49 protein-coding genes and 1 pseudogene (2 of these 50 only partly in view) are annotated in these 57671 nt (G+C 65.4%); 27 read left to right on the top strand and 23 right to left on the bottom strand.

Annotation, left to right across the window (positions count from 1 at the left end):
• Both I3J27_RS25330 and I3J27_RS25335 read right to left on the bottom strand, forming a co-directional pair.
• Window positions 1-444, bottom strand: the 5' end (the start) of a protein-coding gene (locus tag I3J27_RS25330; RefSeq protein WP_270161613.1) for an MFS transporter. 975 nt of this gene lie to the left of the window's left edge; only the first 444 of its 1419 coding nucleotides appear in the window; the start codon lies at window positions 442-444; its stop codon lies off the left edge, out of view.
• 128 nt (window positions 445-572) lie between these two features.
• Complete coding sequence (locus I3J27_RS25335) at window positions 573-1079, bottom strand: YciE/YciF ferroxidase family protein (RefSeq protein ID WP_270161615.1); 507 nt, start codon at window positions 1077-1079, stop codon at window positions 573-575.
• A 432-nt stretch (window positions 1080-1511) separates the two neighbouring features.
• On the opposite strand from I3J27_RS25335, the gene I3J27_RS25340 reads away from it, so the two are divergent.
• The 8 genes from I3J27_RS25340 (at window position 1512) to garD (ending at window position 12878) form a co-directional block, all read left to right on the top strand.
• Window positions 1512-2594, top strand: a complete 1083-nt coding sequence (locus I3J27_RS25340; RefSeq protein ID WP_270161617.1) for a lysylphosphatidylglycerol synthase transmembrane domain-containing protein — start codon at window positions 1512-1514, stop codon at window positions 2592-2594.
• A gap of 78 nt (window positions 2595-2672) precedes the next feature.
• On the top strand, window positions 2673-4628 hold the full coding sequence (locus tag I3J27_RS25345) for an SGNH/GDSL hydrolase family protein (RefSeq protein WP_270161619.1): 1956 nt from the start codon (window positions 2673-2675) through the stop codon (window positions 4626-4628).
• A gap of 295 nt (window positions 4629-4923) precedes the next feature.
• Window positions 4924-6276: an MFS transporter gene (locus tag I3J27_RS25350; RefSeq protein WP_270161620.1), complete on the top strand. Its 1353-nt coding sequence runs from the start codon at window positions 4924-4926 to the stop codon at window positions 6274-6276.
• A 125-nt stretch (window positions 6277-6401) separates the two neighbouring features.
• On the top strand, window positions 6402-7307 hold the full coding sequence (locus tag I3J27_RS25355; protein WP_270161621.1) for a LysR family transcriptional regulator: 906 nt from the start codon (window positions 6402-6404) through the stop codon (window positions 7305-7307).
• 130 nt (window positions 7308-7437) lie between these two features.
• Window positions 7438-8382: a 5-dehydro-4-deoxyglucarate dehydratase gene (gene kdgD, locus I3J27_RS25360; protein WP_270161622.1), complete on the top strand. Its 945-nt coding sequence runs from the start codon at window positions 7438-7440 to the stop codon at window positions 8380-8382.
• Window positions 8383-8406: 24 nt separating this feature from the next.
• Window positions 8407-9750 carry a glucarate dehydratase gene (gene gudD / locus I3J27_RS25365; RefSeq protein WP_270161623.1) on the top strand — a complete coding sequence of 448 codons (1344 nt, stop codon included), beginning with the start codon at window positions 8407-8409 and terminating at the stop codon, window positions 9748-9750.
• A gap of 17 nt (window positions 9751-9767) precedes the next feature.
• Window positions 9768-11216: an aldehyde dehydrogenase family protein gene (locus I3J27_RS25370; protein ID WP_270161624.1), complete on the top strand. Its 1449-nt coding sequence runs from the start codon at window positions 9768-9770 to the stop codon at window positions 11214-11216.
• Between the two features lie 120 nt (window positions 11217-11336).
• Complete coding sequence (gene garD / locus I3J27_RS25375) at window positions 11337-12878, top strand: galactarate dehydratase (protein WP_270161625.1); 1542 nt, start codon at window positions 11337-11339, stop codon at window positions 12876-12878.
• Window positions 12879-12895: 17 nt separating this feature from the next.
• Here the strand turns inward: garD and I3J27_RS25380 are convergent, their stop codons facing one another.
• Both I3J27_RS25380 and I3J27_RS25385 read right to left on the bottom strand, forming a co-directional pair.
• Window positions 12896-13636 (bottom strand): hypothetical protein, encoded by a 741-nt coding sequence (locus I3J27_RS25380; protein ID WP_270161626.1) that lies wholly within the window; start codon window positions 13634-13636, stop codon window positions 12896-12898.
• A 3-nt stretch (window positions 13637-13639) separates the two neighbouring features.
• Window positions 13640-14545, bottom strand: a complete 906-nt coding sequence (locus tag I3J27_RS25385) for a MipA/OmpV family protein (protein ID WP_270161627.1) — start codon at window positions 14543-14545, stop codon at window positions 13640-13642.
• Between the two features lie 340 nt (window positions 14546-14885).
• Between I3J27_RS25385 and I3J27_RS25390 the strand changes: the two genes are divergently transcribed.
• The 3 genes from I3J27_RS25390 to I3J27_RS25400 all read left to right on the top strand — a co-directional run bounded on the left by I3J27_RS25390 (window position 14886) and on the right by I3J27_RS25400 (window position 17388).
• The gene (locus I3J27_RS25390; protein WP_270161628.1) at window positions 14886-15566 is read left to right on the top strand and encodes a response regulator transcription factor; all 681 of its coding nucleotides are present in this window, start codon (window positions 14886-14888) and stop codon (window positions 15564-15566) included.
• Window positions 15567-15628: 62 nt separating this feature from the next.
• Window positions 15629-16927: a sensor histidine kinase gene (locus I3J27_RS25395; RefSeq protein WP_270161629.1), complete on the top strand. Its 1299-nt coding sequence runs from the start codon at window positions 15629-15631 to the stop codon at window positions 16925-16927.
• 191 nt (window positions 16928-17118) lie between these two features.
• Window positions 17119-17388 carry a hypothetical protein gene (locus I3J27_RS25400; protein ID WP_270161630.1) on the top strand — a complete coding sequence of 90 codons (270 nt, stop codon included), beginning with the start codon at window positions 17119-17121 and terminating at the stop codon, window positions 17386-17388.
• A gap of 168 nt (window positions 17389-17556) precedes the next feature.
• Here the strand turns inward: I3J27_RS25400 and I3J27_RS25405 are convergent, their stop codons facing one another.
• A complete protein-coding gene (locus I3J27_RS25405) occupies window positions 17557-17913 on the bottom strand; it encodes a hypothetical protein (protein ID WP_270161631.1) in 357 nt (118 codons plus the stop codon).
• A gap of 350 nt (window positions 17914-18263) precedes the next feature.
• Between I3J27_RS25405 and I3J27_RS25410 the strand changes: the two genes are divergently transcribed.
• The gene (locus I3J27_RS25410) at window positions 18264-19406 is read left to right on the top strand and encodes a hypothetical protein (protein ID WP_270161632.1); all 1143 of its coding nucleotides are present in this window, start codon (window positions 18264-18266) and stop codon (window positions 19404-19406) included.
• A gap of 209 nt (window positions 19407-19615) precedes the next feature.
• Here the strand turns inward: I3J27_RS25410 and I3J27_RS25415 are convergent, their stop codons facing one another.
• Complete coding sequence (locus tag I3J27_RS25415; protein ID WP_270161633.1) at window positions 19616-20221, bottom strand: DUF2147 domain-containing protein; 606 nt, start codon at window positions 20219-20221, stop codon at window positions 19616-19618.
• A gap of 108 nt (window positions 20222-20329) precedes the next feature.
• A complete protein-coding gene (locus I3J27_RS25420) occupies window positions 20330-21358 on the bottom strand; it encodes an NAD(P)/FAD-dependent oxidoreductase (protein ID WP_270161634.1) in 1029 nt (342 codons plus the stop codon).
• 182 nt (window positions 21359-21540) lie between these two features.
• On the opposite strand from I3J27_RS25420, the gene I3J27_RS25425 reads away from it, so the two are divergent.
• Complete coding sequence (locus I3J27_RS25425) at window positions 21541-22008, top strand: acyl-CoA thioesterase (RefSeq protein ID WP_270161635.1); 468 nt, start codon at window positions 21541-21543, stop codon at window positions 22006-22008.
• Window positions 22009-22021: 13 nt separating this feature from the next.
• Here I3J27_RS25425 and I3J27_RS25430 read toward each other — a convergent pair whose 3' ends face one another.
• Entirely contained in the window at window positions 22022-22342 is a 321-nt protein-coding gene (locus I3J27_RS25430; RefSeq protein ID WP_027560383.1) for a 2Fe-2S iron-sulfur cluster-binding protein, read from the bottom strand.
• A gap of 168 nt (window positions 22343-22510) precedes the next feature.
• Window positions 22511-22885, bottom strand: a complete 375-nt coding sequence (locus tag I3J27_RS25435) for an Hpt domain-containing protein (RefSeq protein WP_270161636.1) — start codon at window positions 22883-22885, stop codon at window positions 22511-22513.
• 397 nt (window positions 22886-23282) lie between these two features.
• Between I3J27_RS25435 and I3J27_RS25440 the strand changes: the two genes are divergently transcribed.
• Window positions 23283-29054, top strand: coding sequence for an apolipoprotein A-IV repeat region-like domain-containing protein (locus I3J27_RS25440; protein ID WP_270161637.1), 5772 nt, complete (start codon window positions 23283-23285; stop codon window positions 29052-29054).
• A 355-nt stretch (window positions 29055-29409) separates the two neighbouring features.
• On the top strand, window positions 29410-29718 hold the full coding sequence (locus I3J27_RS25445; protein WP_270161638.1) for a GIY-YIG nuclease family protein: 309 nt from the start codon (window positions 29410-29412) through the stop codon (window positions 29716-29718).
• 409 nt (window positions 29719-30127) lie between these two features.
• On the opposite strand, the gene I3J27_RS25450 is transcribed toward I3J27_RS25445, so the two are convergent.
• The 3 genes from I3J27_RS25450 to I3J27_RS25460 are packed head-to-tail and all read right to left on the bottom strand — an operon-like array spanning window position 30128 to window position 32935.
• Window positions 30128-31000: an MlaD family protein gene (locus tag I3J27_RS25450; protein WP_270161639.1), complete on the bottom strand. Its 873-nt coding sequence runs from the start codon at window positions 30998-31000 to the stop codon at window positions 30128-30130.
• A gap of 29 nt (window positions 31001-31029) precedes the next feature.
• Entirely contained in the window at window positions 31030-31800 is a 771-nt protein-coding gene (locus I3J27_RS25455; RefSeq protein ID WP_270161640.1) for an ABC transporter ATP-binding protein, read from the bottom strand.
• Window position 31801: 1 nt separating this feature from the next.
• Window positions 31802-32935, bottom strand: coding sequence for an MlaE family ABC transporter permease (locus I3J27_RS25460; protein ID WP_270161641.1), 1134 nt, complete (start codon window positions 32933-32935; stop codon window positions 31802-31804).
• Window positions 32936-33069: 134 nt separating this feature from the next.
• Between I3J27_RS25460 and dgcA the strand changes: the two genes are divergently transcribed.
• Window positions 33070-34065 (top strand): N-acetyl-D-Glu racemase DgcA, encoded by a 996-nt coding sequence (gene dgcA / locus I3J27_RS25465; RefSeq protein ID WP_270161642.1) that lies wholly within the window; start codon window positions 33070-33072, stop codon window positions 34063-34065.
• Here the strand turns inward: dgcA and I3J27_RS25470 are convergent.
• Window positions 34035-35231, bottom strand: a complete 1197-nt coding sequence (locus tag I3J27_RS25470; protein ID WP_270161643.1) for an MFS transporter — start codon at window positions 35229-35231, stop codon at window positions 34035-34037. The genes dgcA and I3J27_RS25470 overlap by 31 nt on opposite strands.
• A 75-nt stretch (window positions 35232-35306) precedes the next feature.
• On the opposite strand from I3J27_RS25470, the gene I3J27_RS25475 reads away from it, so the two are divergent.
• Window positions 35307-36695 carry a hypothetical protein gene (locus tag I3J27_RS25475; RefSeq protein ID WP_270161644.1) on the top strand — a complete coding sequence of 463 codons (1389 nt, stop codon included), beginning with the start codon at window positions 35307-35309 and terminating at the stop codon, window positions 36693-36695.
• 399 nt (window positions 36696-37094) lie between these two features.
• A complete protein-coding gene (locus I3J27_RS25480; protein ID WP_270172882.1) occupies window positions 37095-37448 on the top strand; it encodes an ADP-ribosylation/crystallin J1 in 354 nt (117 codons plus the stop codon).
• A 19-nt stretch (window positions 37449-37467) separates the two neighbouring features.
• On the opposite strand, the gene I3J27_RS25485 is transcribed toward I3J27_RS25480, so the two are convergent.
• A complete protein-coding gene (locus I3J27_RS25485; protein ID WP_270161645.1) occupies window positions 37468-37827 on the bottom strand; it encodes a hypothetical protein in 360 nt (119 codons plus the stop codon).
• A 233-nt stretch (window positions 37828-38060) separates the two neighbouring features.
• On the opposite strand from I3J27_RS25485, the gene I3J27_RS25490 reads away from it, so the two are divergent.
• Together I3J27_RS25490 and I3J27_RS25495 are read left to right on the top strand one after the other, a co-directional pair.
• A complete protein-coding gene (locus tag I3J27_RS25490) occupies window positions 38061-38378 on the top strand; it encodes an antibiotic biosynthesis monooxygenase family protein (protein WP_270161646.1) in 318 nt (105 codons plus the stop codon).
• A gap of 213 nt (window positions 38379-38591) precedes the next feature.
• Entirely contained in the window at window positions 38592-40370 is a 1779-nt protein-coding gene (locus tag I3J27_RS25495) for a caspase family protein (protein WP_270161647.1), read from the top strand.
• 245 nt (window positions 40371-40615) lie between these two features.
• Here I3J27_RS25495 and I3J27_RS25500 read toward each other — a convergent pair whose 3' ends face one another.
• The 4 genes and pseudogenes from I3J27_RS25500 to thiD form a co-directional block, all read right to left on the bottom strand.
• The gene (locus I3J27_RS25500; protein ID WP_270161648.1) at window positions 40616-41599 is read right to left on the bottom strand and encodes a threonine/serine dehydratase family protein; all 984 of its coding nucleotides are present in this window, start codon (window positions 41597-41599) and stop codon (window positions 40616-40618) included.
• Window positions 41600-41662: 63 nt separating this feature from the next.
• Window positions 41663-42706, bottom strand: a pseudogene (locus I3J27_RS25505) (glycosyltransferase family 4 protein).
• Window positions 42707-42719: 13 nt separating this feature from the next.
• Window positions 42720-43532 carry a UDP-2,3-diacylglucosamine diphosphatase gene (locus I3J27_RS25510; RefSeq protein ID WP_270161649.1) on the bottom strand — a complete coding sequence of 271 codons (813 nt, stop codon included), beginning with the start codon at window positions 43530-43532 and terminating at the stop codon, window positions 42720-42722.
• Between the two features lie 467 nt (window positions 43533-43999).
• Window positions 44000-44800, bottom strand: coding sequence for a bifunctional hydroxymethylpyrimidine kinase/phosphomethylpyrimidine kinase (gene thiD, locus I3J27_RS25515; protein WP_270161650.1), 801 nt, complete (start codon window positions 44798-44800; stop codon window positions 44000-44002).
• A gap of 317 nt (window positions 44801-45117) precedes the next feature.
• On the opposite strand from thiD, the gene I3J27_RS25520 reads away from it, so the two are divergent.
• From I3J27_RS25520 to I3J27_RS25540, 5 genes are all read left to right on the top strand, one after another.
• A complete protein-coding gene (locus I3J27_RS25520) occupies window positions 45118-47097 on the top strand; it encodes a PAS domain S-box protein (protein WP_270161651.1) in 1980 nt (659 codons plus the stop codon).
• Window positions 47098-47187: 90 nt separating this feature from the next.
• Entirely contained in the window at window positions 47188-47433 is a 246-nt protein-coding gene (locus I3J27_RS25525; RefSeq protein WP_014493934.1) for an Lrp/AsnC ligand binding domain-containing protein, read from the top strand.
• A 92-nt stretch (window positions 47434-47525) separates the two neighbouring features.
• Entirely contained in the window at window positions 47526-47960 is a 435-nt protein-coding gene (locus I3J27_RS25530) for a PqqD family protein (protein ID WP_270161652.1), read from the top strand.
• On the top strand, window positions 47950-48942 hold the full coding sequence (locus I3J27_RS25535) for a hypothetical protein (RefSeq protein ID WP_270161653.1): 993 nt from the start codon (window positions 47950-47952) through the stop codon (window positions 48940-48942). The genes I3J27_RS25530 and I3J27_RS25535 overlap by 11 nt, the downstream gene beginning before the upstream one ends.
• A 6-nt stretch (window positions 48943-48948) precedes the next feature.
• A complete protein-coding gene (locus tag I3J27_RS25540) occupies window positions 48949-49629 on the top strand; it encodes a glycosyltransferase family 2 protein (protein ID WP_270161654.1) in 681 nt (226 codons plus the stop codon).
• On the opposite strand, the gene I3J27_RS25545 is transcribed toward I3J27_RS25540, so the two are convergent.
• Window positions 49604-51193, bottom strand: a complete 1590-nt coding sequence (locus I3J27_RS25545; RefSeq protein ID WP_270161655.1) for a nucleotidyltransferase family protein — start codon at window positions 51191-51193, stop codon at window positions 49604-49606. The two genes, I3J27_RS25540 and I3J27_RS25545, sit on opposite strands and share 26 nt — an antisense overlap.
• A 178-nt stretch (window positions 51194-51371) precedes the next feature.
• Window positions 51372-52295 carry a c-type cytochrome gene (locus tag I3J27_RS25550; protein WP_270161656.1) on the bottom strand — a complete coding sequence of 308 codons (924 nt, stop codon included), beginning with the start codon at window positions 52293-52295 and terminating at the stop codon, window positions 51372-51374.
• A 152-nt stretch (window positions 52296-52447) separates the two neighbouring features.
• On the opposite strand from I3J27_RS25550, the gene I3J27_RS25555 reads away from it, so the two are divergent.
• Both I3J27_RS25555 and I3J27_RS25560 read left to right on the top strand, forming a co-directional pair.
• Window positions 52448-52864 (top strand): CHRD domain-containing protein, encoded by a 417-nt coding sequence (locus I3J27_RS25555; protein WP_270161657.1) that lies wholly within the window; start codon window positions 52448-52450, stop codon window positions 52862-52864.
• Window positions 52865-53015: 151 nt separating this feature from the next.
• Window positions 53016-53390 carry a VF_A0006 family four-cysteine protein gene (locus I3J27_RS25560; protein WP_270161658.1) on the top strand — a complete coding sequence of 125 codons (375 nt, stop codon included), beginning with the start codon at window positions 53016-53018 and terminating at the stop codon, window positions 53388-53390.
• Window positions 53391-53530: 140 nt separating this feature from the next.
• Here the strand turns inward: I3J27_RS25560 and I3J27_RS25565 are convergent, their stop codons facing one another.
• The 3 genes from I3J27_RS25565 to I3J27_RS25575 all read right to left on the bottom strand — a co-directional run.
• Entirely contained in the window at window positions 53531-54823 is a 1293-nt protein-coding gene (locus I3J27_RS25565; protein ID WP_270161659.1) for a cystathionine gamma-synthase family protein, read from the bottom strand.
• A 220-nt stretch (window positions 54824-55043) separates the two neighbouring features.
• Window positions 55044-55490, bottom strand: a complete 447-nt coding sequence (locus tag I3J27_RS25570) for a c-type cytochrome (RefSeq protein WP_270161660.1) — start codon at window positions 55488-55490, stop codon at window positions 55044-55046.
• 178 nt (window positions 55491-55668) lie between these two features.
• On the bottom strand, window positions 55669-57671 hold the 3' portion of the coding sequence (locus I3J27_RS25575; protein ID WP_270161661.1) for a xanthine dehydrogenase family protein molybdopterin-binding subunit. Its footprint extends 307 nt past the window's final position; only the last 2003 of its 2310 coding nucleotides appear in the window; its start codon lies beyond the right edge, outside the window; it ends in the stop codon at window positions 55669-55671.

The raw sequence follows: 57671 nt of genomic DNA on the forward strand, positions 1-57671 counted from the left end.
GTCGTCTGGATAGGCATGATTGAGCAGCGCCAGCGAGTTCGGCACCAGGATCGCCGCGGCGAGCCCCTGGACCAGCCGCGCTGCGATCAACACGATCGCGTTGGGAGACAGTGCACATGCCAGCGAGGCCGCGGTGAAGATGGCGAATCCCGCCATGAAGACGCGCTTGGCGCCGATGCGGTCGCCGAGCGCGCCGGCCGTCAGGATGAAGGCGGCAAAGGCGATGGTGTAGGCGCTGACGACCCATTGCAGCTCGGCGACGCCGCCGCCGAGCGTCTTGCCCATCGCATCGAGCGCGGTGTTGACGATGGTGACGTCGAGCTGCACCACGCCATAGCCGAGGCTCATCGCCGCCAGCGTCAGGGAGGTCGCAAGACGCGACGAACCGTGCGGTGTGGCGGCGCGGTCGTCGTAGGTTTCGTATTTGATGGTGCTCACTCGCATGCTGCCACCTCGGTTGCAGCCCCATGCGAAACATACGCCGTTGGCGCACTGTCATGATTCGATAATGACCGAATGATGAACGTGCGCCGCGCAGATGACCGCGCGGCGCCTTCCGTCGCTACACGTCCTTACCCCGCCGCGCGCAAATTCACCTTGCTCTCGGCGAGCGTCGTGAGCTTTTTGTCGGTCGCCTTCTCCTCATCCAGCGTCTTGGCGAGCACGGCGGCGCAGTCGTTGCGGCCGAGCTGCTTGGCCCAGGCGACCAGGCTGCCGTAGCGGACGATCTCGTAATGCTCCGCGGCCTGCGCCGCGTTGATCAGGGCAGCGTCCAGCACCGCCTTGTCGGCGACTTCGCCGGCGGTCTCGTCGGCTTCCTCGATAATGCCGTCGATCGCCGGACAATCGACCGCCTTCACCTGCGCGCCGTGCATCTTGAAGACTTCCTCGAGCCGCTTGACGTGCTGCTTGGTTTCCTCGAGGTGCGTCAAAAAGCCCTGCTTCAGCTGCGGATCGGTCGCCTTATCTGCCATTTTCGGCAGCGCCTTTGTGAGCTGCTGCTCGGCGTAATAGATGTCCTGAAGCTGATGCACGAACAGGTCGTTCATGGTCTTGATGTCTTTTGTGAACAGTCCCATCGCTCCGATCCTCTCAAAGGTTTCGGGAACACGGAGGCGTCGGCTTGCACGAAAAGCCGCTTATTCCCCATGTTCGATTGCTGATGAGGCGCTAACCGGCGCACGGCAGCGACGTTCCAAAAAAGCCGGCATCGCCTTGCGCTGGAACAACGCCGGCGACGTCAGAATTCGACATCATGTCAACATACGGGCGGGCGTCCCCGGGGGCGACATCCCGACTCATATGCTTAACGCGCGGTCCGATGTGAACCACATATGACAAAAGCGGCCGGTCCAACGCAGAACCTATCGTTGTCAAGGGCTGCACAAGTCGCTGTTTTTGCCTTAAATGAGCTACATCATGCCTAGCGGTCGAAGCCCATTTCGGGCAGTGATCGCACCCGACCGGCCAATGTCTGGCCCGGTCGGTCTTGCCCCCCGCCGGGAGGATGAATGCACGGACTGCTGCCCGCGCTGAAACGCGGCTTCAAGAGATGGATCGGCTGGCGACGGCTCGGCGTTGCCGCGAGCGTCTTCATCATCGCCTTCGCGATCACGACGCTCGTGCGCACGCTCAAGCACATCGATACCGGCGTCATCCTGACCGCGTTAACCGAGATTCCCCGCGCCAATATCGGGCTGGCGGCGATCTGCGTCGTCTTCGCGTTCTGTACACTGACTTTCTACGACTTTTTTGCACTGCGAACGATCGGCAAGAAGCATGTGCCCTATCGCATCGCGGCACTCTCCAGCTTCACTTCCTATTCGATCGGCCACAACATCGGCGCCACCGTCTTTACCGGCGGTGCGATCCGTTTCCGGATCTATTCGGACTACGGGCTGAACGCGATCGACGTCGCAAAAATCTGCTTCCTGTCGGGCCTGACCTTCTGGCTCGGTAACATCTTCGTGCTCTCGATCGGCATGGTCATCCATCCGGATGCCGCCTCGTCGATGGATCAGCTGCCGTCGTCGATCAACCGGCTGATCGGGCTCGGCGGCCTCGCCTCGATTGGCGCCTATCTGGTCTGGCTGTGCTTGGGCGAGAAGCGCCGCGAGCTCGGCCAGAAGGGCTGGAAGGTGGCGCTGCCCTCGGCGCCGCTGACGCTGGTGCAGATCCTGATCGGCGTGGTCGACCTCGGCTTCTGCGCCACGGCGATGTACCTGCTGATGCCGGCCAATCCGCCGATCGACTTCATATCGCTGGCGGTGGTGTTCATCCTGGCGACGCTGATCGGCTTCGCCAGCCACGCGCCCGGCTCGATCGGCGTGTTCGATGTCGCCATGCTGGTCGCATTGCCCGAATTCGGCCGCGAGCAGCTTCTGGCGACCCTGCTGGTGTTCCGCATCCTCTATTTCGTCATCCCGTTCGGCCTCGCCATCTCCATCATGGGCGCGCGCGAGCTCTGGATGAACGTGGTCGAGCCCTGGCAGGAGCGGCGACGGCTGGCCGAGGCCTGCGCCCAGGCCAACCTGCCCAAGCAGGTGGCAGCGATGGAGCGCGAACGGTCGCTACGACAGGCCAGCAAGCGGTAAACGGTCAGACAAAGGTTGCGGGCGGGGCAGCAATGCTCTCTTATTTCCGCCTCAACTTTGCCGTTGAACACGCGGGCCATGATCCGATCATCTCTTCGCACCTTCTCCGCAGGCGCCCTGCTGCTTGCCGGAATTCTGACGTCTTGGCCGCTCCAGCGCGCCGCCGCGCAGGACGCCGGCGCGATGCAAATCTCCTGGGAGGTCCGCAACCGCTTCCGCCTGTTCCGCGAGGAGCGCGACTTCCTACTCCATGTCGAGAACGCGCGTAACCGCAGCGTCCTCGCCGCCGAGCAGTCGCTGGAGCTCCAGAGCGAGGGCCGAGGCTGGGCCCGCAACATGGTCAACCGGCTCTGCATCGACCTCCAGGGCCGGGTCAACCAGCCCTGCAACCGCGACAATGTCAAAGAGAACTACCTCACCCCGACCGACCATCCGGTAACGGTGCGCCTGACCGGCGCGGTGCCGGTCGGCGCGACCTGCGCCTGGTCGTTCGACGACGGCGACGGCCCGCAGACCTCGACCTTCGACTGCGCCGAGCCGATCAATTTGCGCGTCCGCTACGGCAAGCCGACGGTGGCGAGCGTCGACGTCTCCTCCGGCTCCGACCCGACCCAGCGGGTCCAGACCGAGATCCAGGTCCGCGACATCTTCGTGGCCGGCCTCGGGGACAGCATCGCGTCCGGCGAAGGCAATCCGGACCGGCCGCTGCCGCTGTCGGACGAAGGCTTCTGCTTCCGCTCCTATCTCGGCACCGCCGGCGGAGGCCAATATTACCGGCCGAGCCGGGCCGGATATAAGGGCGGCCGCGCCTGCGAGGCGCCGGATACGCTCGCCAACTGGCAGCACTACAGTGCGCTCTGGTTTAATTCGCCCTGCCATCGCTCGCTCTACAGCTACCAGGCCCGCACGGCTCTCGCGCTCGCGGTGCGCTACACCCACGTCGCCGTGACCTTCCTGCCGCTCGCCTGCACCGGCGCCAGCATCGGCGACGGGCTGCTGGGCTCACAGCGCGCCCGCGAATGCCCGCCCGGCAAGACCGGCGTCTGCAACACCAGCGTGAACGCGCAGGTCGCCGAGATGCGCGAGGCGCTTACCGCCGCCAAACAGCGCCAGCCGGATCGCACCCTCGACCTCGTGCTGCTCTCGATCGGCGCCAACGACATCTACTTCTCCGGCCTCGTCGCCGACGTCATCGTCGACACCGCGACCGAGCGCGCGCTGTTCCGCCGCTCCGGCGTGATGGCGAGCGTCGACGATTCCCGCGATGCGCTGGCGCGGGAGCTGCCGCGGAATTTCGTCAAGTTGCGCGAGGCGCTGAAGCCGCTGGTCGGCGGCGATCTCTCGCACGTGGTCTACGTCTCCTACGCCAATCCCGCGCTCGCGGACGGCGGCGTGCCCTGCCGCGGCGGCCGCGCCGGCTTCGACATCCATCCGTCCTTCAACGCCGACCCGCAGCGCCTCGCCCGCGTCTCGACCTTCGTCGACACCGAATTCCTGCCGCAGCTGAAAGGTCTCGCCACCTGCACACGAGGTGCGCTATGCCGCGATCCCGAAGCCGACCGCATGACCTTCGTGGATTCGCATCAGGCCGCGTTCGCCGATCACGGCTTCTGCGCCCATTCGGGCAACGATCCCGAATTCGACCGCGCGTGTTTCGCCGAGAACGGCCAGAGCTTCAATCCAGACATCGTGAGCGCGGCGAGCCAGCCGATGCTGTGCGGCCGCGGCGCCTCGGAGTACCGCGCCTACCTGCCGCGCGCGCGCTGGATCCGCGACGCCAATGACAGCTATTTTGCCGCGATGACCTATCCACAAGGCTTGCCCGCGGCGAGCCAGCCGACCGATATCCACGACGCGACCTGGGGTGTGCTCTCGGCGGTGTACGGCGGCGCCGTGCATCCAAGCGCGGAAGGCCACGCCGCGATGGCAGACGCGGCGCTGCCGGCTGCGAGCAGCGTGCTCGGGCTGGACGCGGCGCCGCCCGGCGTGACGCGCGGCCTTCTCGCGCCACTGCTGCCGCGCGCACAGCAGTAGGCCACGCTGCCTCCACACGAACGCTGTCATCGCCCGACTCGATCGGGCAATCCAGTACTCCGTGACAGCAGTGATTGAATCGAGACGCCGCGGCGTACTGGATTCCCCGCCTTCGCGGGGAATGACAGCGGCGCGTGACGCGCGCATTCGCCATCTCCACGTAACGTTCCCCCCACCTGCCGTTCCATCAATCCAAAAACGGCATCGATCGATACTGCCTTGAACTTGGACACTCTGCCGCACGCGCCTCTAGGACTCGCCTTGAGGAAATGTTCAAGTTCTAAGGAGGCGCGTGATGAGCGCAGTGGTGTCCGCAGCGGACGTGAGGAGGTCTCGCGTCAGGCTGTTCATCGTGACCATGTTGTTCCTGGTCACCACCGTGAACTATGCCGACCGCGCCACGCTGTCGATCGCAGGCCCCGCGCTTTCCAAGGAGCTGCATCTCGATCCCGTCGCCATGGGCTGGATCTTCTCGGCGTTCGGCTGGTCCTATGTCGTAGCGCAGGTGCCGGGCGGCTGGCTGCTCGACCGCTACGGCTCGCGCCTCGTCTACGCTTTCAGCATCATCGTCTGGTCGATCTTCACGATGATGCAGGGCTGGGTCGGCTTCCTCAGCGCGGGCGCCGCCATCACCGTGCTGTTCGCGCTTCGCCTCCTGGTCGGCGTCGCGGAGGCGCCCTCGTTCCCCGCCAATGCCCGCATCGTCGCGGCCTGGTTTCCCGGCAATGAGCGCGGCACCGCCTCGGCCTTCTTCAACTCGGGGCAGTATTTCGCGACCGTGATCTTCGCGCCGCTGATGGGCTGGATTGCGCACGCCTACGGCTGGCGCTTCGTGTTCTTCGTGATGGGTGCGCTCGGCGTGATCATGGGTCTCGTCTGGATCAAGACCATCTACGGTCCGAAGGAGCATCCCGGCATCAACGAGGCCGAGTTCGACTACATCAAGGAAGGCGGCGCGCTGGTCGACCTCGACGCGCCCAAAGATGATCTGAAGCCGGCGCGCGCGCCCGAGTCCGGCTCCGGATGGGATCATATCCGTCAGTTGCTCTCCAACCGTATGATGCTCGGCGTCTATCTCGGCCAGTACTGCATCAACACGCTGACCTATTTCTTCCTGACCTGGTTCCCGGTCTATCTCGTCAAGGAGCGCGGCCTGTCGATCCTGCAAGCCGGCTTCGTCGCAACGCTGCCGGCGCTGTGCGGGTTCATCGGCGGCGTGCTCGGCGGCATCATCTCCGATGCGATCCTGCGCAGGACCGGCTCGCTGACCCTGGCGCGCAAGATCCCGATCGTCGGCGGCATGCTGCTGTCGATGTCGATCATCGCCTGCAACTATGTCGACGGACAGGCGCTGGTGGTCGGCTTCATGGCGCTCGCCTTCTTCGGCAAGGGCATCGGCGCGCTCGGCTGGGCGGTCGTCTCCGACACCTCGCCGCAGGAAGCCGGCGGCGTCTCGGGCGGCCTGTTCAACACTTTCGGCAACCTCTCCTCGATCACCACCCCGATCGTGATCGGCTACATCCTGGCCGCGACCGGCTCGTTCAACGGCGCGCTGGTGTTCGTCGGCGCCAATGCGCTGGTCGCCGCGTTCGCCTATCTCGTGATCGTCGGCAAGATCGAGCGGGTGGTGCTCAAACGTTCCTCCTGAGAACTCCGGGTGACCGGAGCGGACCAGGCAACTCAACGGCGGCTTAACAGCCGCCGTCTTTGTTTTGGGAGTGATCGATGCTAGAAGTGCCGGGGAAACGCCTTATTCATCTAAGGCATGTATCGATGTTCGACCTCAACCAGCTCCGCTGTTTCGTCACGGTGGCGGAGGAACTGCATTTCGGCCGCGCCGCCGCGCGGCTGAACATGACCCAGCCGCCGCTGTCCCGGCAGATCCAGGTGCTCGAGCACATCATCGACGCGCCCTTGCTGGAGCGCACCAGCCGCTCGGTGCGCCTGACGCCCGCGGGGCGCAGCTTCCTGCCGGAGGCGCGGCGCATCCTCAAGCTTGCGGAAAGCGCTTCGCAGGTCGCCCGCCGCATCGCGCTCGGCAAGACCGGCTCGCTCAAGATCGGCTTCACCGCAGCCGCCGCCTACGGCTTCCTGCCCGAGCTCGTCGCCGCCTGCCGCGCCAAGCTGCCCGAGGTGGATTTTTCGCTGAAGGAGATGGTGTCGGGCGACCAGTTCGAGGCATTGACCTCGGGCCAGATCGATGCCGGCCTGCTCAGGCCGCCGATCGCGCGCCCCGAGCTCACCAGCCGCCGCGTCGTCGCCGAACCCCTGCTCGCCGCGATCCCGAAGAAGCATCCGCTGGCGAACGCCGACAGCATCACCATCAAGGACTTCGACGACCAGCCCTTCGTGATGTATTCGCCCTATGAGAGCCGTTACTTCCACGATCTGCTGGTGGCGCTGTTCACCCGCGCCGACATCCTTCCCCGCTATGTCCAGCATCTGAGCCAGATCCACTCGATCCTCGCCATGGTCCGCGCCGGCCTCGGCCTTGCCATCGTGCCGGCGGCGGCGGCGAGCCTGAAGATCGCGGACGTCCGCCTGCGGCCGCTCAAGCTGCGCACGCGCTTACCCGCCGAGCTGTTCATGGTCTGGCGGCGCGACAACGAGGATCCACTGCTCGCGGCGCTGGTGAAAATCGCCGGTGAATTGTCCTCGGCGGAGGTGATGGAAGATTGATGCTCAATCCGCATCGGTCGATATAGGCTTTGGCTTGGACGCGCATCGAACGGTTGCCTAAACAACGGCGCATGGACGCGCAGGCTTTCGGCCCGCGTCCTCCACAACACGCAATCAGGGAGCAGCGCCCATGAGCAAGATGACCCCGCAGGAAATGGCCCAGAAGATCGGATCCGGCCTCCTGTCCTTCCCCGTCACACCCTTCAAGGCCGACTACTCCTTCGACGAGGCGACCTACCGCGCCAACATGGACTGGCTGTGCGGCTATGACGTTGCCGGCCTGTTCGCCGCCGGCGGCACCGGCGAGTTCTTCTCGCTGACGCCGAGCGAGGTTCCGCAAGTGGTCAAGATCGCCGTCGACGAGACCAAGGGCCGCGTGCCCGTGCTGGCCGGCACCGGCTATGGCACCGCCACCGCGCGCGAGATCGCGATCGGCGCCGAGAAGGCCGGCGCCGACGGCCTGTTGCTGCTGCCGCCCTATCTCACCCATGCCGAGCAGGACGGCCTTGCCGCCCATGTCGAGGCGGTCTGCGCCGCCGTGAAGATCGGCGTGATCGTCTACAACCGCGACAACGCCATCCTCCAGCCAGATACGCTCGCCCGCCTCGCCGAACGCTGCCCGAACCTCGTCGGCTACAAGGACGGCATCGGCGACATCGAGCTGATGACCCGCGTCTACACCAAGCTCGGCGATCGCCTGACCTATGTCGGCGGCCTGCCGACCGCGGAAACCTTCGCACTGCCCTATCTCGACATGGGCGTGACGACCTATTCCTCGGCCGTGTTCAACTTCGTGCCGGAATTCGCCACCAAATTCTACGCCGCGGTGCGCAAGCGCGACCACGAGACGATCAATGCCGGCCTGAAGAACTTCATCCTGCCGCTGATCGCGATCCGCAACCGCAAGAAGGGTTACGCGGTCTCGATCATCAAGGCCGGCATGAAGGTGATCGGCCGCGATTCCGGCCCGGTCCGGCCGCCGCTGACCGATTTGACCGAGCAGGAGATTGCGGAACTGACCGCGCTGGTGAAGAATCTGCCTGCCATCCGATCGTCACAACAGGCTGCAGAATAGCAAGACAACAGGGAGGAGCGTGCGATGGCCCAGACCGAGGTTTCTGGCGCACCGATCGTCACGGCGATGCAGGTGATCCCGGTCGCGGGCCGCGACAGCATGCTCCTCAATTTGAGCGGCGCGCACGCGCCGTTCTTCACCCGCAACATCGTCATCCTCACCGACAATTCCGGCCACACCGGCGTCGGCGAGGTGCCGGGCGGACAGAAGATCTGGCAGACGCTCCAGGACGCCCGCGATCTCGTGATCGGCAAGACCGTCGGCGCGATGAACAACATCCTCGCCGACGTCCGCACGGCCTTCGCCGATCGCGATGCCGGCGGCCGCGGCAAGCAGACGTTTGATCTCCGCGTGATGATCCATGCGGTCACCGCGATCGAGTCCGCGCTGCTCGATTTGCTCGGCCAGCATCTCAACCTGCCCGTCGCCGCGCTGCTCGGCGAGGGCCAGCAGCGCAACAGCGTCGAAACGCTCGGCTATCTCTTCTTCGTCGGTGACCGGCGTAAATCCAAGCTCAGCTACGTGCAAGGCGAGACCGGCAAACCGGAATGGTTCAACCTCCGTCATCAGGAGGCGTTGACGCCGGACACCGTGGTGCGGCTCGCCGAAGCCACTCACGACCATTACGGCTTTGCCGATTTCAAGCTCAAGGGCGGCGTGCTGCGCGGCGAGCACGAGATCGAGGCCGTCACCGCGATCGCAAAACGCTTCCCCGACGCGCGCGTCACGCTCGATCCCAATGGCGCCTGGTCGCTCGACGAGGCGATCGGCCTCTGCAAGGACATGCATGGCATCCTCGCCTATGCCGAGGATCCCTGCGGCGCGGAAGGCGGCTTCTCCGGCCGCGAGATCATGGCCGAGTTCTGCCGCGCCACCGGCTTGCCGACCGCGACCAACATGATCGCCACCGACTGGCGGCAGCTCTCCCATGCGCTGCGCCTGGGCGCGGTGGACATTCCGCTGGCCGATCCCCATTTCTGGACCATGCAAGGCTCCGTGCGCGTGGCCCAGACCTGCCGCGACAACGGCCTGACCTGGGGCTCGCACTCCAACAACCACTTTGACATCTCGCTCGCGATGTTCACCCATGTCGGCGCCGCCGCCCCCGGCAAGGTCACCGCGATCGACACCCACTGGATCTGGCAGGACGGCCAGGCGCTCACCAGGGAGCCGCTCCAGATCAAGGGCGGCAAGATCGCCGTCCCCGACAGGCCAGGCCTCGGCGTCGAAATCGACCGCGCCGCCATCGAGGCGGCGCATGAGCTCTACAAGCAGCATGGACTTGGCGCCCGCGATGACGCTATGGCCATGCAGGACCTGATCCCCGGCTGGACCTTCGACGACAAGCGTCCCTGCCTGGTTCGTTAAAAACTCTGGAGGAAGCTATGACTGCGATCCTGAAGAACTTCATCGGCGGCGAATGGGTCGACGGCTCCGGCGTCACCAAGAACATCAACCCCTCCAACACCAACGACCTCGTCGGTGAATACGCCAAGGCCGACAAGGCGCAGACCGAGAAGGCGATCGCCGCCGCCAAGGCCGCCTTCCCCGCCTGGGCGCAATCGACGCCGCAGGTGCGCTATGACGCGCTGAACAAGATTTCGCTCGAAATCCTCGCCCGCAAGGAAGAGCTCGGCCGCCTGCTCGCCCGCGAGGAAGGCAAGACCCTGCCCGAGGGCATCGGCGAGGTTGCGCGTGCCGGCCAGATCTTTGCGTTCTTCGCCGGCGAAGCGCTGCGCCTGATCGGCGAGAAGGGTGCGTCCGTCCGCCCGGGCCTCGACGTCGAGCTCACCCGCGAGCCGGTCGGCGTCATCGGCATGATCACGCCCTGGAATTTCCCGATCGCGATCCCGGCCTGGAAGATCGCACCGGCGCTCTGCTACGGCAACACGGTGGTGTTCAAGCCGGCCGAGCTGGTGCCGGGCTCGGGGCACGCGCTGTCCGAGATCATCACCCGCTCCGGCATTCCCACCGGCGTGTTCAACCTCGTGGTCGGCTCCGGCTCGGTGGTTGGCCAGACCCTGCTCGAGCATCCGGACGTCGCGGCGATCTCCTTCACCGGCTCGGTGCAGACCGGCCGCAAGATCGCGCAGGCCTGCGTGCTGTCGAACCCGATGAAGAAATTCCAGCTCGAGATGGGTGGCAAGAATCCGCTGGTCGTGCTCGACGACGCCGACCTGAAGACCGCCGTCGAAGTCGCCGTCAACGGCGCCTATTTCTCCACCGGCCAGCGCTGCACCGCCTCCTCGCGCCTGATCGTCACCGAAGGCATCCACGACCGCTTCGTCGCGGCGATGGCCGAGCGCCTGAACGGCCTCACGGTCGACGACGCGCTCAAGGCTGGCGTGCATATCGGCCCGGTGGTCGACCAGAGCCAGCTCGACCAGGACCTGCGCTACATCAAGATCGGCCAGGACGAGGGCGCCAAGCTCGCCTTCGGCGGCGAGCTGCTCAAGCGCGAGACGCCCGGCCATTATCTCCAGCCGGCGCTGTTCACCGAAGCCAACAACAACATGCGCATCGCGCGTGAGGAAATCTTCGGACCGGTCGCCGCCGTCATCCGCGCCAAGAACTACGAGGAGGCGCTGGCGATCTCCAACGACACCGAGTTCGGTCTCGCCTCCGGCATCTGCACCACCAGCCTGAAATACGCCTCGCACTACAAGCGCAACAGCGAGTCCGGCATGGTGATGGTCAACCTGCCGACCGCCGGCGTCGACTATCACGTGCCGTTCGGCGGCCGGAAGGGCTCGAGCTACGGCGCCCGCGAGCAGGGCTCCTATGCGCGCGAATTCTACACCACGGTGAAGACGGCCTATACTTTTCCGGGCTGAGACATCGTAGGGTGGGCAAAGCGAAGCGTGCCCACCGCCTACGTTTGACGTGAAGCATGGTGGGCACGGCGCGTTGCGCCTTTGCCCACCCTATGACTTCAAGTTCTAAGGCAAGAGCAGATGGACCAGGACGTCGCAGCGAAAGAGCAGCCCCGCTACATCAAGCTCAACGAGCGCGACAATGTCGCGATCGTGGTCAACGATTTCGGGCTTCCCACCGGCTCCCGCTTCGCCAGCGGACTGACGCTGCGCGCCTTCGTGCCGCAGGGGCACAAGACCGCACTGGTCGACATCGCGCAGGACGCGCCGATCGTCCGCTATGGCGAGGTGATCGGCCACGCGCTCTCGCCGATCCTGGCCGGCGAATGGGTGGACGAAGCGCGCATCCGCATGCCGGAGGCCCCTGCCCTCGACAAGCTGGAGATCTCCACGGCTGTCCCCGCGCCGCTGCCGCCGCTCGAAGGTTTTACTTTCGAAGGCTTTCGCAACACCGACGGCTCGGTCGGCACCAAGAACATCCTCGGCATCTCCTCCTCCGTGCAATGCGTCAAGGGCACGATGGAATATGCGGTGAAACGCATCCGCGCCGAGCTGCTGCCGAAATACCCGAATGTCGACGATGTCGTGCCGCTGACGCATGCCTATGGCTGCGGCGTCGCCATCAACGCGCCCGATGCCGTGGTGCCGATCCGCACGCTGCAGAACATCGCGCAGAACCCGAATTTCGGCGGCGAGATCCTCGTCATCAGCCTCGGCTGCGAGAAGCTCGCGCCGGAGCGGCTGGTGCCGGAAGGCGTCAGCGACGCCATCGTGCGGATGCAGGACGAGGCGTTTGACGGCTTTGGCGCGATCGTCGATGCGATCATGACCCAGGCCGAAGCCCGCCTGAAGATCCTCAACACCCGCACCCGCGAGACCTGCCCGGCCTCCGACCTCGTCATCGGCCTGCAATGCGGCGGCAGCGATGCCTTCTCCGGCGTCACGGCCAATCCCGCCGTCGGCTTCGCCGCGGACCTCCTGGTGCGCGCCGGCGCCACCGTGATGTTCTCGGAAGTGACCGAAGTGCGCGACGCCATTCAGCTGCTCACCCGACGCGCGATCAACGAGGACGTCGGCCGCGCGCTGGTGCGCGAGATGGCCTGGTACGATTCTTATCTGGCCCGCGGCGGCGCCGACCGCAGCGCCAACACCACGCCCGGCAACAAGAAGGGCGGCCTCGCCAACATCGTCGAGAAGTCATTGGGCTCGATCGTCAAGTCCGGGTCGTCAGCCATCACCGGCGTGCTCTCGCCCGGCGAGAAGGCGACGCAGAAGGGCATGGTGTTCGCGGCAACGCCCGCGTCCGACTTCATCTGCGGCACGCTCCAGCTCGCTTCCGGCATGACGCTGCAAGTGTTCACCACCGGCCGCGGCACGCCTTACGGCCTTGCGGCTGCGCCCGTGATCAAGGTCGCGACCCGCACCGAGCTGGCCCGCCGCTGGAAGGATTTGATCGACTTCGACGCCGGCGGCATCGCCACCGGCGAGAAGACCATCGAGGAAACCGGCTGGGATCTGTTCCGCCTGATCCTCGACGTCGCCAGCGGCCGCACCAAGCCGTGGTCGGATCGCTGGGGCATCCACAACGATCTCACGCTGTTCAATCCGGCGCCGGTGACCTGAACGCCGGCCAGCCGGCTTCACTGACTGTCGATCAGGTGCATGTCGCCCAGCGTGACCGGCAGGCTGCGCGTGATGAGATCGGCAATTGCCGCGCGCAGCCGTTCACTCGAAGCCGGCCCTTCAAACGTCTCGTCGACCGGCCCGCTGGGACCTGCAAGCCGCATGGTCCCCGTGTTGTCGAGCGGCGCGGCCGCCCGCTTCTCGATCACGTCGAACGACTTGCCCTCGATCACGCGGACTTCGTAGAGCGCGTGGATCAGGCCGTAGTCCGCCAGCAGCGTGCGATATTGGGCGAGCCCGACGCCCTCGACCATGCGGCCGTTGCCCAGCTTCGACTTCGCGCGGGTAATGACGATGTACGCATCCAGCCCCTGCGGAGCCACATCGCTGCGGACCAGCTCCTTGAAGGGATCGCTGCGCAGGAGATTGACGGGCGCAACCGCTGAATCCCTGATCGCGGCGAACGCGGCGCGCCTGTAGCTGACCGGTTGCACGCGGAAGCGTCCGCTCAGCAGTCTGGTCGCCTGCTGGACGATCAGCTCGTCCAGGCTCCATGCGCTGATCGAGACGCTTTGCCCGCTATTGCCCAGGCCGATCAGGCCGGCTTGCGTCAGGCTCATCTCCTCGCCGATGGCCGAGACGATGCCGACGGTCTTGATCGCCTGGAGTCGCGTCGCACGCGTCTCGAACGCCGCGGCGGCGCCGAGGGCAACGCAAGCGATTGCGCAGGCGAGACCTAGGATGACTCTGCGACGCATGTCCTATCGGATCCTGAAGTCGAACGAATAGGACGCGCCTATCCCAACGGTGGTCTGGTTCGACGAGCCCCGAAGCTTCACGAGCGGACTATCGGCCGCGTCGCCCAGCAGCTTCTCGTACTCGACATAGGCATGGACCTCCCACTGCGGATTGATGCGGTAGGAGATCTGGCTGCCGAAGCCGACCGAATGCGCGCCGCCCCTGGCGTCGTACATCGACAATCCCGACGCCGCTGCCTGCGCGGCATCGACGCCGAAATACGGCGCGGTCGCCTTGGTGCTCTTCCAGGTGAAGCGCGGGCCGGCCGAGATCGTGAGCCGCTGGATCAGCGGCAGGACGACGTCGGCGGAGACATCGGCCACCGTGCCGGTATGACCGCCGATGCCCTGGCGCAATTCGCTGCGCAGGCGCAGCCAGTCGACCGGATAATACTCGACGAAACCGCCGAGCTCGTAGGCGGCCTTGACGTCGCCAAGGCCGGTCAGCTCGGCATATTTGTCGCTCTTGCGCGAGGCGACGTATTTGAACGCAGGCCCGGCGCGAAAATTGCCGACGTCGAGCAGCGCGATGCTGGCGCTGTCGCGAGGCCCGCGAAACTGATCGATCGACCCCGCACGTCGGATTGTGAAGATCGGGATCGGAACGAATTTGTCGTTCTTCGCACCGACGAAATCCGGCCTGTACTCCCCGCCGATGCCGACCATGACAGTCCAGTTGCCGGAGGGCGACGGCAGCATCGGCACGTCGAACGGCGGGGCCGGCAACGTGAATGCGGTCTGCGCCGATGCCGACTGAGGGATGGCCAAAGGGATCGCCATGACCGCGCCGAGTGCGGCAAGGAAAGCGGTCAGCATGGTCTGCTGCGCGCTCGCCGCAGGATCGAGAGCGGGTTCGTCAAAATGCTTCATTACAGGGCCCCGGACCGGCCTTGCTGGCCTGGTCGACTCGTGTTGGTTAGGAGCCCAGCATGTGGCCCGGTAAAATTGCCCCAAGATTGCAGGGCGAAAACCGTCGCCCACACCGTTCCTGGCTCGCGGCGCCGGATCAACATTGCCCGAACATTGCCGCGCCGCGCTCACGCTCCCAAACTTTGGCCGCCAGGGCCGCTGAGCGCTCTCGTTACTGCCTTTTATTCGCCAAGCTCGCTGCCTTAATGGGAACCCTGCGCACGAGCCGAAACACCAGACTTCGGCCAGGGAGCATCACGCTCAGGGTCTTGTTGCCCCAGCAGAGTCAAGGACGACCCGCGTGCGTTCCCTCGTGATCGAAGACGAACCGCAGATCGGCACCTATATCAGCCGGCTGCTCGGGCAATTACACGGCATCGTCGACCTCGTCGGCTCGATTGCCGATGCCCGTCAGGCGCTGGACAATTTCAAATATGATCTCGCGATCGTCGACCGGATGCTGCCCGACGGCGATGCGCTCCAGGTGGTTACGGCGCTGGGCCAGTCGCAGGAGCGCCCCGCGATCATCATGCTGACGTCCAAGGACGCCAAGGAAGACGTTATCGATGGCCTCAACGCCGGCGCCGACGACTATCTCGGCAAGCCGTTCGAGCCGCAGGAATTGATCGCACGGGTGCGCGCGGTGTTGCGCCGGCCCCGGCTGCTCGCGCCCTCGGTGCTGTCGCTCGGCAATGTCGAGCTGCACCTCGGCAGCAACGAGGCGGTGGTCGCCGACACGAAAATCCTGCTGCGGCGGCGCGAGGCGTTGATCCTCGCGGCGCTGTTGATGCGGCGAGACCGCGTCATCACCCGCGCCGCCCTGATCGAGGAGATCTACGGCTTCGACGACGAGATCGAGTCCAACACGCTGGAAGCACAGGTCTCGCGCCTGCGCAAGAAGCTGGCCGAGCTCGGCGGCGACGTCGAGATCCGCAGCATGCGCGGCATCGGCTACATCCTGCGGCTGGCTACTCCTCAATGAGATCGATCGCCCGGACGTTTGCGCTGTCGCTCGGCATCGCCGCCACGACGATCTTCCTGATCATGGTCGGTATCTTCATCTGGCGATACCCGTTGGAAGAGCGCGAGTTCAGGGCCTGTCGGGCCGTGGCGGCCGTTCTCGATCGTGCCACCGTGATCGATGGACAAAACCTGACGGTACGTCCCACTCCCGCCCTCGAGGAGCTGAAGGCGGACAGCCCAAACCTCTGGTACGTCGTGTCCGCGGGCGATCTGATCAGCGAGTATGGTAGCGAACTCCGGCCCGCCCTCCCGTTCGCCTTTCCCTATCGCGGACCCGTCGGCCTGTCCGTTTTCAGCACCGCCGACCAGAGCAGCACGTTCTGTCTCGCCGTTGCGCAACGGGGCTCTTTGCGGCTCACGACGATGGTCGGCGAGCCTCAGGTCCGCTTTGGCCGGATTGCGAGGAGTTTCCTCGTCCGCAGCAGTTTTTCGATCTTCTTGGTGGCGCTGGCCTTTGCCGCGACCGTCGCGATCGGTTCGGCGCTTGCTGCACGTTTCGTCTCACGCGGCATCGAACGGGTGGCGCGTCGGGCGCTCGCGATCAACCCGGCGGCCCCGCAAGGCCTGATATCCCTGTCCGAGGTGCCCTCCGAGCTGAGGCCTCTGGTCGAGGCGCTGAACCGCGCCTTCGGCGAGATCGACGCCTACATCAGGAGGCAACGCCGCTTTCTCGGCAATGCTGCACACCAGCTTCGCACGCCATTGACGCTTCTGCGCGCAAAGATCGAGGACGTGCCCGAACCGGCCCTGAGGGCCGAATTGGTGCGCGACGTCCGCCGGTTGACGTCGCTGGTCTCCGCCATGCTCGACCTGGCGCGACTGCAAAACCACACGATCGAGAAACGGCCGATCGATCTTGCCCAGATCACGCTGGACGTGCTGGCCGATTTCAGCCCCTCGGCGCTGGACGCCGGTATTGAGCTCGCGCTGGAGCGCGCCGAAGACGGTCCGCTTCTGGTGCAGGGCGTGGACGCCGCGGTTCGCAGCGCGCTCGCCAATCTGGTCGGTAATGCGCTGATCCACGCCCATGGCGCCCGACGCATCGTCGCCACGCTCGGCCGCGGCAACGTCTCGATCGACGATGACGGCGCCGGCCTGCCCGATGACGCGGAGCACAGGCTGCTCGAGCCGTTCCAGACCGGCAACGGCGCGGGCGACGGCGCCGGCCTTGGCCTGTCGATCGTGCGCGAGATCATGGCCGCTCACGGCGGCGAGCTCGTCATCTCCTCCGTGCCCGGCCGGGGCACGACGATGAGCCTGCGCTTTCCCGAGGCGAGCGCGACGACGAGATCGCCGCAGCTCGACCTGCAAGCACACTAGCGGGCTATCTACGTCCCCTCGCGAAACCGTCCGGAAACATTTGCGCGAAAAACGTCTTCTGCGTTTCATCCTTTCGCGTCAAGCAACCAAATATGTTCGCTGGCGGCGATCGAATGTTCGCACACGAGCGAACCTGTTCCTGCATCGCGGCGACCAAACCTCCGATTGATACCTTCAACGGAGATTTTCCAATGCGCGTTCTTTCAATGATTGCCGTTGCCGGCGCCATGATTGCGGCCTCGGCCGGTGCGTTTGCCGACGAGCTTCCCTCTTACGAAGTGCAGTCGTTTCCGATCTCGGCAACGCAAGTTCAGGTGCTCGGCGGTGCCGGCGTCGAGGAGCAGTCGACCGCGCCCGCGATGATCGTCGCCGGCATGCCCGCCTCGCCTGCGCAAGTTTCGGTGCTGTCGCCGCGCGTCAAGCGGCTTGCGAGCGCGACGACGGAGCGCGAGGCGCGCTGATCGGCTCCTCCCTTGCGACGATCGCATCCGATACGCGCTGAGCTTTCCACAAACGTCATGCCCGGGCCTGTCCCGGGCATCCGCGTTCTTCGTACCCTCACCCAAGGCGTGGATGGCCAAGGCAAGCCCGGCCATGACGATCTCTTCCGACTTCGACGCTCGCGCGCCTCACGTCATGCTGCCCGGCATGAAGCAGCGCACGCGCGGATGGCCGTCGATATAGTGCTTCCACACCATGGTGCGGCCGATCTTGTTCGGCTCGGTGATCACGGCGCCGTCGGGCACCACGACCCACTCGTTGTCGATATGCACGCGGAACCGGCCCTTGTCGGACTCCCAGTCGACATCGGCGACCACGTAGCCGTCGGCGTCCGAGCAGCATTGCCCGTACGCGCTGTGCAGACTCTCGAACCAGGGTTTCAGCGGCGAATTGGCGTAGCGCCCGTCGTCGCGGGCCAGCGCCGATGTCGCCAGCAGCGCCGCCAGCCCGAGCAGCGCTGCCGCAGATAATCCTGCAAGTCTCATGTCGCGTTCCCACGGAGTCATCGCCGCAGGGGACGAACAACGTCGCCTTCTCGGCCGCGCAATGAGACAGCGCAGCGGCGGCGACTCGTTCCCCCAGCTTCCTTGCGACACCTATGCAAATCCGGCGCCAGCGCGCATTCCGGAGAACTACTGCCGCGCGTGGCGCTCTCGACCGGCGCGCCGGTCCCGCATGTGTGACGCACCGGCGATTTGCCGCGGCTCTTTTGGAGGCTTTCCTTGTCGCGCAAGGGCGTGTACGAACTTGCCGCAGAGACGACCGCATCGCTTAATCAACTGTTTCAATTGGAGAAATCGGGTGTTGGCGTGACTGGCATTGGACCGTCAGTGCTATGAGTTCGAAAGACCTGCTTCCCAGCCAGCAGGACCCGACCGACTTGCCCGCAAACCAGGTGCAGTTTGCGCTCGTGATTTCGCGCATGCTCGATACGGTGAGGGACGACCCGGAGGCCAGGCGGCAGATGGTCTACGATCTCGCCCGCTACAAGCTCCAGGAGCAGTTCACCCACGCCGACGCCAGGAACATCGATCAGATCAAGCAGGCGCTCGAGGTCGCAATCGAGGAGGTCGAAAAATTCTCGCGTGACGAGGCGCCGCTGGAGCGTTTGCCGTCACAACAACTCACGTCAGCCAGGGCAAGTGAGGCAGGCGGTGTTCTGGTGTCAGGCGACGCCACCGTCCTGCGATCAGGGATCGGGATGTCCCGCAGCAAGCTGCCCACGATCTCGAGCCCGCTTCTACCGGTGATCAAGCGCACGGCGGCCATCCTGCTTGCCGTCGGCGCCGTCGTCCTGATCGTTTCGCAGCGAGACAACATCGCCGCGCTGCGCCGGCTGATTTCGTCTCAGCCCCCGGAGATCGCGCAGGTCGCGCCCAAGCCGGAGACGACGATCACGGTCACCAAGCCGGAAATGGTCACCGCCGCGCCCGCCCCAACGCGCGTGCTTCCGACCGATTACGGCATCTACGCCCTGATCGACGACAAGTCGCTGACGGAGTTGAATGCGACGGGCGTGATGGCGCCGGACATGCGGATTGCGATTTCTGCAGCTTTCAAAAAGCCGGATCGGCCTCGTTTGTCCAACGGCCGCGTCAAGTTCATCGTGTTTCGCCGCGATGTCGCAAAGGCAATTCCCGAACGCGTCGAGGTTCGCGTCGTGGCGAAAGTCGCCAGGGAGTATTCGACCGATGCCGCAGGAAAGACACCGAATGGCGGAGACGATTTCGGAGTTGTCCGCAACATCGCCTACCCGTTCCGAGCGTCCCCGATTCCAGGGACGCCCGAAATGTACGAGCTTCATGCCGGCGATTCAGAGCTCAACCTTCCGCCAGGCTATTACATCCTGAGTCTGGGAACGCAGGCCTACTATTTCCAGGTCGAGGGCGAGATCACCGATCCCCGGCATTGCCTCGAGCGCGTCGTTACCGGCAACGGCACGTTCTACGCGCCCTGCAAGAAGGCGCGGACCTATTGACGATTCTGTAGCCCGCGAAATCGAGGCACGCACAAGCCACATACTTAGCCGTCATCGCCCGCCTCGTGCGCATTTGCGCACTGGAGCGGACGATCAAGTATTCCAGAGACAGTGCGAGGATACGGAGAAGCCGCGGCGTCCTGGATTCCCCGCCTTCGCGGGGAATGACAGGGAGTATGAGGCGAGCGCCGTACGAACGCGAAAGCAGCCTACTGCTTCGGCGCCGGCGCCATCATCGCGCCGCCCTTCTTCGCAGGCGCGGGCGCGGGCTTCGTCGCGGCGGTCGCCTGCGCGGGCAGATACTTCGCGACGATCGCGGGATCGACCTGGGCGAGGTTGGCGTCGGGCAGGCGCGTCCAGGTCTCGTCCTTGCCGAACAGGGAAATGCCGAGGAAGCCGCGCATGGTCAGGGTCTGGCCATCCGGGCTGACCGTCATCTTGGCCTTCCAGATGTTGCCGTCGCGCGGATTGACCACGTTGCCGCCGTCATACTTCAAGCCGTCGCGCTTCATGTCGCGGATGAAGGAGAGCCCGAGCACCGGTGCATTCTTGCGATCGTCGGTGCACTTCGTGCAAGCCTCGTTCGGATCGTCGCCGGGACGCGGAAAGGTCTTTGCGATCACGCCTTCGAAGATGCCGTTGTGGTCGATGAAGAGAAACCATCCCACCGTCTTGCCGTCTTCGACCTTCTGCCAGAGACCCGCAGCAGTCGGCTGCTGCGCCTGCGCGCCAGCCGGCCTCACTGCACCACACGTCAGCACGAGACCGAGCGCGAGGAGCGAGAGCAGCCGAAAGCTGGAAAAGAGATTCCGCATTATGATCACCTTGCTAAGCCGCCACTGCAATGGCCGCAGACTACGGCGATTTCGCGAACGGTTCCAGCACCAGAAACATGGGGCATCGCCTGCCCGCTCCCGGCGCCGTCAGTTGACACCGAGCTTCTTTTGCAGGCTGGAGGACGAGGTCGTGTACTGGAACACGAGCCGCTTATCCGGATAGACGTAACGATGGGCTTTTTGCGACATCAGCGCGCCCTCGTGGAAGCCGCACAGGATCAGCTTGATCTTGCCGGGATAGGTGTTGATGTCGCCGATCGCGAAGATGCCCGGCACGTTGGTCTCGAACGCGCTCGTCTCGACCGGCACCAGATTGTTCTCCAGCGCAATGCCCCAGTTCGCGACCGGACCGAGCTTCATGGTCAGGCCGAAGAACGGCAGCATGGTGTCGCAGGAAATTTCGCTGACGCTGTTGTCGTTGCCCTTGACGGTCGCACCGGAGAGCTTGCCATCGGCGCCCGAGAGCGCGGTGACCTGGCCGAGCCGCAGATCCATCTTGCCGCCGGCGACCAGCGCGCGCATCTGCTCGACACTGTGGGGGGCGGCGCGAAAATCGTCGCGACGGTGCAAGAGCGTGATGCGCTTCGCAATCGGATGCAGATTGAGCGTCCAGTCGAGCGCGGAATCGCCGCCGCCGACGATCAGCACGTTCTTGTCGCGGAACGTCTCCATCTTGCGCACGGAGTAGTGCACCGAGCTGCCTTCATAGGCTTCGATGCCCGGCACCGGCGGACGCTTGGGCTGGAACGAGCCGCCGCCGGCCGCGATCACCACCACCTTGCATTCGAACACCTTGCCGGCGTCGGTGGTGCAGCGAAACAGAGGATCGCCGATCTTCTCGACTGTCTCGATCATCTCGCCGAGATGGAAGGTCGGATGGAACGGCTTGATCTGCTCCATCAGCGCCTCGGTGAGGCCCTGCCCCGAAACCTGCGGAATGCCGGGAATGTCGTAGATCGGCTTTTCCGGATAGAGCTCGGCACACTGGCCGCCGACCTTGTCGAGGATGTCGACGAAGTGCGCCTTCATGTCGAGAAGGCCGAGCTCGAAGGCGGCGAACAGGCCACAGGGGCCGGCGCCAATAATCAGCACATCGGTTTTGATCACGTCGCTCATGTCGTCTCTTTATCGATCGTTATCGGTTGGACGGCGCCCTTTGGGCCGAGGTGACCCTGCCTGTCTAGCCAACGGGAATGGATCAGGGAAGGCATAAAAGCGGGAGCGCCCCGCAAGCACGCCCACTTGCCGGGTCAGGATAACTGGGCTGTAACGGGATGCGATATGACGGAGATCAATCGGTGAACGCACCAAGCCGCCTCGATACGACGCCGCGCCCGGAGGACTATCCCTATCGCCTCGGCGACAATGTCCGCTTCGGCGATCTGGATCCGAACCAGCACGTCAACAACGCGGTCTACGCCACCTATTTCGAGACCGGCCGTGTCACGCTGATGAAGAGCCCGGAATACGGCCTGACGCCGCCGGGCCTCGCCTGGATCATGGTGCGGCTCGACATCCATTTCCGCGCCGAGCTGCATTGGCCGAACACGATCGAACTCGGCCTTGGCGTCGTGAAACTGGGGCGGACGTCGGTGACCTTCGAGCAGGCCGTGTTCTCGGAAGGAAAGTGCATCGCCTCGGCGATTTCGGTCGGCGTCATGATCGACGAGGCGACGCGGCGACCGGCGCCGCTGACCGCAGAGGTGATCGAGAAGCTCAGACCTTGGCACAAGCGCGGCATCGAAGTCGCGCCGCCGAGCGCATGATATGTGAGGCTGATTAAGCCTGGCGTTCCGGTGTCGCCACGACCAGCCCGTCGAGCTCGTCGGACACCTTGATCTGGCAGGACAGGCGCGAGTTCGGGCGCACGTCGAAACCGAAGTCGAGCATGTCCTCTTCCATCGGCGTCGGGCTGCCGACCTTCTCGCGCCAGGCTTCGTCGACATAGACATGGCAGGTTGCGCAGGCACAGGCGCCGCCGCATTCGGCCTCGATGCCGGGAATGCTGTTGCGGATGGCGGCTTCCATCACGGTCGCGCCGTTCTCGACTTCCACCGTACGGGTTTCGCCCTTGTGGTCGACAAAGTGAATCTTGGCCATGTGTGCTCGTGCTGCCGCGATGTTGGGAATGAAGGAGGGTCCGGGCTGTCCTATAACGGGTCGGTCAGCCCGGCGCCATAGCGTTTTCGCGCGAAATGGCCCCCGGTTCGCGCGAAGAAATCGCGTCAAAACAAACGACTAGACCCTGATTTTGAGCGAGTCAAAACCCTAGTGCTTCAGGATCGCCTCGATGGCGGCGCGGGCCTCGGTCACCGCCTCTTTCAGCGCGGCGAAGGCGTGGGGCCGGCCATGACCGGTCTGGATCGCGGTCTCCAGGCTGGCTGCGGCGTCCGCCACCGCAAAGGCGCCGATGCCGCGCGCCGAGCCCTTGAGCTTGTGGGCAAGTGGACCGGCCTCCGCCGGCAGCGCCGCCATGGCCGCGACCAGACGGACTGCCTGCTCGGCGAACATCGCCAGCACTTCCTGTTCCAGCTCGGCATCGCCAAGCGTCATCCGCGACAGATGATCGAGGTCGAGCGGGCTGTCGATGGGTGCAAGCGGGGGCGAAGGCATCCAGTCCATCCGTTGCAGTTCAGGCGTCATGGCGCAGGCCCCGGCATCGCACGATGGGCCGCCGGTCCGGCGGTCAGGTTCCCTTCACCCAAGCATGGAAATGGTTAACGAATTGTTCGGGCTATTTTACCCAATTCCGCCCGTTTATTGACGAAAAGTTGCCGCAATCCGGCGAGTCCGGTGGAGAATTCCATTTATTGCTAAGGCGTTACGGCGCGATCCTGTTAACGATGATTAAGATTGTCTTAATCGCAGCCATTTCATTCGCGACGCTCTGCCAATAGGATGTTGCAGAAATTGGCGGACAAGCCGTCCGGGTGGGGACGGCTCGGAAATCCGCGCAAGCGGCATGATCCGGTCTGTGGGCTTGCGTAGCGCGCAGGGCTCGCGGGGGGACGCGTACTAGTAACGAGGGCTCGGACTGAACATGGCGAACACTCCGAAAAAGGTCAAAGACCCCACAGAAGTTGCGCTTTCTGCGATCCAGGAAGCCCTGAACATCAGCGACACGGCCGCGGACACCAGCCGCAACGCCTCGATGCGCAACGAAACCTCGCCTCCGGTGCCACCGCCGGCGCCCTCGATCTTCGACGAGCCGAGCTTCGAGCCGCGTCCTGCCGCCAACGAACGGGCGGTGTTCGACCCGATCGAGGAGCCGCGCTCGCGCCGCGCCGCCAATGACGACCGCGAGACCATCGGCCAGCTGCTCCAGGCGCTTCAGAAGGGCCGCCCTGCCCGCAACGTCTATACCTTCGCCACCATCTTCGCCGGCGTCTGGCTCGCCGCCTGCGCCGCGCTGACCTTCGGCTTCCTGCCTTCGATCCAGGCGGCCATGGGCCAGAGCGGCGGCGTGCTCGTGATTGCCGGCCTGGTCGCGATGTTCTTCGCGCCGATCATGCTGTTCTACTTCCTCGCGAGCCTCGTCTGGCGCGGCCAGGAAATGCGCATGATCGCGCAGGCGATGGCGCAGGTCGCGATCCGCTTCTCCGAGCCCGAAGGCTCGGCCTCCGATTCCATGGTCACCGTCGGCCAGGCCATCCGCCGCGAGGTCGCGGCGATGGGCGACGGCATCGAGCGGGCGATCGCACGCGCTGGCGAGCTCGAGACGCTGGTCGCCAACGAGGTCGCCGCGCTCGAACGCGCCTATTCCGACAACGAAGTGCGTATCCGCGCCCTGCTGCAGGACATCGCGCATCAACGCGACAATCTGGTCGGCCAGGCCGAGCAGGTCCGCAGCGCCATCTCCGGCGTGCAGATCGATCTACGCCACGACATCGCGCTGATCTCGGACGCGATCGCCTCGCGCGTCGACGAGGTCGCCAAGTCCATCACCGGCGCGCTGGAAGAGCGCGGCGCCCACATCACCGGCGCGCTGAGCCATGCCGGCGACAACATGATCCTCGCGCTCGGCGAGCGCGGCGGCGACCTGCTCGACCGCCTCGAGGAAGCCAGCAACGAGACCACGCGCGCCGTGCTCGACGCCAGCGAGCGGCTGACCACCAGCCTCAATTTCAAGACCGGCCACGTCCACGACGAGTTCGTCGACCTCGCCGACCGCGTCCACGAGATGCTGAACGAGCGTATCGACCGCATCACCGGCGAGTTCGAGCAGCGCTCCGCCGCGATCGTCGACGGCATCTCCGAGCGCACCGAGCAGGTGCACGATAGCTTGAAGAATTCGTCGGACTCGCTGCTGCTCGAGCTCGAGCTGCGTTCCAACGACCTCTCCGCCAAGATCGACGACGCCGGCAACCGCCTCGCCGGCCAGATCATGACCTCCGGCGACAAGGCGAGCGAGGCGCTCGACGCCACCGTCAACACCCTCGTCGCCAAGGTGGTCAGCCAGACCGAGACCGCGCACGATTCTCTCTCCTTGCAGATGAGCGCGTTCGACGAGCTGGTGAAGAACCAGGGCACCGAGCTGGTCGAGAAGTTCGCCCGCGACTCCGGCACGCTGGGCGCACTGATCACCCGCCACATCTCCGAGTTCGACCGTACCGTGAAGACGTTCGGCGGCGAGATCGTCGATCGCATGGGCCAGCGCACCCAGGACATCCATGAGTCGCTGAAGACCTATGTCGACAATTTCGACACCCGCTTCACCTCCAATGGCGGCGCAATCACCGCTGTGCTCGACCAGCGCCTGCTGCAGTTCGAGACCACAGTCGGCGAACGCGTCAGCAATCTCGACGCTTCGCTGAACGGCAAGATCGCCAGCCTGGATGGCACGATCGAAGGCCACATCAAGACCTTCGACGAGCAACTGGTCGGGCGCGTCGCCGCGCTCGAACAGTCGTTCGACACCCGCGCGAAGTCGGTAACCGAAACCATCGACGGACGCCTGAATGCGCTGTCGACGACGCTGACCGATGGTGCCGCCCAGGCGATCCAGTCAGTGGATACGCGGCTGACGCACCTCACGACCACGCTCACGGGCGGCGCGTCGCAGGCTCTGGAGTCCATCGACTCCCGCCTCACCAACCTTACGACGACCCTCACCGGGGGCGCCTCGGAGGCGCTCGAGTCCATCGACTCCCGTCTCACCAGCCTTACCACGACGCTCACCGATGGCGCCTCGCAGACGATCCAGGCGATCGATACCCGTCTGACCCATCTGACGACGACGCTGAACGGCGGCGCGACGCAGGCGCTCGAGTCGATCGATACCCGCCTCACCTACCTGACGACCGCGGTGACGAACGGCGCCTCGCAAGCCGTGCAGTCGATCGACACCCGCCTCACGCTGCTGACCTCGACGCTGACCGACGGCACCGCGCAGGCGATCGAGGCGGTCGACCGCCGCATCACCGGCGTCGCCGAGATCATCGACGGCCGCAGCACGCATCTGACCGACACGGTCACGGCGCGCTTCCAGGACATCCAGCAGGCCATCGAGACCAAGGTCGGCGCGGTCGCCAGCGACATCGACGTGCGCGTGGCACAGTTCGAGGACCTGCTCGGCTCGCGTGTCGAGGCGGTCGCCGGCCGCATCGAGAGCAGCGGCCGCCAGGCCAGCGAGGACATGATGTCCCGCGCCGAGATGATCTCGACCGCGATCCGCTCGCATGTCGAGGACGCCGAGCGCTCGCTCACCAACCTCGTGGTCAACACCAGCGAGACGATCCAGACCGGTGCGCGCACGGCACAGCAGTCGCTGATGACAGTCTCCTCCGACGTCAACGCCCAGCTCAAGATGACCTCGTCCGAGGTCGAACGCGCACTGACCGCGGTCGGCACCGGCGCTGCGAACTCGATCCTGACCAGCGCCCGCGAGGCGCAGTCGTCCCTGGTCGCAGCCTCCGGCGATGCCTCCAACCAGATCAAGGGGCTCGCGGCCGACGTCGAGCGTACGCTCTCGGCGGCCGGCTCTGCGACCGCCGCCTCGATCCTGGCCGGCGCCCGCGAGGTGCAGACCACGCTCGTCACGGCGTCTTCGGACGCGGCCAACCACGTCAAGACGCTCACCGCCGACGTGCAGCGTTCGCTGTCGATGGCCGGCTCCACCACGGCGGAATCGATCACCGCCGGCGCCCGCGATGCGCAGAGCACGCTGATCGCGGCCTCGACCGAGACCGCCAACCAGATCAAGGCGCTGTCCTCGGACGTGCAGCGCTCGCTCTCGATGGCCGGCACCTCGACGGCCGAGACCATCATGACCGGCGCTCGCGAAGCCCAGAGCACGCTCGTCAACGCGTCCTCGGATGCGGCGAGCCAGGTCAAGTCGCTCGCGGCGGAAGTGCATCGGTCGCTCTCGCAGGTCGGCCAGTCGACCGCCGAGACGATCACCACCAGCGCCCGCGACGCCCAGAGCACCCTGCTCACCGTCTCCGCCGAGCAGACCAGCCAGGTCCGTTCGCTCGCGGCCGAGATGCAGCGCGCGCTGGCGACCGCCGGCGGCGCCACCATCGAGGCGCTCACCAGCGGCGTCCGCGAGGCCCAGGGCACGCTGATCTCCGCCTCGACGGACGCGGCGAGCCAGATCAAGTCGCTGACCACGGACATCGAGCGCACGCTGACCTCGGTCGGCGCCGACACCGCCTCGACCATCCTCAACAGCGCGCGTGAGGCGCAGACCTCGCTGACCTCGACCTCGGCGGATGCCGCAAGCCAGATCCGCACGATCTCGACCGAGATCGAGCGCGCGCTGAGCACGGCCACGACCAATGCGACCAACGACATCCAGACCAGCGCGCTCAACGCCCAGAATGCGCTGATCAACGCCTCCAACGAGGCAAGCTCGCGCGTCAAGTCGAGCTCTGCCGATGTCGAGCGCTCGGTGCTCGCGGCCAGCAGCAGCTTCGGCCAGGCCATGACCGGCAAGACCGACGAGATCGTCACCTATGTGCAGCAGCAGGCCGACCGCCTGTCGAACATGATCGACGCCAAGCGCGGCGCCCTCGTCGACGCGATCGGCTCGAAGACCAGCCAGCTCACGCTCGACATCGACCGCGTCACCTCCGACGCGCTGAAGTCGATCGAGACGCGCGGCCACGCGTTCTCGCAGACCATGATGGGCAACGGCTCGGAAGTCGCCCGCACCATCAACGCGGCGAGCGAGATCGCCACCAGCGCGGTCGGCAAGTCGCTCAAGGACCTCGAGCAGGCCTCGCGCTCGGCGATCGACCAGTCGCGCCAGGTCTCGATCGCGGCCGTCACCGAGATGCAGGAGACCAGCAAGATCCTGCGCACCGACACGGTCGCCCTGTTCGAGCGTCTGCGCGAAGGCAACATCCTGCTCCAGGAGGTGCTGACCGGTGCGCACGACAACCTCAACTCGCTCGAGCGGGCGCTGGTGACGCGTGTCGCCGACTTCGTCTCGGCGATGAACGACGTCACCTCGCGCAACGGCGCTGCGACGCAGAACCTGGAAGACCAGCTCAACGTGTTCAACAGCAAGACCACGCGGGCGCTCCAGGATCTCGGCGAGCTGTCGACGCAGTTCGACGCCCACGGCAAGGCCCTGGTCGAGGCCGCGCAGGTCGTCGAGCAGAGCAACAAGAACACCACCGCCTCGCTCGCCGAGCGCAAGCAGGCGCTGGAATCGCTCGTCACCACGATCGACCTGCGTACGGCCGATCTCGACCAGCGCCTGTCGCGCTTCACCGGCCTGCTCGATGAATCGCTGGCCGCTGCCGAAGAGCGCGCCCGCGACATCGCCCGCGTCGTCGCGGAAACCGCCGGCGCAGGTTCGGCCGCGATCACTCGCCAGTTCGAGGCGGTGCGCGCGGCGTCCGAAGAGGAGCACCGCCAGACCATCGAGGCCATGCACGACATCTACCGCCAGACCACGGACGAGGCGGACACGATGTTCAAGCAGTCGACCGAACGGTTCACCAACCTCGTCTCCAGCATGAAGCAGATGGCGTTCGAGATGCACAACGAGCTCGAAGCCACCCGCAACGAGCTGCGCCGCGGCGTGCTCGAGATGCCGCAGGAGGCCGCCGAGAGCACTGCGCAGATGCGCAAGGTGATCGTCGACCAGATCGAGGCTCTGGCCGAGCTCAACCGCATCGTGGCCCAGCACGGCCGTGGTCTCGACGTCTCCACCGCGGGCCGCGCTTCCGTCGCCGTCCAGCGTCAAGAAGAGCCGATGATGGCGACTGCGGGCGGTCGTGGCACCGAGACCCGCATGCGCGACACCGGCAGCGCCTCGACGCTGCCGCCGCCGGACCTCGGCATGCCGGCGCCCTCGCGCCGCACCGAAGCGCCGCCGGTCGCGCCCTCCAGCAACGACCAGGGCCGTGACGGCTGGCTGTCGGACCTCCTGAACCGCACCGACGCCAACCAGGGCGCTCCGACCGGTCAGGCTCCCCGTGGCCGCGCCGCCCCCGCGCCGCAGCCGCAGGCCCCGCAGGCCAGCAGCAATCCGCTGGAGTCGCTGTCGCTCGACATCGGCCGGCTGATGGACCGCAACCTCGCGGCCGAGATGTGGGACCGCTACCAGCGCGGCGAGAACAAGGCCTTCACCAAGCGCCTCTACACGCCGGCCGGCCAGAAGGCCTTCGACGAGGTCGCCCGCAAGTACCGCGCCGACCGCAACTTCAAGGGCACGGTCGACCGCTACGTCGCCGAGTTCGAGCGCCTGCTCGACGAAGTCGCCCGCGACGGCCGCGGCCCGCAGGAGCTGCGCAACCACCTGACCTCGGAGACGGGCCTCGTGTACACGCTGCTCGCGCATGCGGCGGGCCGGTTGGGGTAAGCGGCGGCGACAACGAATAGAGAATGAAAACGGAGGCCTCACGGCCTCCGTTTTTGTTTGAGCCCACCGTTGCAATAACGAGCAGGAACGTGCGCAGACCCATCCATCCCGTCACCCTGAGGCGCCGGAGCGAAGCGGAGGCCTCGAAGGGCGACAGCCCGGCTGCATCTCGGCCGCCATCCTTCGAGGCTCTCAGGATGACGGAGTAAGAGCGAGCCTCGCGTCGGAATCAAAAGAAAATTTGAACGACCTTTAGTTGCAAAATTGACATTGACACTGCAAAAGCCGGCATCATCCTGAGGTACGAGCCATGCGGTGCGCGGCATCGCACGGCGAGCCTCTGAGGATAATTTGTGTGGGCATCTATATTTACATGCTGAGATGCGCGGACGGCTCCTTCTACATCGGGAGCGCCACCGGTGAGGACACGTCGAAACGTGTCGACGAGCACAACGCCGGGGCTCATCCGGGATATACGTACTCGCGACGGCCGGTCGTGCTCGTGTGGTCCGAATATTTCGATCGGATCACCGATGGGATTGCTGCCGAGCGACAGCTCAAAGGCTGGAGCCGCGCCAAGAAAGAGGCGCTTATCCGTTCGGATTGGAAAGCGGTAAGCCAGCTTGCGCGACGGCGCGCTGGAGCGACGAAGTCCGTAACATAGGCTCCGCGGCGGCAGACGGGCCGTACGTCCTTCGAGGCTTGGCCCGCGCTGCTGCGCATCGCCGGCCGCGCACCTCAGGATGACGGGAGCAGTAGCGAAATCGACGGATCAACCGTTAATGCGAGGAGCGCTTGCGACGAAGCAAACCAGACGGCCCCTCAGAGACAGTCTGGATTGCTTCGCCAAGCTCGCAATGATGATGGTGGAAAGAAACCTCGTCCGAATTTATCCCCGTCACCCTGAGGTGCTCGCCTCTTCGGCGAGCCTCGAAGGGCGACGGCCCGGCTGCATCTCGGCCGTCTATCCTTCGAGGCTCCCGGCGCGATGCTGCGCGCATCGCGCCACTCGCACCTCAGGATGACGGGACCAACAGCAACGATGAGGAGAGGTCCGTAGTTTCGGCCGCTTACTACCGCCTGCGCTCACTCGCCGCGGGCTTCGGCGGCTCGGCCGGCGGAGCGGCTGCCGGGGCGCTGTTGCTGGCGCCGAACAGCACGCGGGTCGGGTTGCGGTCGAAATTGTTCACGGCGCGGCTGATGTCGCCGAGCGTGCGGCGGCCGTCGGACATCAGCGCGCCGGAGCGCTTGTCGAAATCGTCGGCGAGCTCGCGGATCGACTTCACCGCCTGGAACAGCTCGCCGCCGTCCTTGCCGCCGGCGAGCGTGTTGAGGCCGAGCATGAGGCTGTCGGCCTTGAGCATCACGCCGTCGACCTTGGCTATCACGCCGTCGATCTTCTCGGAATTGCGGGCGAGCGAGTTGGTGAAGGTCTCGAGATTCTTCAGCGAGTTCTTCACCGATTCCTGATTGTCGGCGACGATCTTGTTGATGTTCTGGAGCGTGCCGCGGATCGCCTCGGTGACGTCCTGGAGCTTGTTCGGATCGGCCGTCAGCGTCGGGATGCCGTCCTGGTCGAGCGGCGGCGCAGCCGCGGCCTCGTCGCCACCCTTGAGCGAGATCGCGGCAACGCCGGTGAGGCCCTGGAATTCGAGGCCGACCAGGGTGTCCTTGCGGATCGGGGCGTTGTTCTCGATCATGGCGAGTGCGACAACCCGCCGCGGGTTGTCGAGCTTCACCGAGACCACCTCGCCCACCCGGATACCGTTGAAATTGACGCTGCCGCCATTGCGCAGGCCTGCCGCGGGGCCCTCGAACACGACGCGCAGGGGACTGCGCTGCTTGGTGGTGTGCAGCGACTGAAACCACAGCACGAAGCCGATCGCAGCGGCGATCACCGCCAGCGTGAACGATCCGATCAGCACGTAATTCGCCCGCGTTTCCATCGATTACTCCGGCACCCCAGCCCAGCTGCTCAACCCATGACCGCGCGGGCGCGCTTGCCATGGAAATACTGCCTCAGCCACGGATGCTGCGAGGCCTGCATGTCGGCGATCGACCCTGCCGCAATGATCTTACCGTTCCCTAAAACGGCGATGCGGTCACATGCTGTGTAAAGGCTGTCGAGATCGTGGGTTACCATGAAAACGGTCAGCCCCAAAGTGCGCTGAAGCGTCCGGACCAGCTCGTCGAAATCGCCGGCGCCGATCGGATCGAGGCCGGAGGTCGGCTCGTCAAGGAATACCAGGTCGGGATCGAGCGACAGCGCGCGCGCCAGCGCCACGCGCTTGATCATGCCCCCCGACAGTTCGGACGGGAAGCGATCCGCAACCTCCGGCTTGAGGCCGACCATCGTCAGCTTGGCCATGGTGATCTCGTCCATCAGCCGCTGCGAGACCCGCAGATATTCGCGCATCGGAAACTGGATGTTCTGCCGCACGGTCAGCGAGGAGAACAGCGCGCCCTGCTGAAACAGCACGCCCCAGCGGCGCTCGACATTGCGGCGCTGCGATGTGCTGGAGGAATCCAGGTCGACGCCGAACACCTCGATGGAGCCTGCGACCTTCGGCACGAGTCCGATGATGGTGCGCGTCAATACGGACTTGCCCGCACCCGACGGGCCGACAAATCCCAAAATCTCGCCGCGCTTGACGTCGAGGTCGAGGCCGTCGAGCACACGCGTTGTGCCGAACTGCACCGTGATGTCGCGGACGCGGATGATCGGATTTTGAATCTCGCCAGCCATCTCACATCCCGATCGAGGCGAAGAAGATGGCGAACACGCCGTCCATGACGATGACGAAGAAGATGCCCTTTACCACGGATGCCGTGGTGTGCTGGCCCAGCGATTCCGCGCTGCCCTGCACGGCGAGCCCCTCGACGCAGGCGACGATGCCGATCACCGCGGCCATCACCGGGGCCTTGACGATGCCGACGATGAAATGGTCGATCGAGATGGCGTCGCGCAGGCGCAACAGGAAGGCTTCGGGCTCGACGCCGCCATAGAGCCAGGCGACGAGGCCGCCGCCATAGAGCGCGGCCATGGCGCCGAGGAAAGCCAGGATCGGCAGTGCCAGCACCAGCGCCAGCATGCGCGGCAGCACCAGCACCTCGATCGGATCGAAACCCATGGTGCGGAGCGCGTCGATTTCCTCGCGCATCTTCATCGAGCCGAGCTCGGCGGTGTAGGCGCTGCCCGACCGGCCCGCGACCATGATCGCGACCAGGAGGACGCCGATCTCGCGCAGCACCAGGACGCCGAGCATGTCGACGACGAAGATGTCGGCGCCGAACCTGCGGAAATGGAAGATGCCCTGCTGGGCGATGATGCAGCCGATCAGGAACGTGATCAGCACGATGATCGGCACCGCGCGCCAGCACACCTGCTCCATGTGGTGCACGGTCGAGGTCAGGCGGAGCGAGCGCGGGTGGATCAGAACGCGAAAGCCTGCTGCAAGCACCGCACCGAGCATGTCGACGAGGCCCGCCACCGTGCCGGCGATCCCGGCGACGGTGCGGCCGATCTGCTCCAGCATGCCGGTGATCGTGATCGTGCCGCCGTCGACCACGGGGGTCGCCCTGACCCGCCGCACCTCGTCGACGAGGCTGGAATAATTGGCGGACAGCCCCGCAATCTGCGCCTCGACCGCCCCCTGCGTCAGGCTGCGGCGCAGCCGCTCGATCAGCCAGGCACCGAAAGTGTCGAGCTTGGCGACCTCGGAGACGTCGATGAAGATGCTTTGCGAGCCACCGGCGAGCTTCTCGGCGTCAGCCACCATCCGCTCCAGCACCGGCGCGAAGCTCGCGGTCCAGGTTCCGGTGGCGCAGAGTGCCAGCGCGTTGCCCTTGGCAATCCGCTCCAGCTTAGGATCGCCGTTCAAGATGTCCGCTCCCGTGCCGGGGCGGAGAAAATCAGATGGTTGCGCACACGCCCTTACCCAGAGAAGGTATCCCCAACTGGTTAATGTTAGTTGCTAGAGGTAACTAGCAGGTTCAGATTTCGCCAGAGTTCAAAATGACTTCCACGAAACTTGTCTCCCTGGCGGCCCGAATCGAGCGCTTTCCCATCGCCGGCAGTTTTACCATCAGCCGGGGCGCCAAGACCGAGGCCGTGACGGTCGTGGCCGAGGTCAGCCGCGACGGCCTGACCGGCCGCGGCGAATGCGTGCCCTACCCCCGCTATGGCGAGACGCCCGAGGCGACCCTGGCCGCCATCCAGGCCATGCAGCAAGCCGTGGCGGGCGGCCTCTCGCGGGAGGCCCTGCAAGCCGCCATGCCGCCGGGCGCGGCCCGCAACGCCCTGGATTGCGCCCTGATCGACCTCGAGGCCAAGGCGGCCGGCCTGCGCGCCTGGAGCCTGCTGGACCGCCCGGTGCCCGGCGAGCGCACCACGGCCTACACGATTTCGTTAGGTAGCCCCGAGGCCATGGCCGCGGCGACCGCCAAGGCCGCGCACCGCCCCCTGCTCAAGATCAAGCTCGGCGGCGACGGCGATCCGGATCGCATCGCCGCGGTGCGCAAGGCCGCGCCGGAATCCGAATTGATCGTCGATGCCAACGAGGCCTGGACCGAGGCCAATCTGGAGCAGAATCTCGCCGCCTGCGACGCCGTCGGCGTCACCCTGGTGGAGCAGCCGCTGCCGGCGGGCAAGGACGACGCGCTGGCGCGGATCAAGCGGCCGCTCGTGGTCTGTGCCGACGAGAGCGTGCACGACCGCAATTCGCTGGCGCCGCTCCGCGCACGCTACGATGCCGTCAACATCAAGCTCGACAAGACCGGCGGCCTCACCGAGGCGCTTGCGATGGCCGATGCAGCGCAGGCGCTCGGCTTCGAGATCATGATCGGCTGCATGGTCGCGACCTCGCTGTCGATGGCGCCCGCGATGCTGGTGACGCCGCAGGCGCGCTTCGTCGATCTCGACGGCCCGCTGCTGCTGGCGCGCGACCGCGATCACGGCCTGCGTTACGACGACAGCCTGGTCTACCCGCCCGCTTCGTCGCTCTGGGGCTGAGCGATCAGCCGGTGCCGCGCCGACCAGATCACGAGCGCGCCGACTGCGGCCATCACGGCCATGACGTAATACAGGCTGTCGCCGATGCGGGCATAGATCGCGCCTGACGCGATCGAGGTCGTCGCGCCCAGCAGCCCGTTGCAGGCGGCATAATAGCCCTGCCCGCGCGCGAGTTGATGCGGCGGCACGCGCTGCACCAGGAGATTCATGGTGCCGACGATGGTCATGCCGAAGGTGAGGCCGTGACCGAGCTGCACGACCGCGAGCAGCGCGAGCGGCGGCTCGTTGGCGGTGACGATCCAGCGCACCACGGCGCTCACCCCACCAATCGCGATCATCGTGGACGGCTGCAGCGAGAAGCGCGGAGAGAGCGCGAACACGACGATCTCGGCAATCACACCCAGCGTCCACAGCCCCGCGATCGTCAGCCCACTGATCCCGTGGAGCTGCCAGTTGATCGCCGAGAACGTGTAGTAGGCGACGTGGCTGCCCTGGATCAGCGCGGCCGAGGCGATCACGGCCCAGAAGCCGCCATCGCGCAGCAAGGCCTTGCCGGCATGCGTATCAATCGCCTTTCGCCTGACATCGTCGAGCGGCTGGAGCAGCAGGCTGGCCGCGACCGCAACGACGGCCCACGCGACGATGATCCAGATCAGATCGCGCGCCGCGATGTGATCGACCAGCAAGCCGCAGGCGAGCGAGCCGGCGGCGAAGGCCGCCGAGCCCCACAGCCGCAAGGGGCCGTAGTCGAGCCCGTAGCGCGCGACGCCGCGCAGCGCATAGGCATCGGTCAGCGGGGTCGTCGGCGTCCACATCATGCAGGTCAGCGCATAGATCAGGAACAGCGCCAGCGGCTGCTGCTGCAGGCCGACCGCCGCAAAGCCGATCGCCGTCGCCAGCACCAGCACCATCATGGCAGCGCGAATGGCGTGTCGCTTTTCGGCAAAGGCCGTGATCTGCGGCAGCGTGGTGAAGCGCGTGATCGCCGGCAGCGCGTTGATGAGGCCGATCCAGGCCGCATCGATGCCGATCGCCTTCAGCCAGACCGGAAAGAACGGCAGATGCGTGCCCGCGACCGCGAAGATCGCCGAGTAGAACAGGGCGAGGCTCACGGCGAATCGCCGCTTCACGGCGGCTTGCGTGGGGATTTGTGATTCGCCTGCCATCAAACCAATTGCGATTCGGTCGATATCGTGGTGATCGTTACAGTAACGCGTACTGATTTGCGCGACGAGATTGTCATGGCCAACGAAGCATTCGCCCTCTCGCCCATGTCTGCCCGCGCGGCTGAGCCGAACGAGCAGGATTACGACGCGATCCGCGAAGCCTTCATGGAGACCGCGCGCGGCCGCTGGTTCCTCGGCGAATATGCCAAGCGCAACCGCAATGCGGATACCCGCATGGTGCTCGATGCGGTCGCGAAAATCGAAGAAACCCTTGCAGCACAGCGACAACCGGTCGTCGAGGACCGACTGCCCGAGGCCCTGGTCGAGATCCGCCGCGCCATCCGCGAAGCCGAGACGATCGCGATCGCAGCGTTCGATCCCGCGGCGATCGAGGCCAGCCTCGCGCCGATCCCGCGCGGCGTGCGCATCATCAAGGAGATCTCCTGGCGCTGGCGCGAGATCGGCGCCGACGGGCGAATCTGCGACCTCATTGATTCGCAGCTCGCCTCGATCGAGGCCGCGTGTGGCCAGATGTCGACCATCGACCCCCGCGTCGAGCTCAAGGCCGCATTCGATCTGCTCAGGGATCGGGTCGAGCAGCTTGATGGCGACGGCGACACAGCGCCGCAAGCGGAGGCCCGTCCCGCGCCGGTGCAGGAAGCAGCGCCGCCCGCCGCCGAGGTTTCGCCTGCGGCGATGGTTAGCGAAACACCCGTGGCTTTTACGGAGACGCCACAGGACGTCGCCGAGGCTGGCGAGCCCGAAGCCGCTGTCGAAGCCGCAAGCACCACTGAAGCGTTCGCGATCGCCGAGCAGGCCATGGACGCCGCCGTCGAGCCCGTGGTTGCTGCGGAAAGCAACACTCCGCTCGAATCTGCCGCGCTTGAAGAGGTCGCTTTTGAGCCGGTCGCGGAGTCCGCCGCCTTGGCGGAGGTGACCGACGAATTCTCGCTCGATGCCGCCGCGGACGCCGAGGACGAAGCCATCCTCGAAGCCATCGCGATGGAGATGGCTGCGCCCGATCCGGAGTTCGACGAGATCGTCGCGCCGGCCGAAATGGAAGCGGCAACGCCGGAACCGATCGCCGCGGAAGTCGCAGCCCCGATTGCCGCCGAGATCCCGGAGCCGGTTGCAGCCGAGCCGGCCGCCACCGCGGTCACGCACGAGCCCGCCGAAGATGCGCCGATCGCGATGGACTCGCTCGCGCGCCTCACCGACGCCATCGCAGAAGCCGCCGCCGAAGTGATGGAGCAACCGGCCCCGGCCATCGCCGCCACGGCAGCCTACGGCGCGAGCCCGGCCACGACGCTGCCGATGCCCTCGCCCACCTTCTCGCCCGAGCCCTCGCTCGGCGCCACCATCCTCGCCAGCGGCATTTTGCAAAAACCCCGCGCGGCCGCGAACGATCCGATGGCTCCGATCCGCCGCATGACCCAAGCCGAGAAGATCGCGTTCTTCTCGTAAGCGGGCGCAGGTCCTCCACACCCTTCGCTCTCGTGTCCCGGACAAGCGAGGCGCAGATCCGGGATCCAGGAGCCACAGCCTCCTCAGCAATATGGGCCCCGGCTCGGCAGCGCCGCACCGTCAAAGAGACGCTGCGCTGCGTCCGGGGCACGCAAGTAAGATGCGGTGTCCACTCTCGCCGCGCCGTCATTGCGATGCCATCAGCTCCGTCATCCTGAGGCGCTCCTCATGGGACGCAGCGCGTCCCATGAGGAGCCTCGAAGGATGAACGGCCCCGATGCAGCCGGGCCGTCGCCCTTCGAGGCTCGCCGAAGAGGCGAGCGCCTTCAGGGTGACGGTGATGGAGCTGAGGACCTTGTCAGTGTAAGTAAGGGGCCCCGGGAGCCCATCGTCAAAATCATGTCCCCCACCGGAAACACCCTCACCCTCTGGCGCCCCGTCGGTCCGAAAGAGCTGGAGCTGATCCGGCAAGCCGATATGCGTGCGTTCCCGCCGCGCCTGCCGGACCAGCCGATCTTCTATCCGGTGCTGACCGAAGACTATGCCATCAAGATCGCGCGGGACTGGAATGTCCCGGCAAACGGCGCGGGCTTCGTCACGCGCTTTGAGGTCAAGCGCGAGTTCATCGCGAAGTACGACGTGCAGGAGGCCGGCGGCCGCGCGCATCTGGAGTACTGGATTCCGGCCGAAGACCTTGATGACTTCAATGCCGCGATCGTCGGCCAGATCGAGGTTATCAGCAGCTTCCCCTGACTGCCACGCGCTCGCTCGATCACCCGCAATTCCAGACCGGGCCGATCGGCGTGCGCGTCCAGCACGGCCCGAAGCTGCCGCCATTGTAGCGGCCGCCGCCAAAGCCTGGGCGGCCGAAATAGTGCCACTCGCCGTCCCAGCGGTAATACTGGGGAACGGGGTCGATGTACCAGTGGCGCCGGTCGGCGCGCGACATGCGACGCATCGCATCCTTCTGCTTGTAGAGCGGAATGCTGTTGCTCAGCGGCTGGCGATAGCCCGGCAGGAAGCCGTAGCCACGCCAGGCGGGCGCCGGCCGTTTCTTGATGGACTCCGCCGGCGCGGTGGCGGGCAGCAGCGACAGGATGATAGCGACGGCTAGACACAGGACTCGCGACATGCGCCGACCATAGACAGCCGGTGGCGCGATGACCATTCAAATTCGGGTGCAGAGTTCCTCGCAGCGGGGAATCCGACCGGCATCGCGCGATCAGCGTTTCCACGGCGAGCCACCGAAACCGATCGAAACAGCCCGTTGCATCAAGAAACTTTCCTGCCGCGATGTAACAAAACCCTCCACCAAACCGAACAAGCAATCGAGCGACAGGATTCTATCAAACAAGGCGAGGACGCATGATCGACGAAGTGATTGTCATTGGCGATTTGAAGCTGCGCGACGGCGTCTCCCTCGAAGAACACGACCGGCTGGGCGGGCGCATGTACGAGATCGTCAGCCGCCTGCCCGGCTTTCTGTCCGTCAAGTCGTTCAAGGCCGAGGACGGCGAGGAGCTCACCGTCTTCCGTTTTGCGTCGGAGGACGCGCTCGAAGCCTGGCGCACCCATCCCGATCATATCGAGACGATGAAGCGGGGACACGCCGAGTTCTACGCCAGCGGCTTCTTGCAGATCTGCAAGGTGATCCGCGAGGTCGGCCCGTTCGAGCACGCCTGACGCCGTTCCGCGTCCCCATTCTCCGGGCGCGCGAGCTTTCCGGGGCATGTGACGGACTATCCTCCCTATCGATCGCACACCATGGCAGGTTCCGAGCGTGATTTAGATCACGCAGCCACCCATGGTGATCGCGATCACGGACCAAAGGCTCGAACGCAGCCAAGCTTCCTCGCAACCAATCTCGCATCGAGATCAGTGCCAGAGGAGCACGCCATGTTCCGCCTAAAGCCTTTCCTGATGACGGCCAGCCTCGTGGGAAGCCTGTTCGGCTTCGCCTGCGGGCCCGTTTCCGCGCAAGTTGCCCCGGTCCAGCCGGCCCCCACCGCGTTGCAAGGCCCGGAGCAGCGGGTGGCGCTGGTGATCGGCAATGCGAACTACCGGAACGCGCCGCAACTTGCGAACCCCGACGATGACGCGCAATCGATGGCGCAGTTCCTGAACTCGGCCGGCTTCGAAGTGGTCGCCGCGACCGACCTGACCCAGAACGACATGCTGCGCGTGGTGCAGGACTTTTCCGCCAAGGTCGCTTCGCGCGGACCGAACACGGTGGCAATGGTGTATTACGCCGGTCACGGCGTGCAGCTCGCCGGCGAGAACTACCTCGTTCCCGTCGACGCCAAGGTGTCGAGCCCGACCGAGCTGGTCAACAACTCGGTGCGCCTGGTCGACGTGATGTCGACGCTGGAGACGATCCCGAGCCGCATGCGCATCGTCATCCTCGATGCCTGCCGCAACAACCCGTTCCCTGAGGTCAACGACGCCGGCCGCGGCCTCGCCATCGTCGATGCGCCGAACGGCTCCATCGTCGGCTATTCGACCGCGCCGGGCGCGGAAGCGCAGGACGGCACCAACGGCCACAGCCCCTATACGCAAGCCTTCCTGAACGTCGCGCGCGAGCCCAACTTGCCGATCGAGCAGCTGTTCAAGCGCGTGCGCCTCGAAGTCAACCAGACCACCAGCGGCGCGCAGATCCCGTGGGAGAGCTCGTCGCTCACGTCCGACTTCACCTTCTTCGGCGACACCGCTGTTGCCGCGAGCCGCGCGCCGGTGAACACACCGGTGGTGCAGATGGCTTCCAACCTGCCGAGCCGCTCGACCCGCCAGGCCTATGATTATGTCGTGTCCGAGGGCCGGCCGGAGTACTATCAGGAGTTCATCCAGATGTACCCGCACGACCCGCTGTGCGACCACGTCCGCTGGCTGCTCAACAACTTGCTGCTCACGCAGGCCTGGCACAAGGCGGTGCTCGCGAACTCGCCGCTCGGCTACAAGAGCTTCTACGACAGCTACGGCACCAGCCCCTATGCGCAAATGGCGCTGAAGCTCCAGGCGCAGCCGAAGCAGATTCCCCTGATGCAGGCGACCAAGTTCCTGGCCCCGCAGAACATCAACCCGACGTTCAAGATCGGCAATCTCGGCCAGCCCAAATACATGCCGCTGCAGCCGGGTCATGGTGGTGGCCAGATGAACGGCAACCTGCCGATCGTGCAGAAGCCGGGCGAAAACAACGGTATCGGCAAGCTCGGCAATGGCGGCCAGATCGCCAACCTGCCCGCAGGCAACAACCAGCCGAACGGCACGCCGTCGCAGACCCCGGGCAAGATCGTCACCCTGCCCGCGCCGACCAACACGACCAACACCAATGGCGGCAGCGGCAAGATCGTGACGCTGCCTGCGACCAATAACACCCAGAATGGCGGCAACGCCAACGGCAAGCCGGGCAAGATCGTGAGCATGCCGGTGAATGTCGGCAAGGGTGGCTCGACTATCGACGCCAAGCCGGTCGTTCAGACGCAGAACCATCCGATCCGCATCAACAACGGTGTGAACGTCAACAACAACCCGGTGAACAAGGTGCAGGTCCAGAACAATCGTCCGCAGTTGAACGCGGTGCCGAACCGCATGGTCAACAGCAACAACAACTTCCGCCAATCGATGAACCAGAGCCAGGGCAATGGCGGCGGCAACAATCACCGCGGCTTCATGCACTGATCGCGGCAAGAAGAAGGTGCGCTCCCTCCCCCGCTTGCGGGGGAGGGTTGGGGAGAGGGTTGCTTCCACAATGGGACAATCCCCAAGAGGAGAAAACCCTCACCCGGCACTGCGTGCCGACCTCTCCCGCAAGCGGGAAAGGTCGCACCGAGCAAGCCGGTAGTTCGATCCCCAAGATAGACAACACGCAAAAGGGGCAGAGCGGTAACGCTCTGCCCCTTTCTTCAGGTCATAAGATCAGAAAATCAGGCCACCAGCTCGGCAAACAAATCCGCATCGACATTGCCGCCGGACAGCACGATGACGACGTTCTTGCCGGTGACATCGAGACGTCCCGCCAGCAGCGCGGCAAGGCCCACCGCGCCGCCCGGCTCGACCACGAGCTTCAGCTCGCGATAGGCAAAGGCAACGGCGGCGCCGACTTCCTTGTCCGACGCCGTCACGCCGCGCGCGAGCAGCTTGCTGTTAATCGCAAAGGTCATCTCGCCTGGGATCAGGGCCATCAGCGCGTCGCAGATGGTGCGGCCCGCGGGCGGATGCGGCTCGCGATGGCCCGCGGTCAGCGAAATGCCGTGATCATCGAACGCTTCGGGCTCGGCCACCACGATCTCGGCGAGCGGATAGCGCGCCTTCACGGCGGTCGCGACGCCCGCGATCAGGCCGCCGCCGGAGGCCGGCGCCACCACGATGTCGGGGGCGAGGCCGAGGCTCGCCATGTCCTCCGCGATTTCGCGGCCGGCGGTGCCCTGCCCTGCGATCACGAAGGGATCGTCATAGGGCCTGACCAGCGTCGCACCGCGCTTCTCGGCGATGCCGCGCGAGATCGCCTCGCGGTCGTCGCGATCGCGGTCGTACAGCACGACCTCGGCGCCGTAGGATTTGGTGCGCTCGCGCTTGGACAGCGGCGCATCCGCGGGCATCACGATGGTCGCCTGCATGTCCAGGATCTTGGCCGCCGCCGCCACGCCCTGGGCGTGGTTGCCGGAAGAGAATGCGACCACGCCGCCGGCGCGCTTGTCCTGCGGGATCGAGAACACCTTGTTGAAGGCGCCGCGGAACTTGAACGAGCCGGTGCGCTGGAGCATCTCCGGCTTCAGGAACACTTTGGCACCGACGCGCTCGTTGAGCACGGGAAAGGACAACAGCGGGGTGCGAATGGCGTAGGGCGCGATCACGCGCGCTGCGGCATCGATGTCGGCGGGGCCGATCGGGAGGAGCTGTTCGGTCATGTCAGACCTTATCGCGGCCATTGAGCCGCGGGCAAGACACCTCCGCGCGAGGATTTTAGCCCTTCAGGCGACGAAGCGCGGCTGTTCCGCGCCGTTCCGGCCCGGCAGCACCGCGCCGACCGCCTCAATGCTGGCGACAAAGGCCCTCGCCGAGGCTTACCAGGTGTAGTTGGCGGCGAACTCGACGCAGTCCTGGCGGGAGATATCGAGCGCGGCGAAGCAGGCACTGCGCAGATCGTGGTCGAGCGCGCCGACCGGCGCGTTGCCGATCACGTCGCGGGGGCCCTTCACCGGGAACGCGGCCACCGGCAGGCCGCTTGCGAGCGCCTCTAACAGGACCAGGCCGAACGTGTCGGTCTTGCTCGGAAACACGAAGACGTCAGCGGCCGCATAGATCTCCGCCAGCGCCTCGCCCTGCTTCTCGCCGAGGAAGATCGCATCGGGATAGGCCTCTTCCAGCGCGGCCCGCGCCGGGCCGTCGCCGACGACGACCTTGGTGCCGGGCAGGTCGAGATCGAGGAACGCCTCGAGATTCTTCTCCACCGCGACGCGGCCGACCGACAGAAACACCGGCCCCGGCAGGCAGAGATCGATGGCGCGGGGGTGGAACAGCTGGGTATCGACGCCGCGCGGCCACAGCACGACATTGTCGAAGCCGCGCTCGGTCAGCTCGCGGGCCAGCGCCGGCGTCGCCGCCATCACGGCGCTGCTGGCGCTGTGGAAACGACGCAGCGCCCGCCAGATCAGCGAGCCCGGCACCGGCACGCGGGCGCGGACATATTCGGGAAAGCGGGTGTGGAAGCTGGTCGTGAACGGCAGCCTGCGCTGGCGGCAGTAGCGGCGGACCATCAGGCCGATCGGCCCCTCCGTCGCAATATGGATGCTGTCGGGGCGCGCCTCCGCGATCAGTTTCGCGATGCGCGCGGGCCGCGGCATGGCGAGCCGCACGTCGCGATAGCTCGGCATCGCGAAGGTGCGGAACGATTGCGGCGTCAGGAACGTGAACTCGACCCCAAGCCCGTTGGCGGCGTCGGCGAGCTTGGTCAACGTCCGAACCACACCGTTGACTTGCGGGTGCCAGGCGTCCGTCGCGACCAGGATGCGCATCAAGCGGACCTTGTTATGCAGCTCTGGCTGCAACCTGCGGGACCTGCGCCGGCTTCTGCGCGTGGTCCGCCCAGGTGATGATCTCGAAATGGCCGTCGTCGTGCTCGACCAGCGCCGTGCAGCTCTCGACCCAATCGCCGCAATTCATGTAGCGGATACCGCCCTCGTCGCGAATGACGGCATAGTGGATATGGCCGCAGATCACGCCGTCGGCGTCGTGACGCCGCGCCTCCGCGGCGAGCGCCTGCTCGAACGCGCCGATATAGTTGACGGCGTTCTTGACCTTCTGCTTGGCCCATTGCGACAGCGACCAATAGGGCACCTTGAACATGCGCCGGAAGAAATTGACGAAGCGATTCATCTGGATCGCGAAATCGTAGGCCTTGTCGCCGAGATGGGCGAGCCAGCGCGCGTTCTGCACCACGAGGTCGAAGATGTCGCCGTGGATGACGAGATAACGCTTGCCGTCCACGCCGGTGTGGACGGTGTTCTCGACCACGTCGATGCCGCCGAAATGCGTGCCGTAATAGTTGCGCAGGAACTCGTCGTGATTGCCGGGGATGTAGATGATCTTGGCGCCTTTGCGCGCCTTGCGCAAAAGTTTCTGGACCAAATCATTATGCGATTGCGGCCAGTGCCAGCTCGATTTCAGCGCCCAGCCATCGACGATGTCACCGACGAGATAGATCGTGTCGGCATCGTGGTAGCGGAGGAAATCGAGCAGAAGATCGGCTTGAGAACCGCGGGCTCCGAGATGAACGTCGGAGATGAACAACGTGCGAAAGCGCCGCTCCGGGCTCTCGTCACTCACATCGTAACTTCCCATGCGCCAGCCTGTAACAAATGTCCCGTGACAGGGGGATGACAGATTGAACCTTTGAGGCACCCTCAGATACGAATCACGCCTTGCCTCGCCCTCCCCGCGAATATCAGTCGCATGCGACAATCAGGCGACACGGCGCCGCAGCGGGGCCCCGCAAGACCCCGGACCTGCAATGACCGTGGCCAGATGCCCCCTTACCCTCCCCTCCAGGGCAGGGCACCGCATATGGGAGCGAGTCCCCTGTGGCCATCCTTCGAGACGCCCGCCGTTGGCGGGCCCTCAGGATGAGGACCGAGCGAGCGGCCATGGTTTCGACAGGCGCCGATGCCGCTTAGCCTCATCCTGAGGAGACCGCGAAGCGGTCGTCTCGAAGGACGAGGCGCGCGCTGTGATCGTGCCAAATGCCATATGCGGTGCCCTGCCCTGGAGGGACCCTGGGGGAGGGTCAGACCGGAGGCTCGCGGCCCCAGTCAGTAAAATTTGTGGAAATGATGGATCGGCCCGTGGCCGTGACCGACACTGAATCGGTCGGCGGCCGCGATTGCGGCGCTGATCCAGGCCTTGGCGCTGCGCACGGCCTGCTCGAGATCCTCGCCTTTGGCCAGCCCCGCTGCGACCGCCGAGGACAGCGAGCATCCGGTGCCATGGGTGTTTTGGGTCGCGACGCGCGGCGCCGCCAGCGCGATGGTGTTTGCGGCATCGACGAGATAGTCGGTACTCTCGGTGCCCTTGCCGTGCCCGCCCTTGATCAGGACCGCACCGCAGCCGAGCGCGAGCAGACGGCGTCCCTGGCCTTCGATGGCGGCCGCGCTTGCCGCGACGGGCTCGCCGAGCAGTGCCGCAGCCTCCGGCAGGTTCGGCGTGATCACCGAGGCCAGCGGTATCAGCCTGGTGCGCAGGGCGTCGACGGCTTCGGATGCCAGCAGGCGATCGCCCGATGTCGCCACCATCACGGGATCGAGCACCACGTGGCCCGGCTTCCAGCGCGACAGCGCGGCCGCGATCGCATCGATGCTGGCGACTTGGGCCACCATGCCGATCTTCACCGCGCCGACCCCGAGATCGGAGAACACGGCGTCGATCTGCGCGGTGACGAATTCGGCGGGCACCGCGTGAATGCCGGTGACGCCGCGCGTGTTCTGCGCCGTCAGTGCGGTGATGGCGGAGGCGCCATAGACGCCGAGCGCCGCAAAGGTCTTGAGGTCGGCCTGGATGCCGGCGCCGCCGCTGGAATCGGAGCCGGCGATGGTGAGTGCGACCGGGGTCGTCATCGCCGGATACATTTGCTCGAGAGGAACACCGCCATGGCCTCTCCTAGCGCGACCGTGCAACGCCAGCAAGCGCACCGGGCCATGGTGCCCTTGATTCGCGACGCACCACATCCGGCAGATCTGCCTGGCCGCGATCCGCGCGCAACGCAACATCGGCGCCCGGCAATCGTGCGGGCTTGCCAAATCAACCCGACAGTACCCTTGATATAGTCTCGCGCCTTGGCGTGCTTCGCCGATGCGTGAGTCGTTGGCGCTGGAACCGTTCGGCAACACCATGTTGCGGGCTGCCCAGGCTGCAATTCTCCCGGGATGGAATCATGTGGGCCTATTTCGAACGTCTCCTGGATTCGTCGATGTTCTCGCCGCACGGCATCTGCCTGCTGTGGGAACCCGAGCTGATCTGGCTCCATGTCGTCTCGGACGCCCTTATCGCGGCTGCGTATTTCTCGATCCCGTTTGCCCTTGCGATCCTCGTCACCAAGCGGCGCGATCTCAAGTTCGGCTGGGTCTATTGGGCCTTCGCGATCTTCATCATGGCCTGCGGCCTGACGCATGTGCTGTCTATCTACACGCTCTGGGTTCCGATCTACGGCATCGAGGGCATGGTCAAGGCGGCGACGGCCATTGCATCGGTGTTCACGGCCGGTGCGCTCTGGCCCCTGCTGCCCAAGATCCTCGCGATCCCCTCTCCGTTCGAGCTCCGGCAGGTCCAGGCCGCGCTCGAAGAGGAGGAGACCAAGAGCCGGGATGCCAAGCAGCTGCTCCGGCAGGTCGGAGACGCCCAGCGCGCGTTGCGCGAGAGCATGACGCGCCTCACCGCCGTCGTCGACACCGCGGTCGACGGTGTCATCCTGTTCGACGCGCAGGCGCGCATTCTCCTGTTCAATCCCGCCTGCGAACGGTTGTTCGGCTATCGCGCCGATGAGGTCATGAATCTCGACATCGCCATGCTGATGTCCGACGAGGAGAATCCTCCATCCACCAGTCGCGCGCAGCGTCTGGCGACCGGCGAAGCCGTCGGCCTGCGCAAGGACGGATCGCGCTTTCCGATGGATCTGTCGGTGGGCCAGGCGTGGCAGGACGGCGAGCTGATCTACGTCGGTATCGTTCACGACTTGACCGCGCGAAAGCTGACCGAGCAGCAGCTCCAGCAAGCGCAGAAAATGGAGACGGTCGGCCAGCTCTCCGGCGGCATTGCCCATGACTTCAACAATCTGCTGACCGTCATCATCGGCAACGCCGAGCATTTGAGCGAGCAGCTCAAGAGCCGGCCCGATTTGCGGCAGTTTGCCGACGACATTTGCCAGTCCGGCGAACGCGGCGCGGAGCTGACGCAGCAGTTGCTCGCGTTCAGCCGCCGTCAGTTGCTCCAGCCGCAGACGATCGACTGCCGCGAGCTGCTCCAATCCATGTCCAAGCTACTCAAGCGCACCTTGCGCGAGAACATCGAGATCAAGACGGCGTTCGGCCCGGGCACGGTACGTGCGTTTGCCGACCGCGCCCAGCTCGAATCCGCCGTGCTGAACCTCGCACTGAACGCGCAGGACGCCATGCCGTCAGGCGGGCATCTGACGCTGAGGACGGAGCTGGCGGCGATCGACGAGGACTATCGCACCCTGCATCCCGAAGTCGTGTCCGGCAGTTACGCCCTGATCTCCGTCACCGATGACGGCGAAGGCATGACGCGAGAGGTCATCGAGCGCGCCTTCGAGCCGTTCTTCACCACCAAGGAAGTCGGCAAGGGCTCGGGCCTTGGGCTCAGCATGGTCTACGGCTTCGCCAAACAATCCGACGGCCATGTCTCGATCTATAGCGAAGAGGGCCTGGGGACGACGGTCCGGCTCTACCTGCCGCGCGCCGGTGGCGGACAATCCTCAGGCGATCTGCTGGAGAGCGAGGACGACGCGCCGCGCGGTCACGAGACCATCCTGATCGCGGAAGACGATCCGTTCGTCCGCTCCTCGGTCATCCTCAGGGTGGAAGCGCTCGGCTATCGCGTGGTCGCCGCCGTCAACGGCAAGGAGGCCTTGGAGCGGCTGCGCATCGACCCCGGTATCGACATGCTGTTCACCGACATCGTCATGCCGGGCGGCATGAGCGGCTGGGAGCTCGCCGATCAGGCCCGGCGGATTCGTCCCGGCCTGCCGGTCCTGTTCACCTCCGGCTACGCGCTGGAGACGCTGGTCGAGCAGGGCCGTACGCACGCGCTGGCGGTCGTCCTGACCAAGCCCTATCGCAAGATCGAGCTCGCACAGCGGCTCAGGGACGCATTTGCCGCCGCGACTGTGACCTCCTGAGCGCCGGCATCTGGCGGCCGGCAAGTTCGCTTGCTAAATCCGGCCGGTTTTGGCCTATTAGCCGCCAGCTATGCCTTCGGAGTGACTGCAATGGTTCCCTTTTTCGTCCAGATCAAATGCAAGCTCGGCCAGTCCTATACGGTCGCCAATGCGCTTGCCGAAGCCGAGATCGCCTCCGAGATCTACTCAACGGCCGGCCACTACGATTTGCTGGTGAAGTTCTACGTCGACAAGGACACCGACATCGGCCACTTCATCAACGAGAAGGTGCAGGTGCTGCCCGGCATCCAGGACACCCTCACCATCATCACCTTCAAGGCGTTCGGCGCGAGCTGACTGCCCGGAATTGACGCAAGGTCCGTGGTTGCGCAGCCGGAAGCCTGTGCTAGCGTCCGGCCGTTGGAATTGAACTGAGTACCGAGCAAGTCATGGCTCTCACTACCACGGTGCCGCTGCTGATCAGCCAGCAATTTGATAGTGAAGTGGTGCTCGCCAACTATCAGAATGGCGTCTATTACAACCTCGACGGCAGCGCCGCGCAGGTCTGGCTCGGCCTGAAGGCCAACCGAACGGTTGAGGAGATCGCCAGCGCTTTCGCCGCCGCGACCGGCGGCGATGTGCCGTCCGTCACACAACAGGTGCAGGCCTTCGTCGACAGCATGCTCGCGGAAGGCCTCATCGCCGAAGGCGCCACTGACGCGCGCGTCGAGATCTCCAACGAGACCTGGGCGCCGGTGCTGTCGGGCGCATTCGCCGCCCCGGAATTCCAGCGCTTCGACAATCTGCGGGAGCTGCTCTTGATGGATCCCGTGCACGATGCCGGCGAGGAAGGCTGGCCGCTGCGCGAGCCTCATGAAAGCTAGCGGCCTCATCCGGCAGGAGATCGCGGCGGTCTTCGCCAAGACAATGTCGCAGCCGGTCGAGGCGCACGCTCGCTGCGGCCCGTTCTCCTTGCATCTCGGATTTGCCTCGGAGGAATTGGCCGGCACATTCCTACCCGCCTGCATCCCAGGCACGCTCGGCAATTTCGATCTCGACCTCCGCTTCATCACCGCAGCCGACCTCGATCTCTCCGCGCTGGTGCCGGAGGCGGCCGAGCGCCCGCGCCTGCTGATCGAGGACGGCATCTATTCGGTGTGGCAGCCCGCAATCATTCCCGTGCTGTTTGCGATCGACCTCACGGCAAAGCGCGGCATCGCCTGGCTGCCGAAGGGCGAGGCGCCGCCCTGGGTCCGCAGCCGTCCGGCGATCTCGCTGATCCATGCCATGATGCACGATACGCCATGGTGCGCGGTCCATGGCGCGGCGGTGGGACACGACGCAGGTTTCACGCTGCTCGCCGGCGAAGGCCACAGCGGCAAGACCACGGCGGCGCTGGCCTGCGCCAAAGCCGGCTGGCTTTATGCCGGCGACGATTTCGTTGCCGTCAACAGCGAGACCGGCCGGATCGAGCCGCTGTTCTGCTCGGCGCGGCTGCGCCCTGCCCTGGTCGAGACGTTTCAGAATTTCATCGGTGAAACCACGCCGGTCTCCGATTTCAACGGCGAGCCGCGTCACGAGCTGAGTCTCGCCGGACTCGGCGACCGCATCGGCGGCGGCAGGCTGCGCGCGACCTTCATTCCCCGCCGGCGCGGCGCTGCGACGCCTGAGTTCATGCCGGCGCGGCCGTCGGATGCATTTCGCGCGCTGCTGCCGACGACGGCGTATGAGCTGCCGGGATGGCCGAACGAGATCGCCGACAAGGTCGCGAAGATCGCGGGGCTGGCGCCAGTGTTCTTCGCCGACACCGGGACGACGCCGATGGAAATTCCCGCCGCCTTCGCCCGCCAGCTCGACCAGCTCTGAGGCCGCATGCACGTCTCCGTGGTCATCGCCGCCTACAACGCCGAGGCCTACATTGCCGAGGCAATCGAGAGCGTGCTCGGCCAGACCGTTCCGCCCGACGAGCTCATCGTCGTCGACGACGGCTCGCGCGACGGCACGCGCAGCGTTCTAGATCGGTTCGGGAGCCGCATCATCGCGCTCACGCAGGAAAACAGCGGCCAGGCCGTCGCCGTCAACAAGGGCCTTGCGCTGGCGCGCGGCGAGCTGATCGGATTCTGCGATGCCGACGATCTCTGGACGGCGCGCAAGCTCGAGATGCAACTGGCGCTCCTGGAACATGACCGCAGCGTCGAAGCCGCCTTCGGCAAGGTGCAGCAATTCGTCAGCCCCGACGTGCCGCAAGAGCATCGCGTGCGCCTCACACCTGATGTCGAGATCATGCTGGGCGAGCTCAAGCAATGCATGCTGATCCGGCGTGCCGCCTTGACGCGGATCGACCCGTTCGACGAGAGCCTGCCCGCGACCTTCTTCATCGCATGGCTCGGCCGCGCCAAGCAGAACGGCCTCAAAACCGCGCATGTCGACGAGATCGTGGTCCAGCGCCGGCTGCATCTCGGCAATGGCGGCCGCACCAACACGGACGCGCAAAATCTTCAGACGCTGATGGCGCTGCGTCAGGCCATCAAGGCGCAGCGCTCGCCGGAGTGAACACCGGCACGCCGTTGATCGACACCCTCTTCACGAACAGGCCGAGCAGGCGGTGGTCGATCGAATGGCCGATATCCATCGGGCGTCGTGTATCGAGCATCCGCAACGCCACGACGATCTTCCGCTGGCCCGTGCCGACGATCGCCGCCTTCAGCGCGACCTTGAACGGCATCGGATCGTTGCGTCCTGCCGTCATCTGCAACGCCTCGCCCATGCCGGCATAGACCGTGAAGCGAAAGCTCTCGGTGCCCGGCGGCAGGAACGGGATCACCGCAAGCTCGACCGTGGCATCCGACGCTGCGTCGATCGAGATTTCGAGGACCGCGAACCGACTGTCGGTCCAGCGTCCGTCGTCCTCCGGAATCGAAAATCCCTGCCCGAACCAGACGTCCCGCCCTTGCAGCGGATGCGCCGCGCGTGCGGCGTGCTGCCAGACCCGCTTCAGGATCGCATCCCCTAGAAGCGGAAAGTGCACGGCACTGGCATCGAATGCCGCGATGGCCGCGCCGGGCAATTTCAGCCAATCCAGCATGCGAAACGGCGCCTTGAACTGCGCGCGGAGCGCCGTGAAAAAGGCAACGCCGAACTGCTGCCATGGCGTGCGCTGCACCCATGGCACCGCGCGCACGGCGATCTCGATCGATTTCCCGGGCGGCGCGTAGGTCCACAATTGCTCGATCAGCCCATCCGGCACCAGCGCCGGCATCTCCCGCGCGACGACGTCGAGCAATTGCGCCGCGAACAGGCTACCATTGTAGCGCGTCACGACCGCACGAAAGCGATCCCAATCGACCTTGTCGCCGGCGCTTTCCAGCACATGCACGACCTCGAGCGCCCGGAACACCATCTCCTTCTGGTCGGCGGGCTCCGGCCGCATCGCCGCGATGGCGAGATGCTCGGCAACGCCGGGGATCAGCACCTCATGCGTCAGCAGCCTCGCCGCCTCGGCCGTGCCGAACAGTTCCTCGGTAAAACGCGCCTCGTCGAGCCAGAACAGCGCGCGCCAGTGCAAATCGATGGCGCGGCTGAGGCCGGCGCGCGACATCGCGACGGCGTGGATGTCGCGGTCGAAATCGGAGGCCGAGAACAGCTCGACCTTCATGCCGTGGCTGCGGAACGCGGCCTGCCGCAGCACCTCGATCGCGCGCGGCGCGTCGCTGCGGCGAACCAGCAGATCGTAATCGCCGGTCATGCGCTTCGCCATATAGCTGGCGTCGCGCGCGAACAGCGCGCCGCCCTTGATCAGCAGCGACGCTATGCCGGCGGCCTTCAGCGCGGCGCAGGCCTCGACGACATCACGCACCCGCGTCGCGTTGGACAGCCAGACATGCTTGACGACGCCGCGCATGCGCTTCGTATCGGCATCGGCAATCCCGGCCCGGTCGGCGGTGGCGACCAGCAGCGGCATGGTGCGGTAGACGACTTCGTCCGCGGCATCGAGCGGCTCGGAGGCGCGCCAGGCCTGATAGGCTTCGACTGCGGTCTTGCTCTGGCCGAGCGCGGCCCGGAACAGCATCAGAAAGCGCGGGTTCAGCGCGGCCGGGAGTTTCGGTGTGCGGGCCATCTCAACCGAACGGTTGAGACGCGGGGCCTGCGGCGTCTGGCCCTGTGAGATCAGGTATCGAAACGATCAGCAGCAACCGCGCAAAAACTCGACACCCCATCGTCACGCACTTCCAATTCCGAGCCGGCGGCGAAGGATGCGGGCGCGCTCCCTGCGTGTCAATTGGAAAGGGCCGGCGTCAGCCGCCGGCCTGCTTGCGCTTGGGCGGGGTCGGGCCGTCCACCGGCGGCAGCGATTTGAGGTAGTCCGCCATCGCCGCGAGATCCTCGTCCGGCAATTGCGAGGTGTTCTTGATCACGCGCGTCATCGCACCGCCGACGCTGTCGCCGTCGGGCAATTCGCCGGTCTTGAGGAAATAGGCGATATCCTTCGCGCTCCATTCGCCGAGGCGCTTCTGGGTGATGTTGGGCACCCAGCCCTCGCCTTCCGGATTGGGCCCGCCGGCAAAGCGTTCGCCGGAGATGATGCCGCCGAGCGCATTGCGCGGGCTGTGGCACTCGGCGCAATGGCCAAGACTGTTGACGAGATAGGCGCCGCGCTTCCACTGCGGCGACTTCGTGCCGTCGGCCATGAGCGGCTTGCCGTCCATGAACAGGAATTTCCAGATGCCGACGTTGCGGCGGATGTTGAACGGAAAGCCGATGTCATGGTCGCGCACCTTGCCGCTAACTGCCGGCAGCGTTTTCAGATAGGCGAAGAGATCGAGAACGTCCTCGCGCCTGGCGTGCCGATAGGAGGTGTAGGGAAAGGCCGGAAAGTAATGCTGTCCGTCAGGTGAGACCCCGTGCATCACCGCATTGACGAAATCGGCATCGGTCCATTTGCCGATGCCGTGGGTCGGATCGGAGGAGATGTTCGGCGCGTAGAACGTTCCGAACGGCGACTTGATCGCGACGCCGCCGCCGAGCCTGGTACGATCGGGCTGGTCGGGAACGGCATGGCAGGAAGCGCAGCCGCCCGCATTGAACATCGCCTCGCCATTGGCAAGGTTCGGCGTGTGGGCGGCGCTGGCGGCCGCCACCACGGGCGCGCTGAGCCACCAATAGACACCGCCAGCCATAATCGCGGCGAACAGCGCCACAAAAATTGTTCGTTGCAACATTTCGTCCATCCACGCGTTGGAACGAACTTATGACCGATGTCCGCGCGGCTCCAGCCACGAAGAATTTAGCCCGCCCCCGCCGGCAACGGGAATAAACTGAAAACGCCGCTGTTGGAAGTTTGGCAGGCCAGCGAGGCCTCAGGGAGAATGTCATGAACAAGACCGTCATCGCCATGGTCGCGCTCAGCGCGGTTGCTTTTGCAGCCCCTGCCAGCGCCGAAAAGCTGAAAGCAACGCTCGACGGCAAGTCCGAGGTGCCCGCAACCACCAGCAGCGGCACCGGAACGGCCGATCTGGACTACGACGCCGCCAGCAAGAAGCTGTCCTGGACCGTCACCTATTCCGGACTGTCGGGCCCTGCCACCGCCGCTCATTTCCACGGCCCCGCCGAAGCCGGCAAGAATGCCGGCGTGGCCGTCGCGATCCCGAACGCGGCCTCGAGCCCCGTCAAGGGCGAAGCGACGCTCACCGAGGCGCAGGCCGCCGATCTGCTCGCCGGCAAGCTCTACGTCAACATCCACACCGCGGCCAATCCGGGCGGCGAGATCCGCGGCCAGGTGATGAAGTAAGTCGCAAGGCCGCTTCGTTGCGCGAAGGCCGGGCGCCGGAGGGGCGTCCGGCCTTTTCGATTCCGGCACCCGCGCAATTTGCGGGCTCGTGCCTTGCCAGCCTCCGGCCCAGTCATAAATGTGAGCCTCCAGCCATCTTCGGAGTGACATCGTGCGGCGCAATCCCGGCATTCTTAATCAGCCTCATGACGTCAGGAGCGGAAGACGGGCTCGCGCGCTACCGTATGGTTTGGCAGGCGTTGTCGTCGCCGCGATGCTTCTTTCATTCTCCGGATCGGTCGTTGCGCAAACGGACCGGGAAAAGCAGGCCCAGTGCGAACTGTCCGCGATCCGCGATACACGGTCGCCCCTGGCCGTCCAGTACATCCGTTCAGCCTGCAACTGGCTCGCCCTCAACGGCGATTCCTTGTTGAACGAATCCAGCAGGGGTTACTATGTCTGCCTGGTGCGGCAGCTGTCGGGCGCCCAGGCCAACGAGGCTGCGGCAGCCATCATCTCGGCATGTCGCACGTCAAATCCGCTGTGACGCCTCCGCGACGCCGAAATGACGTTTCTGCCTCGCGCTCAAAAGCATGATCCGGAAAAGTGCGAAGCGGTTTTCCGCAAAGATCATGCGCAAACAACAACCTAAAGCGCGATGACGATTCATCCAGATCTCATTGCGCTTTAGTCCATCTGGGCCGCGTTCAGCGCCTGCGCGAGGTCGGCGATCAGGTCCGACGGGTTTTCGATGCCGATCGACAGCCGGATCGTGGAATCGAGCACGCCGATCTTTTGGCGAATGTCGGCGGGAACGCCGGAATGGGTCATGGTCGCGGGCAGGCTCGCGAGCGATTCCGTGCCGCCGAGACTCACCGCCAGCTTGAGGATTTGCAGCGCGTTGAGAAATTTCACGGCCGCGTCCTTGCCGCCGGCGATGTCGAACGAGAACGTCGATCCCGCCCCCAGGCATTGCCGCGCGAACACGCGCCCCGAGGGCGAATCCGCCTCGTGATGGCCGAGGTAGTGGACCTTGGCCACCTTGGGGTGATCGCGCAGATAATCCGCCACGAGGCGCGCATTCGCATCGGCTTTTTCCATGCGCAGGCTCAGCGTCTCGAGCGACCGGTTGATCATCCAGCAGGAATGCGGATCGAGCTGGGTGCCGATGGCGCCGCGCAGCGCCTTGATGCCCTTCATGATCGTCTTCGCGCCGAGCGCGGCGCCCGCGATCAGGTCGGAATGACCGCCGACATATTTCGTGAGCGAGTACAGGGAAATATCCGCGCCATGCTCGATCGGCCGCTGAAATACCGGACCTAACAGCGTATTGTCGCAGGCGATGACCGGAACATGGCCCTGAGCCTTTCCGATGGAATCGGCAACGCGGCGCATCATCGCGATATCGACCAGGCCGTTGGTCGGGTTGGCGGGGGTTTCGACCAGGATCATCGAGACCCGGCCCTTGCGCATGGCCTCCTCAGCGGCCTGGCTGACCACAGCTTCATCAACGCCATCGGCGAAGCCGACCGCGCCGATCGACAGCCGCGCAAGCGTGTTCGTCAGCAGGGTTTCCGTCCCGCCGTACAACGGCTGGGAGTGCAGGATGACGTCGCCGGGGCGAACGAAAGCCAGGATCGTGGTTGCGATGGCCGCCATGCCGGACGAGAACAGCGCACAGCTCTCGGTGCGCTCGTAGATCGCGAGCCTGTCCTCGACGATTTCGCTGTTGGGATGATTGAAGCGCGAATAGACCAGGCCCGCACCCATCCCTTCCGGCGGCTCGCGCCGGCCGGCGACGTAGTCGAAGAAGTCCTGCCCGTCATCGGCGGTCTTGAACACGAAGGTGGAGGTCAGGAACACCGGCGGCTTGATGGCGCCTTCCGACAATTGCGGATCATAGCCATAGGTCAGCATCAAGGTTTCGGGATGCAGCATATGGTTGCCGATGTGCGTCTTGGACGGGAACGGTTTTGCCATGGCCTGTCTCGCTGTTCTGATTCGGATCCTCGCCGCGTGTTGGAACTCCTGATGTCACGAAGCAGTCAGGAAAGAGATGCGCCGACTCGCATCAGCGCCGCGGCCGTCGGTGCAAAGATAACCGCTCGGACGACAATTCGTCAGACCTTGCGACGGAAAAAGGGCGGCTGCTTTCGCAACCGCCCTTTTTGAATTGCTATCAGTCCGTTCGCTCGTGGCCTCAGCCGTTCTTCACCCGGAACGTCTCGTGGCAGCCGCCGCATTCCTTGCCGACGGCGGGAAAGTTCGCCTTGAGCGAGTCCATATCCTTGATCTTGCCCTTGGCTTCGCCGACGACCTTGGCGAAGCTCGCGACCTTGGCGTCGAAGCCGGCCTTGTCCTCCCAGACCTTCGGCGAGGCACTGTAATCGCCCTCGGCCTTGACGCCCTTCGCGCTGGCCGGAAACAGGTTCGGCAGCTTCTTGGCGGTATCCTCGAACTGCGCCAGCGCGCTGTCCACCGCGGCCTGGTCGTAGGGCTTCTCGCCCTTGACCATCGCCGACACCGCGCCCGCATTCTTGCCGTTGCCCTTCATGAGGGTCTGGACTTCCTTGACGGAGTCCTGCTGCGCCCAGACGGCGCCGATGCCGAACAGGAGCGCGCCCCCGACAACCAAAACTCGCTTCATTCGCAAAATCCCTTTCCCTGAGACCGGATCGTGCTGACCCCACATTGGGCCAACACCGTTTGACAGATTTCATTCCATCCAGAGCGCGAGGATAAATTGTCGCGCTTTGGACTGCATTGGACACGATCCCCCGCGCAAACGCGCTTCTGCGTTTGTCGCGAGATGATCATGTTTCAGCTTAGAGGCTGTGGCGGCGACGGTGCTCGTTGATGGCGATCCACACCCGCTCCGGGGTTGCCGGCATGTCGATGTGGTCAATCTTGTATTCGCGCCAGAGCCCGTCGACGATGGCGTTGACCACGGCCGGGCAGGAGCCGATCGCGCCGGCCTCGCCCGCGCCCTTCACCCCCAGCGGATTGGTCTTGCAGGGAACGTTGGCGGTCTCGAACACGAAGGCAGGGCCGTCCGCTGCGCGCGGCAGCGCGTAGTCCATGTAGGTGGCGGTGATCAGCTGGCCGTCGGTGGCACCATAGACCACCTGCTCCATCAGCGCCTGGCCGATGCCCTGCATGGCGCCGCCATGCACCTGGCCGGCCAAAAGCAGCGGATTGAGCGTCTTGCCGAAATCGTCGACGATCACGTAGTTGACGATCTTGATGATGCCGGTCGCCGGATCGATCTCGACCTCCGCCAGATGCGTGCCGTTCGGATAGGTGCCGTCGGCACTGGCGAAGGTCGCGCTGCCGTTCAGCTTCGACGGATCGGCGCCGGGCCGCTTGGCGAGATCGGCGAACGAGATCGAACGGTCGGTGCCGGAGATGCGGACGACACCGTCGGTGATCTCCAGATCGCCGGCGCTCGCTTCCATCGCTTGCGCTGCAAGCTCCTTCAGCTTATTGCCCAGATCGCCCGCAGCACGCTCCACGCAGACGCCGCCGGTGGGAATCGAGGCCGAGCCGCCGGTGCCGAGGCCCGTCGCGACCTCGTCGGTATCGCCTTGGCGGATATGCACACGCTCCGGCGCCAGGCCGAACTGCTCGGCGACGATCTGCGCATACGCCGTCTGATGACCCTGCCCGCTCGATTGCGTGCCGATGAGGACGGTGACGTCGCCATTGGGGTCGAGGCGGACGTTGGCCGTCTCCTCACCCATCACGCCGCAAATCTCGACATAGCTCGCAAGGCCGATGCCGCGGATCAGGCCGCTTTTCTTCGCCGCCTTGGCGCGCTTGGAAAACTCCTTCCACTCGCCGATCTCCATCGCGCGCTTGAGATGCGCGGCGAAGTCGCCGGAATCGTAGACCTTGCCGGTCGCGGTCTTGTAGGGCAGCGCCTTCGGCTGGATGAAGTTCTTGCGACGGATCGCGTCCGGCGTCATGTCGAGTTTGCGCGCGCAGGCGTCCACGAGCCGCTCGATCACATAGGCCGCCTCGGGGCGGCCGGCGCCGCGATAGGCGTCCACAGGCACGCTGTGGGTGAAGATGGTGCGCACCCGGCAGTGGAAGGCCTGGATGTCATAGAGGCCCGGCAGCATGCCGGCGCCGCCATGCGGGATGTAGGGCCCGAAGGTCGACAGATACGCGCCCATGTCACCCATGAGGTCGCAATCCATCGCGAGGAATTTGCCGTCTTCAGTCAGCGCCATCTTCGCGGTGGTGACGTTGTCGCGGCCTTGCGCATCGCCCATGAAGTGCTCGGTACGATCGGCCGACCACTTCACAGCCTTCTTCAACTGCCGCGCCGCGACCGCCATCAACGCGTATTCCCGGTACGGAAACAGTTTCGTGCCAAAGCCGCCGCCGACGTCGGGGCAGATCATCCGCATCTTGTCGGTAGGGATGTTGAGCACGTTCTGGCAGAGGATGTCGCGCAGGCGATGGCTGCCCTGGCTGCCGATCGTCAGCGTCAGGTGGTCGCGCTTGGCGTCGTATTCGCAGACCGCCGCGCGCGTCTCCATGAAGCTCGCAACCACGCGCGGATTGACGATGGAGATTTCGGCGACCGCATGCGCCTTGGCGAACGCGGCTTCGGTCGCCTTCTTGTCGCCAATCGAGACGTCGAAAAGTACGTTGCCGGCCTTGTCGGGCCAGACCTGCGGCGCGCCCTTCTTCACGGCATTGACGACGCCGGTCACCGCCGGCAGCGGGCTCCATTTGACGTCGATCGCCTCGATCGCATCGCGGGCCTGATCGATGGTCTCGGCGACGACGAAGGCGATGGAATCGCCGACATGGCGCACCT

It is taken from the genome of Bradyrhizobium xenonodulans (assembly GCF_027594865.1).
Lineage (GTDB): Bacteria > Pseudomonadota > Alphaproteobacteria > Rhizobiales > Xanthobacteraceae > Bradyrhizobium > Bradyrhizobium xenonodulans.

Excerpts from the sequence above, each read along its gene's own strand:
- I3J27_RS25335 (WP_270161615.1), bottom strand. The coding sequence starts at position 1,079 with ATGGGACTGTTCACAAAAGACATCAAGACCATGAACGACCTGTTCGTG.
- I3J27_RS25400 (WP_270161630.1), top strand. The coding sequence starts at position 17,119 with ATGCGCGTTCTTTCAATGATTGCCGTTGCCGGCGCCATGATTGCGGCC.
- I3J27_RS25440 (WP_270161637.1), top strand. The coding sequence starts at position 23,283 with ATGGCGAACACTCCGAAAAAGGTCAAAGACCCCACAGAAGTTGCGCTT.
- I3J27_RS25540 (WP_270161654.1), top strand. The coding sequence starts at position 48,949 with ATGCACGTCTCCGTGGTCATCGCCGCCTACAACGCCGAGGCCTACATT.
- I3J27_RS25495 (WP_270161647.1), top strand. The coding sequence starts at position 38,592 with ATGTTCCGCCTAAAGCCTTTCCTGATGACGGCCAGCCTCGTGGGAAGC.
- I3J27_RS25555 (WP_270161657.1), top strand. The coding sequence starts at position 52,448 with ATGAACAAGACCGTCATCGCCATGGTCGCGCTCAGCGCGGTTGCTTTT.
- I3J27_RS25430 (WP_027560383.1), bottom strand. The coding sequence starts at position 22,342 with ATGGCCAAGATTCACTTTGTCGACCACAAGGGCGAAACCCGTACGGTG.
- I3J27_RS25405 (WP_270161631.1), bottom strand. The coding sequence starts at position 17,913 with ATGAGACTTGCAGGATTATCTGCGGCAGCGCTGCTCGGGCTGGCGGCG.
- I3J27_RS25490 (WP_270161646.1), top strand. The coding sequence starts at position 38,061 with ATGATCGACGAAGTGATTGTCATTGGCGATTTGAAGCTGCGCGACGGC.
- I3J27_RS25545 (WP_270161655.1), bottom strand. The coding sequence starts at position 51,193 with ATGGCCCGCACACCGAAACTCCCGGCCGCGCTGAACCCGCGCTTTCTG.
- I3J27_RS25355 (WP_270161621.1), top strand. The coding sequence starts at position 6,402 with ATGTTCGACCTCAACCAGCTCCGCTGTTTCGTCACGGTGGCGGAGGAA.
- I3J27_RS25450 (WP_270161639.1), bottom strand. The coding sequence starts at position 31,000 with ATGGAAACGCGGGCGAATTACGTGCTGATCGGATCGTTCACGCTGGCG.
- thiD (WP_270161650.1), bottom strand. The coding sequence starts at position 44,800 with ATGACGACCCCGGTCGCACTCACCATCGCCGGCTCCGATTCCAGCGGC.
- I3J27_RS25480 (WP_270172882.1), top strand. The coding sequence starts at position 37,095 with ATGTCCCCCACCGGAAACACCCTCACCCTCTGGCGCCCCGTCGGTCCG.
- I3J27_RS25475 (WP_270161644.1), top strand. The coding sequence starts at position 35,307 with ATGGCCAACGAAGCATTCGCCCTCTCGCCCATGTCTGCCCGCGCGGCT.
- I3J27_RS25485 (WP_270161645.1), bottom strand. The coding sequence starts at position 37,827 with ATGTCGCGAGTCCTGTGTCTAGCCGTCGCTATCATCCTGTCGCTGCTG.
- I3J27_RS25350 (WP_270161620.1), top strand. The coding sequence starts at position 4,924 with ATGAGCGCAGTGGTGTCCGCAGCGGACGTGAGGAGGTCTCGCGTCAGG.
- I3J27_RS25520 (WP_270161651.1), top strand. The coding sequence starts at position 45,118 with ATGTGGGCCTATTTCGAACGTCTCCTGGATTCGTCGATGTTCTCGCCG.
- I3J27_RS25570 (WP_270161660.1), bottom strand. The coding sequence starts at position 55,490 with ATGAAGCGAGTTTTGGTTGTCGGGGGCGCGCTCCTGTTCGGCATCGGC.
- I3J27_RS25340 (WP_270161617.1), top strand. The coding sequence starts at position 1,512 with ATGCACGGACTGCTGCCCGCGCTGAAACGCGGCTTCAAGAGATGGATC.
- I3J27_RS25420 (WP_270161634.1), bottom strand. The coding sequence starts at position 21,358 with ATGAGCGACGTGATCAAAACCGATGTGCTGATTATTGGCGCCGGCCCC.
- I3J27_RS25500 (WP_270161648.1), bottom strand. The coding sequence starts at position 41,599 with ATGACCGAACAGCTCCTCCCGATCGGCCCCGCCGACATCGATGCCGCA.
- I3J27_RS25370 (WP_270161624.1), top strand. The coding sequence starts at position 9,768 with ATGACTGCGATCCTGAAGAACTTCATCGGCGGCGAATGGGTCGACGGC.
- I3J27_RS25530 (WP_270161652.1), top strand. The coding sequence starts at position 47,526 with ATGGCTCTCACTACCACGGTGCCGCTGCTGATCAGCCAGCAATTTGAT.
- I3J27_RS25455 (WP_270161640.1), bottom strand. The coding sequence starts at position 31,800 with ATGGCTGGCGAGATTCAAAATCCGATCATCCGCGTCCGCGACATCACG.
- garD (WP_270161625.1), top strand. The coding sequence starts at position 11,337 with ATGGACCAGGACGTCGCAGCGAAAGAGCAGCCCCGCTACATCAAGCTC.
- I3J27_RS25470 (WP_270161643.1), bottom strand. The coding sequence starts at position 35,231 with ATGGCAGGCGAATCACAAATCCCCACGCAAGCCGCCGTGAAGCGGCGA.
- kdgD (WP_270161622.1), top strand. The coding sequence starts at position 7,438 with ATGAGCAAGATGACCCCGCAGGAAATGGCCCAGAAGATCGGATCCGGC.
- I3J27_RS25345 (WP_270161619.1), top strand. The coding sequence starts at position 2,673 with ATGATCCGATCATCTCTTCGCACCTTCTCCGCAGGCGCCCTGCTGCTT.
- I3J27_RS25535 (WP_270161653.1), top strand. The coding sequence starts at position 47,950 with ATGAAAGCTAGCGGCCTCATCCGGCAGGAGATCGCGGCGGTCTTCGCC.
- I3J27_RS25415 (WP_270161633.1), bottom strand. The coding sequence starts at position 20,221 with ATGCGGAATCTCTTTTCCAGCTTTCGGCTGCTCTCGCTCCTCGCGCTC.
- I3J27_RS25435 (WP_270161636.1), bottom strand. The coding sequence starts at position 22,885 with ATGACGCCTGAACTGCAACGGATGGACTGGATGCCTTCGCCCCCGCTT.
- I3J27_RS25380 (WP_270161626.1), bottom strand. The coding sequence starts at position 13,636 with ATGCGTCGCAGAGTCATCCTAGGTCTCGCCTGCGCAATCGCTTGCGTT.
- I3J27_RS25395 (WP_270161629.1), top strand. The coding sequence starts at position 15,629 with ATGGTCGGTATCTTCATCTGGCGATACCCGTTGGAAGAGCGCGAGTTC.
- dgcA (WP_270161642.1), top strand. The coding sequence starts at position 33,070 with ATGACTTCCACGAAACTTGTCTCCCTGGCGGCCCGAATCGAGCGCTTT.
- I3J27_RS25565 (WP_270161659.1), bottom strand. The coding sequence starts at position 54,823 with ATGGCAAAACCGTTCCCGTCCAAGACGCACATCGGCAACCATATGCTG.
- I3J27_RS25410 (WP_270161632.1), top strand. The coding sequence starts at position 18,264 with ATGAGTTCGAAAGACCTGCTTCCCAGCCAGCAGGACCCGACCGACTTG.
- I3J27_RS25385 (WP_270161627.1), bottom strand. The coding sequence starts at position 14,545 with ATGAAGCATTTTGACGAACCCGCTCTCGATCCTGCGGCGAGCGCGCAG.
- I3J27_RS25550 (WP_270161656.1), bottom strand. The coding sequence starts at position 52,295 with ATGTTGCAACGAACAATTTTTGTGGCGCTGTTCGCCGCGATTATGGCT.
- I3J27_RS25525 (WP_014493934.1), top strand. The coding sequence starts at position 47,188 with ATGGTTCCCTTTTTCGTCCAGATCAAATGCAAGCTCGGCCAGTCCTAT.
- I3J27_RS25510 (WP_270161649.1), bottom strand. The coding sequence starts at position 43,532 with ATGGGAAGTTACGATGTGAGTGACGAGAGCCCGGAGCGGCGCTTTCGC.
- gudD (WP_270161623.1), top strand. The coding sequence starts at position 8,407 with ATGGCCCAGACCGAGGTTTCTGGCGCACCGATCGTCACGGCGATGCAG.